Source organism: Oscillatoria sp. FACHB-1406 (genome assembly GCF_014698145.1).
Lineage (GTDB): Bacteria > Cyanobacteriota > Cyanobacteriia > Cyanobacteriales > Spirulinaceae > FACHB-1406.
Window position 1 is genome coordinate 1 of sequence record NZ_JACJSM010000036.1, and the last position, 45,926, is coordinate 45,926.

42 protein-coding genes and 2 tRNA genes are annotated in these 45,926 nt (G+C 49.3%); 20 read left to right on the forward strand and 24 right to left on the reverse strand.

Going from position 1 to position 45,926, the window contains the following annotated elements:
- Window positions 1–348 precede the first annotated feature (348 nt).
- The gene (locus tag H6G50_RS22965) at window positions 349–864 is read right to left on the reverse strand and encodes a phosphoribosyltransferase (RefSeq protein WP_190721768.1); all 516 of its coding nucleotides are present in this window, start codon (window positions 862–864) and stop codon (window positions 349–351) included.
- Window positions 865–1,042: 178 nt separating this feature from the next.
- On the opposite strand from H6G50_RS22965, the gene H6G50_RS22970 reads away from it, so the two are divergent.
- Window positions 1,043–2,092, forward strand: coding sequence for a folate-binding protein YgfZ (locus H6G50_RS22970; protein ID WP_190721769.1), 1,050 nt, complete (start codon window positions 1,043–1,045; stop codon window positions 2,090–2,092).
- A 78-nt stretch (window positions 2,093–2,170) separates the two neighbouring features.
- On the opposite strand, the gene murA is transcribed toward H6G50_RS22970, so the two are convergent.
- Window positions 2,171–3,532, reverse strand: coding sequence for a UDP-N-acetylglucosamine 1-carboxyvinyltransferase (gene murA / locus H6G50_RS22975; protein ID WP_190721851.1), 1,362 nt, complete (start codon window positions 3,530–3,532; stop codon window positions 2,171–2,173).
- Window positions 3,533–3,736: 204 nt separating this feature from the next.
- Here murA and H6G50_RS22980 point away from each other — a divergent pair.
- Together H6G50_RS22980 and H6G50_RS22985 are read left to right on the forward strand one after the other, a co-directional pair.
- Window positions 3,737–3,820, forward strand: a tRNA-Leu gene (locus tag H6G50_RS22980).
- A 13-nt stretch (window positions 3,821–3,833) separates the two neighbouring features.
- Window positions 3,834–4,637 carry an RNA methyltransferase gene (locus H6G50_RS22985; RefSeq protein WP_190721771.1) on the forward strand — a complete coding sequence of 268 codons (804 nt, stop codon included), beginning with the start codon at window positions 3,834–3,836 and terminating at the stop codon, window positions 4,635–4,637.
- A 53-nt stretch (window positions 4,638–4,690) separates the two neighbouring features.
- Here the strand turns inward: H6G50_RS22985 and H6G50_RS22990 are convergent, their stop codons facing one another.
- Complete coding sequence (locus H6G50_RS22990) at window positions 4,691–6,139, reverse strand: hypothetical protein (protein ID WP_190721773.1); 1,449 nt, start codon at window positions 6,137–6,139, stop codon at window positions 4,691–4,693.
- 140 nt (window positions 6,140–6,279) lie between these two features.
- Here H6G50_RS22990 and H6G50_RS22995 point away from each other — a divergent pair, with 140 nt between their 5' ends.
- Complete coding sequence (locus H6G50_RS22995; RefSeq protein WP_190721775.1) at window positions 6,280–8,631, forward strand: NACHT domain-containing protein; 2,352 nt, start codon at window positions 6,280–6,282, stop codon at window positions 8,629–8,631.
- 5 nt (window positions 8,632–8,636) lie between these two features.
- Here H6G50_RS22995 and H6G50_RS23000 read toward each other — a convergent pair whose 3' ends face one another.
- Complete coding sequence (locus tag H6G50_RS23000) at window positions 8,637–9,863, reverse strand: RNA-guided endonuclease TnpB family protein (protein WP_190721776.1); 1,227 nt, start codon at window positions 9,861–9,863, stop codon at window positions 8,637–8,639.
- On the opposite strand from H6G50_RS23000, the gene tnpA reads away from it, so the two are divergent.
- On the forward strand, window positions 9,813–10,190 hold the full coding sequence (gene tnpA, locus H6G50_RS23005; RefSeq protein WP_190721853.1) for an IS200/IS605 family transposase: 378 nt from the start codon (window positions 9,813–9,815) through the stop codon (window positions 10,188–10,190). The two genes, H6G50_RS23000 and tnpA, sit on opposite strands and share 51 nt — an antisense overlap.
- 149 nt (window positions 10,191–10,339) lie before the next feature.
- Here tnpA and H6G50_RS23010 read toward each other — a convergent pair whose 3' ends face one another.
- Window positions 10,340–10,492 carry a photosystem II reaction center protein Ycf12 gene (locus H6G50_RS23010; RefSeq protein WP_190721778.1) on the reverse strand — a complete coding sequence of 51 codons (153 nt, stop codon included), beginning with the start codon at window positions 10,490–10,492 and terminating at the stop codon, window positions 10,340–10,342.
- A gap of 139 nt (window positions 10,493–10,631) precedes the next feature.
- On the opposite strand from H6G50_RS23010, the gene H6G50_RS23015 reads away from it, so the two are divergent.
- On the forward strand, window positions 10,632–10,994 hold the full coding sequence (locus tag H6G50_RS23015) for a YkgJ family cysteine cluster protein (protein ID WP_190721780.1): 363 nt from the start codon (window positions 10,632–10,634) through the stop codon (window positions 10,992–10,994).
- A gap of 89 nt (window positions 10,995–11,083) precedes the next feature.
- Here the strand turns inward: H6G50_RS23015 and H6G50_RS23020 are convergent, their stop codons facing one another.
- Both H6G50_RS23020 and H6G50_RS23025 read right to left on the reverse strand, forming a co-directional pair.
- Window positions 11,084–12,673, reverse strand: a complete 1,590-nt coding sequence (locus tag H6G50_RS23020) for a tetratricopeptide repeat protein (RefSeq protein ID WP_190721782.1) — start codon at window positions 12,671–12,673, stop codon at window positions 11,084–11,086.
- Window positions 12,674–13,445: 772 nt separating this feature from the next.
- On the reverse strand, window positions 13,446–14,807 hold the full coding sequence (locus H6G50_RS23025; RefSeq protein WP_190721784.1) for an AAA family ATPase: 1,362 nt from the start codon (window positions 14,805–14,807) through the stop codon (window positions 13,446–13,448).
- A 251-nt stretch (window positions 14,808–15,058) separates the two neighbouring features.
- Here H6G50_RS23025 and ispG point away from each other — a divergent pair, with 251 nt between their 5' ends.
- The gene (gene ispG, locus H6G50_RS23030) at window positions 15,059–16,282 is read left to right on the forward strand and encodes a (E)-4-hydroxy-3-methylbut-2-enyl-diphosphate synthase (RefSeq protein ID WP_190721786.1); all 1,224 of its coding nucleotides are present in this window, start codon (window positions 15,059–15,061) and stop codon (window positions 16,280–16,282) included.
- A 236-nt stretch (window positions 16,283–16,518) separates the two neighbouring features.
- Here ispG and tig read toward each other — a convergent pair whose 3' ends face one another.
- Window positions 16,519–17,931 (reverse strand): trigger factor, encoded by a 1,413-nt coding sequence (gene tig, locus H6G50_RS23035; RefSeq protein ID WP_190721787.1) that lies wholly within the window; start codon window positions 17,929–17,931, stop codon window positions 16,519–16,521.
- A 357-nt stretch (window positions 17,932–18,288) separates the two neighbouring features.
- Between tig and rsmI the strand changes: the two genes are divergently transcribed.
- Complete coding sequence (rsmI, locus tag H6G50_RS23040) at window positions 18,289–19,155, forward strand: 16S rRNA (cytidine(1402)-2'-O)-methyltransferase (protein ID WP_190721789.1); 867 nt, start codon at window positions 18,289–18,291, stop codon at window positions 19,153–19,155.
- Window positions 19,156–19,160: 5 nt separating this feature from the next.
- Here the strand turns inward: rsmI and H6G50_RS23045 are convergent, their stop codons facing one another.
- On the reverse strand, window positions 19,161–19,958 hold the full coding sequence (locus tag H6G50_RS23045) for a Uma2 family endonuclease (RefSeq protein WP_190721791.1): 798 nt from the start codon (window positions 19,956–19,958) through the stop codon (window positions 19,161–19,163).
- Between the two features lie 71 nt (window positions 19,959–20,029).
- On the opposite strand from H6G50_RS23045, the gene lpxA reads away from it, so the two are divergent.
- Window positions 20,030–20,914: an acyl-ACP--UDP-N-acetylglucosamine O-acyltransferase gene (lpxA, locus tag H6G50_RS23050; protein ID WP_190721793.1), complete on the forward strand. Its 885-nt coding sequence runs from the start codon at window positions 20,030–20,032 to the stop codon at window positions 20,912–20,914.
- Window positions 20,915–21,019: 105 nt separating this feature from the next.
- Here the strand turns inward: lpxA and H6G50_RS23055 are convergent, their stop codons facing one another.
- Together H6G50_RS23055 and H6G50_RS23060 are read right to left on the reverse strand one after the other, a co-directional pair.
- Window positions 21,020–21,376: a hypothetical protein gene (locus H6G50_RS23055; RefSeq protein ID WP_190721795.1), complete on the reverse strand. Its 357-nt coding sequence runs from the start codon at window positions 21,374–21,376 to the stop codon at window positions 21,020–21,022.
- A gap of 89 nt (window positions 21,377–21,465) precedes the next feature.
- A complete protein-coding gene (locus tag H6G50_RS23060) occupies window positions 21,466–22,284 on the reverse strand; it encodes a tetratricopeptide repeat protein (protein ID WP_190721797.1) in 819 nt (272 codons plus the stop codon).
- Window positions 22,285–23,012: 728 nt separating this feature from the next.
- Here H6G50_RS23060 and H6G50_RS23065 point away from each other — a divergent pair.
- Entirely contained in the window at window positions 23,013–24,095 is a 1,083-nt protein-coding gene (locus H6G50_RS23065) for a pentapeptide repeat-containing protein (protein WP_190721799.1), read from the forward strand.
- On the opposite strand, the gene H6G50_RS23070 is transcribed toward H6G50_RS23065, so the two are convergent.
- Entirely contained in the window at window positions 24,096–24,302 is a 207-nt protein-coding gene (locus H6G50_RS23070) for an acetyltransferase (RefSeq protein ID WP_190721801.1), read from the reverse strand.
- 70 nt (window positions 24,303–24,372) lie between these two features.
- On the opposite strand from H6G50_RS23070, the gene H6G50_RS23075 reads away from it, so the two are divergent.
- Window positions 24,373–24,957, forward strand: coding sequence for a hypothetical protein (locus H6G50_RS23075; protein ID WP_190721802.1), 585 nt, complete (start codon window positions 24,373–24,375; stop codon window positions 24,955–24,957).
- A 40-nt stretch (window positions 24,958–24,997) separates the two neighbouring features.
- Window positions 24,998–25,795 (forward strand): ATP-binding cassette domain-containing protein, encoded by a 798-nt coding sequence (locus H6G50_RS23080; protein WP_190721805.1) that lies wholly within the window; start codon window positions 24,998–25,000, stop codon window positions 25,793–25,795.
- 238 nt (window positions 25,796–26,033) lie between these two features.
- On the opposite strand, the gene H6G50_RS23085 is transcribed toward H6G50_RS23080, so the two are convergent.
- The 7 genes from H6G50_RS23085 to H6G50_RS23115 form a co-directional block, all read right to left on the reverse strand.
- Window positions 26,034–27,107: an amino acid ABC transporter substrate-binding protein gene (locus H6G50_RS23085; protein ID WP_190721807.1), complete on the reverse strand. Its 1,074-nt coding sequence runs from the start codon at window positions 27,105–27,107 to the stop codon at window positions 26,034–26,036.
- Window positions 27,108–27,250: 143 nt separating this feature from the next.
- A complete protein-coding gene (locus tag H6G50_RS23090; protein WP_190721809.1) occupies window positions 27,251–27,460 on the reverse strand; it encodes a hypothetical protein in 210 nt (69 codons plus the stop codon).
- 238 nt (window positions 27,461–27,698) lie between these two features.
- Window positions 27,699–28,244 carry an NADPH-dependent FMN reductase gene (locus tag H6G50_RS23095; RefSeq protein ID WP_190721811.1) on the reverse strand — a complete coding sequence of 182 codons (546 nt, stop codon included), beginning with the start codon at window positions 28,242–28,244 and terminating at the stop codon, window positions 27,699–27,701.
- 262 nt (window positions 28,245–28,506) lie between these two features.
- On the reverse strand, window positions 28,507–30,102 hold the full coding sequence (locus H6G50_RS23100) for a CHAT domain-containing protein (RefSeq protein ID WP_190721813.1): 1,596 nt from the start codon (window positions 30,100–30,102) through the stop codon (window positions 28,507–28,509).
- A 53-nt stretch (window positions 30,103–30,155) separates the two neighbouring features.
- Entirely contained in the window at window positions 30,156–32,501 is a 2,346-nt protein-coding gene (locus tag H6G50_RS23105) for a protein phosphatase 2C domain-containing protein (RefSeq protein WP_206756595.1), read from the reverse strand.
- A gap of 331 nt (window positions 32,502–32,832) precedes the next feature.
- Window positions 32,833–33,090, reverse strand: a complete 258-nt coding sequence (locus H6G50_RS23110; RefSeq protein WP_190721817.1) for a DUF6737 family protein — start codon at window positions 33,088–33,090, stop codon at window positions 32,833–32,835.
- Between the two features lie 27 nt (window positions 33,091–33,117).
- Complete coding sequence (locus H6G50_RS23115; RefSeq protein WP_190721819.1) at window positions 33,118–33,471, reverse strand: NAD(P)H-quinone oxidoreductase subunit M; 354 nt, start codon at window positions 33,469–33,471, stop codon at window positions 33,118–33,120.
- A gap of 176 nt (window positions 33,472–33,647) precedes the next feature.
- Here H6G50_RS23115 and H6G50_RS23120 point away from each other — a divergent pair, with 176 nt between their 5' ends.
- The 4 genes from H6G50_RS23120 (at window position 33,648) to H6G50_RS23135 (ending at window position 37,761) form a co-directional block, all read left to right on the forward strand.
- Window positions 33,648–34,484 (forward strand): hypothetical protein, encoded by an 837-nt coding sequence (locus H6G50_RS23120; RefSeq protein WP_190721821.1) that lies wholly within the window; start codon window positions 33,648–33,650, stop codon window positions 34,482–34,484.
- 200 nt (window positions 34,485–34,684) lie between these two features.
- Window positions 34,685–36,637, forward strand: a complete 1,953-nt coding sequence (locus H6G50_RS23125; protein WP_190721828.1) for an ATP-binding protein — start codon at window positions 34,685–34,687, stop codon at window positions 36,635–36,637.
- Window positions 36,638–36,702: 65 nt separating this feature from the next.
- A tRNA-Arg gene (locus tag H6G50_RS23130) sits at window positions 36,703–36,775 on the forward strand.
- A gap of 53 nt (window positions 36,776–36,828) precedes the next feature.
- The gene (locus tag H6G50_RS23135; protein WP_199303406.1) at window positions 36,829–37,761 is read left to right on the forward strand and encodes a phosphodiester glycosidase family protein; all 933 of its coding nucleotides are present in this window, start codon (window positions 36,829–36,831) and stop codon (window positions 37,759–37,761) included.
- A gap of 371 nt (window positions 37,762–38,132) precedes the next feature.
- On the opposite strand, the gene H6G50_RS23140 is transcribed toward H6G50_RS23135, so the two are convergent.
- From H6G50_RS23140 to H6G50_RS23150, 3 genes are read right to left on the reverse strand one after another with little or no spacing between them, the layout of a single operon-like run.
- On the reverse strand, window positions 38,133–39,374 hold the full coding sequence (locus H6G50_RS23140) for a GAF domain-containing sensor histidine kinase (RefSeq protein ID WP_190721836.1): 1,242 nt from the start codon (window positions 39,372–39,374) through the stop codon (window positions 38,133–38,135).
- A 14-nt stretch (window positions 39,375–39,388) separates the two neighbouring features.
- Complete coding sequence (locus tag H6G50_RS23145; protein ID WP_190721838.1) at window positions 39,389–40,066, reverse strand: response regulator transcription factor; 678 nt, start codon at window positions 40,064–40,066, stop codon at window positions 39,389–39,391.
- A complete protein-coding gene (locus tag H6G50_RS23150; protein ID WP_190721840.1) occupies window positions 40,063–41,172 on the reverse strand; it encodes a HAMP domain-containing sensor histidine kinase in 1,110 nt (369 codons plus the stop codon). The genes H6G50_RS23145 and H6G50_RS23150 overlap by 4 nt, the downstream gene beginning before the upstream one ends.
- Before the next feature lie 420 nt (window positions 41,173–41,592).
- Between H6G50_RS23150 and H6G50_RS23155 the strand changes: the two genes are divergently transcribed.
- On the forward strand, window positions 41,593–41,988 hold the full coding sequence (locus tag H6G50_RS23155; protein WP_190721842.1) for a hypothetical protein: 396 nt from the start codon (window positions 41,593–41,595) through the stop codon (window positions 41,986–41,988).
- A 94-nt stretch (window positions 41,989–42,082) separates the two neighbouring features.
- Complete coding sequence (locus tag H6G50_RS23160) at window positions 42,083–42,817, forward strand: DUF4079 domain-containing protein (RefSeq protein WP_190721844.1); 735 nt, start codon at window positions 42,083–42,085, stop codon at window positions 42,815–42,817.
- A gap of 82 nt (window positions 42,818–42,899) precedes the next feature.
- Here the strand turns inward: H6G50_RS23160 and H6G50_RS23165 are convergent, their stop codons facing one another.
- Both H6G50_RS23165 and H6G50_RS23170 read right to left on the reverse strand, forming a co-directional pair.
- The gene (locus H6G50_RS23165) at window positions 42,900–43,553 is read right to left on the reverse strand and encodes a Uma2 family endonuclease (protein ID WP_190721845.1); all 654 of its coding nucleotides are present in this window, start codon (window positions 43,551–43,553) and stop codon (window positions 42,900–42,902) included.
- Window positions 43,554–43,881: 328 nt separating this feature from the next.
- Window positions 43,882–44,841, reverse strand: a complete 960-nt coding sequence (locus tag H6G50_RS23170; protein WP_242032960.1) for a Fic family protein — start codon at window positions 44,839–44,841, stop codon at window positions 43,882–43,884.
- Window positions 44,842–44,892: 51 nt separating this feature from the next.
- Here H6G50_RS23170 and H6G50_RS23175 point away from each other — a divergent pair, with 51 nt between their 5' ends.
- Complete coding sequence (locus H6G50_RS23175; protein ID WP_347239988.1) at window positions 44,893–45,291, forward strand: saccharopine dehydrogenase NADP-binding domain-containing protein; 399 nt, start codon at window positions 44,893–44,895, stop codon at window positions 45,289–45,291.
- Between the two features lie 293 nt (window positions 45,292–45,584).
- Window positions 45,585–45,767 (forward strand): transposase, encoded by a 183-nt coding sequence (locus tag H6G50_RS23185; protein ID WP_347239989.1) that lies wholly within the window; start codon window positions 45,585–45,587, stop codon window positions 45,765–45,767.
- Window positions 45,768–45,926: the final 159 nt, after the last annotated feature.

Consider the following 45,926-nt stretch of genomic DNA (forward strand, 5'->3'; position numbering starts at 1 on the left):
GTAATTCGTAATTCGTAATTCGTAATTCGTAATTCGTAATTCGTAATTCGTAATTCGTAATTCGTAATTCGTAATTCGTAATTCGTAATTCGTAATTCGTAATTCGTAATTCGTAATTCGTAATTCGTAATTCGTAGTTCGTAGTTCGTAGTTCGTAATTCGTAATTCGTAATTCGTAGTTCGTAGTTCGTAATTCGTAATTCGTAATTTATAACTTATAATTCATAACTCATAACTCATAATTCCCCCCATTCATAACTCATAACTCATAACTCATAATTCCCCCCATTCATAACTCATAACTCATAACTCATAATTCCTCCCACTCATAACTCATAATTCCCCCATTCATGATTTTTCTTTTAACGCAGCCAGTTGCGCGGGAGTCATGAGTTCGTAACGCTCAAAAGGCTGATGAATCCAAGGCGCATCCGGACAATAATCCACGTAATAATCGGGGGCGATAGTCGAGCAACTTTTATACCAAATCGTAGCAGTGCGAATTTCAGAAATTCCCGAGCCGTATCTGGTTTTCAACCATTCAATTGCGGCGTGTAGACTTTTCCCTGAATCGACAAGATCGTCTACAAGTAAAATGCGACCTTGCAATCGTTCTGCGGTCATCGTTAAATGCTTGGAAAAAACCACTTCTCCTCGCGTGCGATTGCCTTCGCCGCTATAAGAAGACGCAAAAAGAATCGCCAATGGTTTATCGTACAAGCGACAAAGAATATCGCCGACTTGCAGTCCGCCTTTGGCAAGGCAAACAATTTGGTCAAACTCCCAGCCAGATTGATGAATTTGTAGGGCTAACGTTTCAATTTTTTGGTGATATTCTTCCCAAGAAATGTACAGTTCAGGCATTCCTTCGCTCCGTTTTCTATTTGACAATTGATAATTGTACTTCTCTCCTTAAAGGAGAGCATTTCAAGGATTTATTAAAAACTAGCAGAAGTGAAGTGAAAATTTTGTTATGCTGGAAACGGTTGTGCGGAAATCGAAGAAGCGCTAGCTTAAAAATACGAGAGTTCGATAGTTTTCAATGAATCAAAGTTTACATCAAGTGCAAAAAGCCGCAGGTGCAAGTTTTAGCACCGATAGTATTGTTCCCCTTAGTTTTGCTAACGATACAGAGGCAATTCGAGCAGCCAAGGAAAGCGTTGCATTGTGCGATCGCTCGAACTGGGGACTATTGCTCGTTTCGGATGACGATCGCGCCTCCTTTATCCACAATCAAACTAGCAACGATATCAAAACTTTGCAGCCCGGGCAAGGCTGCGATACCGTCTTCCTCACCTCAACAGCGCGTACCCTCGATCTGGCAACGGTTTTCGCGACTGAAGATGCTCTCCTCGTTCTCGTTTCCCCCGGAAAAGTTCAATCTTTAATGGCATGGCTCGATCGCTATCTATTCCCGATGGATCGCGTCCAATTAACCGATATTTCCCCAAAATACGCGATTTTTAGCCTCATTGGAGCAAACAGCCGCGATTTACTCGGCGCGATAGGCATAGAACTGCCAGAAACTCAGCCAGACAATCATCATGCTCTCGTGCCGTTCCAGGATACAGAAATTCGCGTTGTAACGGGCAGCGGCTTAGATTTACCCGGCTATACCTTAGTCGTTCCTGCGGACGCGGCGGCGGGGGTTTGGAGTCAATTGCAGGCAGCAGGGGCAACCCCAATCGGAGAAGCGGCTTGGGAACGGTTGCGAGTCGAACGGGGCAGACCGGCTTGCGATCGCGAACTGACTGAGGAGTATAATCCCCTAGAAGCGGGACTCTGGTATTGTACTTCCTTCACCAAAGGCTGTTATATCGGCCAAGAAACAATCGCGCGCCTCAATACTTACCAAGGCGTAAAACAACGGCTTTGGGGCATTAAACTACAGTCTCCCGTCGCTTGTGGAAGTGATATCGTTGTAGACGGTAAAAAGGTGGGAACCCTCACCAGCGTCTCGGAAACGGAGAATGAACCTTTTGGCTTAGGTTACGTGCGCGTCAAAGCAGGCGGCGAAGGTTTAAAGGTCGGAGTGGGAGAAACTGAAGGCGAGTTAGTTGCCGTTCCCTTTTTGTCCCATGCTTATGTATGATGCACCCAGCTTAGAAAATCGGGATTGGAGAAGTCAAGGTTAGCAATCTAGCACAGATACGCAGGCGATCGAGGGCGTTTAAACTAGCGCTTCGGCGGAATCTGCCAGATTATCGACTCGTTCTGTCGGAACTTTAACCCGTTCGAGGTGCGCGCCGACATTGCGTAACTTCTGCTCGATGTTATCGTAGCCGCGATCGAGATGGTGCAACCCTTTAACAATGGTCATGCCATCGGCAGCCAAACCAGCAATCACCAGCGCCGCCGCCGCGCGTAAGTCCGTTGCCATCACCGGAACGCCGGAAAGTCCGTGAACGCCGCGCACAATCGCGTTTTGTCCCTTGACGCGGATATCTGCGCCCATACGACTCAACTCAGCAACATGACGCAAGCGATTTTCAAACACGGTTTCGGTAATAACGCTATTCCCTTCGGCTAGTGTTAGCAGCGCGGAAAACTGAGCCTGCATATCGGTGGGGAAACCGGGGTAAGGTAGGGTTTCGATATCCGTCGCTCGCAATTCGCTCGGAATTAAGCGCACGGTATCGGGCGCATCGATAACCACTTGCGGGCCGATTTCGCGCAATTTAGCAATAATGGGCGTGAGGTGATCGGGGACGACGGGCGCTATACTCAATTCGGAGTGAGTAATCGCTGCGGCGACTAAGAAGGTTCCAGCTTCGATGCGATCGGGAACGATGGGGTAATCCACCGTATGTAGCTCCGGTACGCCCACAATCGTAATCGTATTCGTTCCTGCACCGTGAATAATTGCACCCATTGCGCCGCAGAAACTTGCTAAATCGACGACTTCTGGTTCCCGCGCGGCGTTATAAATCGTCGTTTCGCCTTCCGCTAGCGTTGCAGCCATCATCAACGTTTCCGTCGCGCCGACGCTGGGATAATCGAGATAAATCTTCGCACCTTTAAGGCGACCGCTGCGTCCTTTGACATCCGCGCAAACTACGCCTTGTTCGATGCGAACTTCCGCTCCTAATGCTTGGAGTCCTCGAACGTGAAGATCTACCGGACGAGCGCCAATCGCGCATCCTCCGGGCAGCGGCATCCGCGCGCTTCCCAAACGAGCTAACAGAGGGCCTACTGCGAAGAAACTGGCGCGAAGTTTAGAGACTAACTCGTAAGGCGCGCGATCGCTCCCTACATGACTTGCATCGATTTCGAGCGCGTCGCCGTTTCGCTCGATCTTTACGCCTAAAGCGCGCAGAATTTGGCACATTTTGCCAATATCAGCCAGGGAAGGAACGTTGCTAATTCGGCATTGCTTCGGGCAAAGCAAAGTTCCCGCAAGAATCGCAAGAACGGAATTTTTGGCTCCGCTAATCGGGATGCAGCCCGAAAGCGGTTTTCTGCCCCAAATTTTTAAGACAGAGGTTTCTTCGTCAGTTGCAGCGGACTGAGTTTCCTGGCTCGTAGCGGCGATCGCAGTTCTGTTGTTCACAAGCAATAATATTTTGTGAATATTTTTTAATTTTCGTTTTGATTCTACAGGAAACACAAAAAATGTCTAGTTTTCTGCAAGTCATTCGGGTTCAATAGCGTACAAATGAATTTATTTCTAACTTTTGCTTGACATTCACTGGAAGTTTCGAGATAATAGTAAATCGCGCGAACAAACGCGCCGTCAGCGGAACTGGCGGAATTGGTAGACGCGCTAGATTCAGGTTCTAGTGGGCTTTTGTCCTTGCGAGTTCAAGTCTCGCGTTCCGCATTTTCAAGAAACGATGTTAACGAGCCTGCAAAATCCCTTAGTCAAGCAACTGCGAAAGTTGCGATCGCGCTCCGAGCGGCACAAGCAAGGGTTATTTTTGCTCGAAGGAACGAATGCGCTGCAAGGGGCGGGCGAAACGAACGCGCCCCTAGAAGTTTTGTGCGCTACGCCCGATTGGATGGCTAAGCATCCGCAACTGTGGGAGCAACTGCAACATTTAGCCCAGCGAGTGGAAACAATCTCGCCAGAAGTCTGCGGCGCGATCGCCACAACTGTCAATCCCGATGGAGTCGTCGCTGCCGCAGAACGCGGCAAACTGACTAAAGCACCGCAATTCCCGTTGAATTTCGGCATTGCCTTAGAACGATTGCAGGATCCCGGTAATTTAGGCACGATAATCCGCACTGCTGCCGCTGCTGAAGTCGAAGGATTGTGGTTGAGCGAAGATAGCGTCGATCTCGAAAATCCCAAAGTCCTGCGCGCCTCAGCGGGAGAGTGGTTTCGCGCACCGATCGCTGTGAGCTCCGATTTAGCGGGCGTTATCGCCGATTGTCGCGGTGGGGGAATGCAAATCGTCGCCACAACACCCAGCGCCCAATTCACTTATTGGGAAGCCGATTTTAAGAAACCAACTTTGATTTTACTCGGCAACGAAGCGGCAGGATTGTCATCAGAATTATTGGGATTGTGCGATTTTCAAGTAAAGATTCCCCTAGGGGCGGGAGTCGAGTCTTTAAATGTCGCGATCGCGGCAGCTTTATTATTATATGAAGTCCGAAGGCAGCAACGAGCGCTACGCGAGTTCGACAAAGCCTAAACGCAAGGTTGGTATAAGCTGAAAGCTTTATTCTAAGGTTAAAGAATATTATTTTAAGGCAACCAATGCGGATTTAAACCGGGAATTAACTTTTTGGGCGGCGAGATTTTGGGTTTTCCGCCGGTAATTTCGGGTAAAGGAAGATACCAAATATTAGCTTTAAACGCTTCTTGTCCGGGGGCGGTAGCGGTGGCAGGAATCGCTTGATCGAACAGCAATCCGGAGCCATCGGGAGCCATACTGAGAACGACTTCGCGATCGTTAACAAGGGCTAGAAATGGGGTTTCGGTGCGTTGTTCGAGATCGACGATCGAGAGAATCGGTTCGGAGGGTTGCTGTTCGCTATCGATCTTTAAGCAATAAAGGATATTCGCTTGTTGAGGGGAGAATTGACAGTTGGGGATGAGGGCGCGGGTGCGTAGGAGTTCTTGTTTTACGCCATTGCGACTGAGAAGAACGAGCGATCGCGTCCCTTCAGCATTGGGTTCGAGTAGGATGTTCGCTAGCGTTTCGCGAGAAAAACCGACAATACTATCGTAACCGGGAAGAAATGCCAGAGGTTTAGCCTTCGGAGTCAAAGGAATCATAGAAATGCCGCCTTCCTGGACGACAGCAACGCTTTGAGAGTCGGGAGAAATCGCAAAAATTTCGCCGAGAATGCCTAAAGAGCGGGCTTTTTTACCTTCTTCGATAATCCAGAGGGAGCGATCGCGCGCATTTTGGCGATTGAGGCGTTCGACGAGGATAATCTGTCCGTCTCCGGAGAGATCGAATTGCAGATTTTGGTAATCGCTCGAGCCGAGAATGGGTTGAACTCGTCCGGGTAAGGGTTCGCCCCCGCGATTGGGAAGCCCTGTCGTCACGGTAAAAAGACTAACAGCAGTGGGATCGCGTTCGATTGTATCGCGCGCAACCGCAGAAAATAAAAGGCGATCGCCATCGGGATAGGGTTGAAAATCGACAACGAGCAAATCTGCGGGGGTAAGAATTGTCTTTTGCTCCCGCGTGATATTGTAGAGGATCAAGCGATCGCGCTCTTCCCCGAACGTACCCACGTAAGCGAAAACGCGATCGCGGGTAGTAAATTGCGCTTGAAACGGGCGCAGAGTGCGTCCGACTTGACCGAATTCGCCGTATTCGGCTTGCGCGTTCGATAATTGTAGAGTGTAAGTCTGACCGTACTGAGGCGGTTGGTTCGCGACATAATACATTTGATTGCCGTGCCAAGAAATGCGTCCCGGCAGTTCCGGCGTAATGCGTAAATTCTCCTCCACGCTCGCTCGCTTCATCGGCTGGGCAAATGCCAGCGTCCAAGTCCGATCGCGCGCGCTAATGCGTTTATTGTTCCAGCTAAATTCCGAAACGCGGGGAGTCCAGTACGTCCCCGCGAGCGTCAAACCGCTCAAACAAAGCGAGAGAAACGCGATCGCCGCAATCGCCGCGCGATCGAACGGATATCCGCCTCGCGCGTTTTCCAACCGATCGGGGGTAGAAGATTCCATGAAACAAGGGGCAGGCGTAGAAATGTTATCTGCGTTAGGCTATCCACAAGACATCATAACAACCGTTGACAGTTGACAGGTATTGAGTTGTCAGGAAACAGTTATCAGTTGTCAGTTCTGGGAAAATTGTTGGTTGAGTTATGGCCAGTCACTCCGTTAGGGTAGAGCCGCAGGCAATTCATAAAGTCCAGCAAGCGCTCGCTCGCCAGAACTTAAAACAAAACTCTCTGGCTGAACTGACGGGTTTGGACTCGCTAACCCTCAATCGCTTTTTCCGGGGCGAATTAGTGCGTTTTACAGCGATCGCAGCGATTTATTCCGCTCTCGAGTTAACCTGGGAAGAAGGCGATACCCTTGCCCTCTTTACCCAAACCTCAAAAAGTCCCTTCAACTCCCGCCAGCGCCATCTCGAAATCCTCATCGAGCGCAGTCGCGAGCGATGTTGTGCGAAGATACAAAGCACCTACAGTAAGATTCGCCTCCTAGACGGTCGCTGGCTTGAAGCCGAGCGCGTCAGTCCTTCCGTTTATACTCTCGACAAACTCCCCTTAGATACCTATCATTCCCGCTCCGATCTCCTGCAACAATTCAACGCAATCCGCAACTTCGATCGCTTCGGTTTGGGGGAGCGACAAGGACGCATCCCCGGAATTGATGCAGCAACTCTGTGCGACAAACTCTTTGTCGTCGGAAAACCGGGCATCGGGAAAACTTCGTTTTTACGTTACCTCGCAATGGCGTGCTGCAACGGAAACTTTCAGAGGCGTTCGATTCCAATCTTGCTCGAACTCAAAGCGCTGACGGACGCAGAAGGAACGAGTCCTACCTGCGTGCAAGATTGGATTTACCGAGAATTAGCTGAAGGCGATCGCGATCTCGCCGAAAACCTCCTCCATCACGGCTGCGTTCTCATTCTCTGCGACGAACTCGATGAAATTCCCGAACCCGCACGCCGCAGCGTGCAATATCAACTGCGAACTTTTTCTCAGCGTTACTTCAAAAATCGCTTCGTCCTCGCTAGCAAAACGCAATTCGTCGAATATCCATTTCCCGCTTTTGAATGGGTCGAAATTGCGGAATTTTCCCTCGAACAAATTCGTAAATTTGTCGATATTTGGTTTGCTGACTTCAGCGACTCTCCCGCTCAAATCCACGCCCTCACTCGACAGTTTTTCTACCAACTCTGCAAGCCAGAAAACTGGCGCATTGCGGAATTAGTCGGTCATCCGTTTAACCTCAGCTTGGCTTGTTGGCTATCGATCGCTTACAACTCCCTGCCCGCGTATCCTTGCGATCTTTTCGACCAAGGGCTGCGACTGTTTTGGCACGCCCAATCGCAGCAGGATGAAGCTCCTCCGAGTAAGTCCGAACGCTTAGCGCTTCTCAGTCATCTGGCTTTGCGAACCTGCGATCGCGGGGAATTATTATTCGATCGCAAAAAACTCTTTGCCGATTCGGTCGCATTTCTGCAAGCGACTAGCTCCAAGAGCATTCCTTTACCCCAACTTGAAGCGCGCGCGCAAAGCCTTCTGTTGCACTTAGAAAAACGCGATCGTTTGCTCTCAGAACGCGATCGAGGCATCTATTCTTTTAGCAGCGTCGAACTCCATCAATACTTTCTCGGACGCGCCCTCGTCACTCGCCTGAAACTGCAAGACTTTGAAGGAACCTTCAGCCGTAGTACGCCCAAACTATGGTGCGATAGTTTCTTCGACAGTCTCAATCGCTTTCCTAGCGCTGACGATCTCCTGCTCCACCTCAAACGCAAAACCGATGAAATCCTAGCCCGCGAGCCAAAATTGCAAATTTTTCTCGGTTGGGTACAACGTAAAGCCACTTCCGTGGCTACTTCCTACAAACCCGCTGCGGTGCGAGCTTTTTACCTTTCCCTCGGTATCGATCGCGACTTAGAACCGAAACTCGCCAACCCCCTCGACTTCTCGCACGCCGTCGATCGCTCTGTCAAATCTCCCCTCCACAATCGCTCGTTAGCTTGTTGGTTGGATGCAAATGTTGCGATCGCCTTCCGACACGATCCCCTACGCCAACTCGATCCGGATTTAGCCCTAGACCTGATTCTCGATTGTTTGCTTGTCACCTCAACCCACGACTTGGGGTTTTTCCTAACTTTTCTTGAAGATCGCAACCTACAACTCGACGAAAATTTTTCGGAAAGTTTGCACGAATTGAACCAACAACTTCCCGATCTTCGCACGCACCCCCAAAAATATGAAGCGTGGTGGGAAGCGCGCAGCCACGATTGGATCGAAAGCTTGAGATTTGCCATCATTGGCTACCGCAATATTGGTTATGTGTGGCAACTCGATTCTCGCGAGCAAGAATTGCTCGAACAGTACCTCAATGCTCACAAATATTTAATTGAAGGGCTGAACCGAGCCACAAACGTAAGTTCCCAATTACAATACAATCTCGAAGAAACGCTGTTGCTGCCTGCACTCCTCCCCCCGCAAATACGCTCGTCATCCTCTTGACATACTCACCGGGCTGAAGCCACGGTGATTCTTGACGCTTCACTGACTGACGCTACCGACGGGGCGGCGTTTAATTTCGAGGAAACCTCGAAATCCGCGCCCCTAGTAGTCTTACTCTGTCTCTGCGTCCGTTTAGAGTCTCCCAATGCCCTAGGTTGACTTGATTCTATATTTTTTGCTGCATTCTCATCTCGGTCGTGTTCAGTGCCACAATTCAGGCATCGAACCGACCGAACTTTTAGATCGAGCTTACCCCATTTAAAACCGCAGGCTGAACAAATTTGGCTAGTTGGCTCCCATCGATTAATGATGTGAAACTCTCTGCCGAACTTTTCAGATTTAGCCTCACACAAATCCCTAAACTCTCTCCAACCTTGAAGACTAATGGCTCTGGCAAGTTTGCGATTCTTCACCATTCCAGATACATTCAAATCCTCCAAGACGATAGTTTGATTTTCGTTAACAATCTTGGTGGATAGTTTGTGCAAAAAATCTTTGCGGATGCCTACAATTCGATTGTGCTGCTTGGCGATTTGAATTCGAGTCTTGTTTTTCCGATTTGAACCTTTCTGCTGACGCGCTAATTTCTTCTGAAGTTTGCGAATTTTACGATCGTGCTTTGAAGAGTTAGGACTCTCAGCTTTAGAGCCATCAGACATCACAGCAAAGGTTTTGATTCCTAAGTCGATTCCGATACTTTGGTTTTTGGCATCGGATTGAACCGGTTCAATATCTACAACAAAGCTAAGGAAATAGCGGTTAGCAGCATCTTTAGTCACTGTCACGGAACTCGGTGTAGAGGGCAACTTTCTAGACCAGATTGGTCTTAGGTTGCCGATTTTAGCTAAAACAACCTCCCCTTTTTTGATAGAAAATGCAGCTTTCGTGAACGTTGCAGACTGATTATTGGTCTTTTTCTTGAATCGGGGCTGACCGACTTTTCTACCTTTTCGTTTTCCTTTGAGCGAGTCGAAGTAGTTTTTGTGGGCTACATCTAACTGTTTAAGGGATTGCTGCAAGGGAACAGACGAAACACTGTTTAACCATTCTCTTTCAGTTGTCTTTTTAGACAGCGTGAGAGATTTAGAGAGCGCGTTGTATCCAGGATATTTACCGGACTTGCTGAAAGCTAAAGCATCATTCCAAACTACTCGCACACAACCGAACAACTGGGCTAGGCTCTGCTGTTGTTGGTCAGTCGGGTAGAAACGGTATTGATATCTCGCTTTCATTGCGCGTCTGTATTCACTTCTGAAAGTCTTGCAGTTATGGAGAAATCGTTCAATGAAGTGGCTAAGAAGATGAATTTTCAGATTCTCGAATTTAATGGGGAATCTGACCACATTCACGCACTCATTGAATATCCACCTAAGCTGTCCATCTCTCAAATGGTGAATGCTCTAAAAGGCGTATCCAGTCGTCGATATGGTCAAGCTGGATACCCTAAGCCCTATGGCAAAGACGCTCTCTGGAGTCCTAGCTATTTTGTTAGCTCTGTTGGAGGTGCGCCGATTGAAGTCTTAAAGCAGTACATTAGAGAACAAGAAAAGCCGTCCTAGATGGTTGCTGAGACTTCGGCGTGAGCGCTCAGTCGAACGCTTGTCGAAGTAAGGACGGGGTTTTAGACCCATTCTTCTGATAAAAACGAGGAATGAGTTTTGAACCAATCCCTCAAAACCCACTCCCCCACTTAATTTTAAACTCGTGCTTACAGGTCGCCGCCCCGCGCCGCCAACAAAAAGATGACCACCGGCCCGGAAATCATAATCAAGCCCACCAAAGTCACTTGTAGAAGCGCTTCCCAATTGACTCCCAGGAGAGTCCCTCCTACTGAATTGAACGTATCGGTTACAAAATTCATTTCTCCTCCTAAACTTTAGCATGGTCGCTCCCCAGGCTTTGGCTCTCGCCTGCCGCAGAGCAATGCGGTACAGTAGATTAGTATACCTTCAAAGTTGCCCGAGTTCCGAATCTATGAGCGAGCGTCCGAGGAGAAAATCTTGATGCGATGGTGCTGTGTTAAGAATTGTGGAGCTTGCTGCTATCTAGACCCCTCAGAACGACCAGAACTCGATGATTATCTCGATCCTGAAGCCTTAGCTCTCTATCTGAGCATGGTCGCTGAAGATGGCTGGTGCGTTCATTTCGATCCTCAAACCCGCGAATGTCGCATCTACGACGAGCGACCGGAATTTTGTCGGGTGCGACCGGATACTTTCAAACAGATGTTTGATGTTGAGGAGGATGAATTCGAGGAATTCGCGATCGCCTGTTGCATCGAACAGATTGAAGATCTTTATGGGGAGGACAGTCCAGAAATGCAGCGCTACCAAGAGAGCGTTGATTTCCGCAGCAGTAATTAAAGATGTTGGTCGCAATAGACTTAATATCTTTAAATTAGATTTTGTTTTCCTCCAGTTACCACTCGTCCATGCCCACCCGCGTAATTTTGTCAAGACTGAGTAGTTGACCGACTCTCTAGTAAGACCTGAAATCGTTCGTCTTCGCGAATACTGTCGAAATCTGGCTCGGTTTTTGCCATTTCTCGATACTTTTCGGGATTGAGCGCGATCGCGTGTTGCAGGTTTTCCAGGGCGCGATCGAGGTTGCCTTGCTGGGCGTAGGCGCAGGCTTTATTATACAGCGCTTCGTGATAGTCCGGTTGATATTTCAGGGCATTATCAAAGGAAGCTATTGCTTCTTCATATCTTCCTAAATTGGCTAAAGCAAGCCCCCGATAGTTCCAAGCTACGTCATCGTCTGGTTTGTATTTCAAGGCATTATCGATGGAGGCTATTGCTTCTTCATATCTTCCTAAATTGGCTAAAGCAAGCCCCCGATTGTGCCAAGCTTCGCGATAGTCCGGTTTGTATTTCAGGGCATTCTCGTAGGAAGCGAGTGCTTCTTCATATCTTCCTAACTTACCCAGAGAAATCCCCCGATTGTGCCAAGCTTCGTGCAAGTCCGGTTTGTATTTCAGGGCATTCTCGTAGGAAGCGAGTGCTTCTTCATATCTTCCTAACTTACCCAGAGAAATCCCCTGATTGTGCCAAGCTTCGTATTTGTCCGGTTTGTATTTCAGGGCATTCTCGTAGGAAGCGAGCGCTTCTTCATCCCTTCCTAAATTCTTCAGAGAAAGCCCCCGATTGTTCCAAGCTTCGTATTTATCCGATTTGTATTTCAGGGCATTATCAAAAGAGGCTATTGCTTCTTCATCTCGTCCTAATTTGTACAGAGTAATTCCCCGATTGTTCCAAGCTTCGTATTTATCCGGTTTGTATTTCAGGGCATTATCTAAGGACGCGATTGCTTCTTCGTACTCTTGACACGAACCATGCAAAGCCCCTAACTCATTAAATAACTTCTCGCAGTTCTTTCCTTCGCGGTTTTCTTCAATCAGTTCCTGGATTTCGATAATCTTTTGATTTCTCTCTTGCGGCGTTAGGGCTAAATATTCTTTGTAATCTCCCTCTGCCACAATTCGCCGTGATTCTTTCTCGATACAGTCGCCATCCCTCGACAACTCAAACACGCCGCAGCGCCAATCAAAAAAGTCTGGCGCGCGCTGCAACAAATATCTAAAAACAAAAGTCGGCACGAGCAACACAAAACTAAAATTGAAATCATCGCGAAACCGTTCTCGCTGTTGATTGAGATTAATCAGCAAGCGCGGTACGCCTTTCCAGCTATAGTGGTGCGTTTCTTTGCTACTCCATCCCGTCAGTTTTCTCGCCTCTTCATACTGCCGCAAAGAATGTTCTAATCCGCTGACGAATAAAATATCGATTTCGGCTTTATCCTCCAGCTTCTCCACTTCCGCATAAAAATCTTCAATCGGCTTCTCAAACTTCAGCACGCGAATCTTCTTCTGCGGCAAATCCGTCCGAATTTCTTCAACAATTTCTGTCCCCTTTTGCGGCGAACAGCGCACAAAAAACAACCCAAACCCTTCATTCAGCCGCAAGGTATTCAGCAGCGCCGAATAGTCATCGCCATCGGGTGGCACATCGTTATCCCATTCCGTTAGTTTAAGTTCGACCATTGTTTTTTTTGCGTGCGTGCGGATGCCAATTTTCCGATTGATTCAACCCTAATTTCGTAGGGGCATAGCATTGCCATTCGTGTCAACTTAAGGTCAAACACTTAGCCCGCCAGGAACTCAAGTTCCACAGCGATTAGCTGAAACCCGTTAAAACGGGTTGGATACATCTGAGTTTCTCAGTCCTATAAATGAGGACTTGAGTTATTAGCCTTGGGTTTGAACCCAAGGCGGGCTAGGTGAGCGGGGATTAAGCTTAAGTTGACACTAATGAGCATTGCCATGCCCTTACCTAATCCTTGCTTTTATAAGCGCTCGTCTAATGGATTTCATCTCCTCCAAAACCGCTAATAATAAATCAAGATAACGTTGCAATAATTTAGATTCTCCTTAATTCTTGGTTAAGGTAATGGTGCGTTACGCTTCGCTAACACACCCTACTAGACTTAACGTAAAACCTATAAGCTGACTGCTGTTTGATACTTAGCGTTCGATCCCCCCTAGCCCCCCTTAAAAAGGGGGGAATTGGAATTTATTGAAATTCCTCTTTAATATAAGGATAAACCGGAATTTGTTCAAAGTCCCCCTTTTTAAGGGGGATTTAGGGGGATCGAGAGTCCCCCTTTTTAAGGGGGATTTTAGGGGCGCGGGTTGCGAGGTCTTAGGGGCGCTGTTTTCGAGGTTCCCTCGAAAATTGGAGCCGCCCCGTCTCGCAATTAAACGCCGCCCCGTGGGGGATCGAGAATGGTGCGTTACGCTTCGTTAACGCACCCTACTAAACTCTCGTGCAAGCGTCTTGAAACTCCTTAATCCCTCGAATTAATGGATGTACGTCATACCAGCAGTGGCGTTCTCCCTCCTCATTCGTCTCGCTATATTCTAAAATACAACGATTGAATAATAAACTGCGATATTGCTCCTCATTCTCAATCGCTTTGCTCGCATAAACCTTCGCTAACAATTCCCATTCGTTCGCATAAACTGCATTGCGATAAGTATTCCTCGCTTCGCTAATCGAGCGCAACAAATGTTTTTTCGGAATCGGAAAACCCGTGCCGTAACCCATTGCCTGCTTAGCGATTAATAGCAAATTGCGGACGTGACCGCCACTCATCGCGCACAACATTTCTAAACTCTCGGCTTCGGCAAATACATCGCCTACTAAGCTCAAGTTGGGGTCAATGCGACGAACCCGCAACGCTAAAACTTCCTTCATTTTTTCGATTCCCGCCGTATAGGGGCGATTGTCGGGTAGATGCACCATCACCATCGGCAAAACCTGCGCTTCGCTGCCGTAGATATCGCGCAAATCGGTGACGCGCCCGGAATAAATCAGGGAAATGGGAACGGTGTAAATAATATGGCAATCGAGCTTTTTCAGTTGTTCGCTGCGATCGATAAAAATATGCTCGTGATTGGTATGCTTGTCTTCTTGAGGAACTGGCACGATCCGGTCTAAATTATCGGCAATAACGGCGAGTTGTTCCCGTCCTTGCGGCAGGTTGCGCTTAGCTTCTCGGATGAATTGATTGAGCGCGTCAATTAAGGGAACGGTATAAGGATTGACTCGTTCGCGGATTTTTTGACGCTGCCCGGGTTCGGCGCGCAAGTTGGCGGTAATTTTCCCGTACTGAGCGATTTGTCCTTCTATTCCCAAGCTTTCTAGGGAGACTTCTGTTAATGCTAAATCTTTCAATTCTTGCCAGCGCGATTTGAGCCAATTTAACAGCGGTGCGGGGTCGGCATTGTCTTTAAGCGCTTCTAAGATTTGCCGCGTGCAAGCCAGGAGAATGTCGGTATATTCTGTATCTTCGGGTTCGATGTCTTCGCTATCAGCCGCAAAATAAACGACGAAAAAACCTTTTTGTTCGAGGTCGGCTTTGAGGCGTAACAGTTCCGTTGATTTACCGCCGCCGCGATGTCCTGCGTAGAGTTGGCAGGTGTTGCGATCGGACATAATTAACTCGTTCCCCAATTCGACGAGAATGTCGCTGTCGCCGCGCACTTCGTTACAGTTGACGTAGGTGGGGTCGCCTGCGGGAAGCGGTTGAAAGGGTCGATGGAGTTGTAAATCTTTCGGTAGGTCTGGAAATCTGCCGCCATAAATTGCCTTTGCCAAAAAATTAGGCGAATTCATTTGTTCGCTATTATCGCTCGGAAACTGTAGAACCGCTCGCTTAGCATTAAAAATTACTCCCCTCAGTCGATTTCAGCAGCTTTGAACGGCAACCGCATTCCCACCCTTGTTATAGTAAGGGCGTTGCCTGCAATACCCATAGATTGGCGCGCGACTATCGATGGATTTTCGGCAACTCTTGGCAGGCAATTGCCCCAAGCCTGAGACAATAGGAACTGAAAAAGCCCTTCGGCCGATAATAAATTTTGATTATGCAAACTCTTAGTCAACCTAAATCCGCATCACCTATCCTTCTCTCCACCGATACAACCATTCAACGGCGCAAAACTCGTCCCGTGCGCGTGGGCGACATTACGATTGGCGGCGGACATCCGGTTGTCGTTCAATCGATGATTAACGAAGATACGCTAGATATCGACGGTTCGGTGGCAGCGATTCGTCGGTTGCACGAAATTGGCTGCGAAATCGTTCGCGTTACGGTTCCCAGTATGGCCCACGCCAAAGCTTTAGCCGATATCAAGCAAAAACTCAAACAAACCTATAAAGATGTCCCTCTTGTCGCCGACGTGCATCATAACGGCATGAAAATCGCCATCGAAGTGGCAAAACATATTGAAAAGGTGCGGATTAATCCCGGATTATACGTCTTTGAGAAGCCGAAGAGCGATCGCGAAGAATATACCGACAGCGAATTCGAGCAAATTGGCGATAAAATTCGCGAAACTCTCGAACCCCTTGTCGTCGCCCTCCGAGATAGCGGTAAAGCAATGCGAATCGGAGTCAATCACGGTTCCCTCGCCGAACGGATGCTTTTTACCTACGGCGATACCCCCGAAGGTATGGTGGAATCTGCCCTCGAATTTATCCGCATCTGCGAATCCCTCGATTTCTACAACATCGTTATTTCGATGAAAGCATCGCGCGTCCCCGTGATGTTGGCAGCATACCGCCTCATGGCGCAACGCATGGACGAACTCGGAATGGATTACCCGCTGCATTTGGGCGTAACGGAAGCGGGCGATGGCGAATACGGACGCATTAAATCCACTGCCGGAATTGCAACCCTCCTGGCTGAAGGAATCGGCGACACGATTCGCGCCTCGATCACCGAAGCGCCGGAAAAGGAAATTCCCGTCTGTTACAGCATCCTGCAAGCCTTGGGATTGCGGAAAACGATGGTGGAATACGTCGCTTGTCCGTCCTGCGGGCGCACTTTATTTAACCTCGAAGAAGTGCTGCACAAAGTCCGGGAAGCTACTAAACATTTAGTGGGTTTGGATATAGCAGTAATGGGGTGTATTGTCAATGGCCCCGGCGAAATGGCGGATGCCGATTATGGCTATGTGGGCAAACAACCGGGTTATATTTCGCTCTATCGCGGTCGGGAAGAAATCAAGCGCGTTCCCGAAGACAGTGGGGTAGAAGAGTTGATTAATTTGATTAAAGCGGACGGGCGCTGGGTCGATCCGGAGTGAAACACTTAGACCGCCAGGAACTCAAGTTCCTGGCTAATAGCTGAAACCCGTTGAAACGGGTTGGATACATCTGATTTTCCTAGTCCTATAAATGAGGACTCGAGCTATTAGCCTTGGGTTTGAACCCAAGGCGGGCTAGGTGAGCGAGGGATTAAGCTTAAGTTGACACCCATGAGCGATGCGGCTGCCCTTACGGTAGCGGTTCTCGCTGGGATGAGCGATCGCTTTAAGCTATATTATTCTTCCTCAGAACTGCTCGAGACGATCGCATCTATCGTTTGCACGGCGCTTTCTACCTCGTCTTCGATCTCAGCGTCGCTTTCTTCCTTCTCTAAACTCCCTTTCGGAACGTATTCGATCTCCGCGCGTTCCCGCAACCATGCGAGAACTTTTTCCTTGCTCAAATCTTCTTTAACAAAGCTATGCAAGCGATCGCGATCGACGTTGCGATCGTCTAATTCCTCGAGCAGTTCCTTCGACTTCGCTGCAATCTCCTCTTCCGTCGGTTCTAAGGACTCGCGCTTAGCTACCTCCATCAGCGCTAAAGAACGCTGGACGTTAAGAACGGCTTCGGGACGAGACTTTTGTCGGATTTGCGGAATGGTTTCCTTATTAAACAAGCGCCCGATATCCATGCCATACTGCTGCATTTGCATCGCCGTTTGCGTCAGCATCGTATCGAGTTCGCGCTCGATATTCGTTGCGGGCGGATCGATCTTGGCTACTTTCAGCAGTTCCTCAGTCAGCGCCTCGTCTACGCTCGTTTGGGTTTCCCGTTCTGCTTTCTCTCGATACTGCTTCTCTAAAGATTCCCGCAATTCTGCCATCGTCTCGTAATCGCTGACTTCTTCGGCGAAATCATCATCGAGTTCTGGCAGTTCCTTTTCCTTAATTTCCTTGACGCTGACGGTAAAAATCACCTCTTTCCCCGCAACATCCGCTTTGGGATAATCATCGGGAAAAGTCACTTGAATTTCCTTCGTATCGCCGACATTCATTCCGACGACACCTTCAACTAAACCGCTAATAAAGCGCCCCTCAGCAATTTCCATCTGGAAATTCTCTGCATCTACGCCTTCAAGCGGTGCGTCTCCTTCTGCTGCATCGGCTAAACGTCCTGCGTAATCGACGATCGCGACATCGCCCATTTCTACCGCGCGTCCTTCAACCGGAACGAGGGTGGCGTGCGCTTCCCGCTGGCGCTGGATTAAATCTTCTACTTCCTGCGGATCGTACTCCGTTTTTTCCGCAGTAGCCTTAAAACTCGAATAATCGCCTAACTCTACTTCAGCCGGAACATCCACCCTTGCCGAAAAGGTTAGCGGTTCGCCGGGAGTGTATTTCTCCAATAATTCATCGATCGAGGAAACGAGTTGATAATTGCCGATCGCGTCGATCGCTTCGTCCTTAATCGCTTTATCGAGACTCTCTTGGATCAGTTCTTCGAGGGCTTCCACTTTAACGCGCTGCGGCCCCAAACGCTGCAACAGAATATTGCGGGGGACTTTACCTTGGCGAAACCCGGGCAACTTCACCGACTTCGCGAGGCGCTGGACGATTTTCTCATAAACCTGCTTTGACGCTTCGGCGGGGACTTCAATTTCTAGACCGATTTGGCTAGCCGGGAGCTTCTCCTGGGTAACTTTCATATACAACCTACTAATCGAACCAACTATTAAGGATAACTTCTGAAACGCAAACTACTATCATAGGCTACCCTGCAACTTCTTTGCTATTCCCGCTCCGCTCTTCACCATCGGGAGGCTTGAAAAGAAGCTGCCTTTCTCGTCATCGTTGGCTGAAGGCGATACACCATGCCGTCAAGCGCTAGTTTTATAAATAACGCCTAATGTGAATTAGAAGCCAGAAAGATCGATCTTACTGTTCTTTCTCCGATCGCCCACCGATTGGGAGAGGGGCCGGGGGTGAGGGAAATCAAGGCTTTTGGATAATGCACATCAGACGTAAATAATCTTTATAATGCCCCGTCCTATTTAAAAAAAGCAATGAGCGAGGAAAACGCACGCGCCCCGGGCAAGTTGTATGTCGTGGGTACGCCGATCGGAAATTTGGAGGATATGACGTTTCGGGCGATTCGGATTTTACAAGAAGTCGATGCGATCGCGGCTGAAGATACGCGCCATACCGGAAAACTACTCCAGCATTTCCAAATTTCTACGCCCCAAGTCAGTTACCACGAACACAATCGCAGCACTCGTCAAGCTCAACTGTTGCAGCGCTTGCTAGCCGGTGAGAGTATCGCCCTCGTCAGCGATGCGGGAATGCCGGGAATTTCCGATCCCGGTTACGAGTTGGTGAAAGCGTGCGCCGAACATCAACTCGAAGTCGTTCCGATTCCGGGCGCAACTGCCGCGATCGCCGGTTTAGCGGCGGCGGGTTTGCCCAGCGATCGCTTTATTTTTGAAGGATTTTTACCCACTAAGGACAAAGAACGGCAAGCTCGCCTCAATTCCCTCAAAAATGAGACGCGCACCCTAGTTTTTTACGAAGCACCCCATCGCGTTCGGCAGACTTTAAAGGATTTGGCGGTGGCGTTGGGGGGCGATCGCGCGGCGGTTTTAGCGCGAGAATTAACGAAACTGCACGAGGAGTTTTGGCGCGGGACGTTGGAGGACGCGATCGCGCATTACCAAGAACGCGCGCCTAAAGGGGAATTTACCCTCATCGTCGCCGGAAAGGACGCAACCACAACGGTAGAACTTTCCGAAGCGGAATTAAAAGCGGAATTGGAACAATTGCTAGCGGCGGGAATGACGCGATCGCAAGCTAGCCGTCACCTTGCGGAAACTACGGCTCTGCCTCGCCGTCAATTGTATCAATTAGCACTTGAACTGGGAGAGGCAGAGTCATGAGTCATTTAAGGCAATTGTTCGGGATCGATGCCGCGCGATCGCAAATACTCCAATAAGCGTTCTTTTTCTTGGCGTTCTTGCTCCGCACGCTGACGCTCAGCTTCGGCACGCTGGCGTTCTTCGGAAAGAGCGCTTTCTGCTTCCTGAAGGCGTTCCACCGCCCACGGCAGCATATTCCCCGCCTCATCCCACCAGCGCAACCAATAACCCGTTCGTTCTTCCTTCGTCCCTCGCCACGCCCCGATAAATAACTTCATTTCAGGAATCCAATTTCTGCCATTTTCGTCCGGTTGTATTAACTTATACCGCCCGTTTTCTAAATGGTAAAACTCCAAGGCTCCTGCTACGGGTTCAAAAATTCCGTAGTAAGGAATTTGCAAAATCTGCTCGTAAAAAAACCATTTTCCCGGTGGAAATAATTGACGAACTGAGTATTCTTCCCCATTGAGATCGGAAAGAAATTCTAGCACTAACGTCGGGATTTCCCCTTCGAGATGGGGCGTATAACTCTTGCGATCTTCTGGCGTTTCTCGAGGCAAAACAGAAGCCACGTACACCCAATCGGGAGCTTTTGCAATGAACTGCTCGTCTACGGTAGCGCATAAGCCAAAGTTGGAAGCGACGAGCATTTCTGGTTTGATGCGATCGCTTAATTCTAAACTCTCGCGCAGCGCGCCCGCGAGCAACGGTTGACCTGTATTTTCCACGGGTTTATCGTCGAGTTTGAAGTCAGGAGGTAAGGCTTGCCAACGAATTTTACGGGCGGGTTTTTCGGGAGTGGGAGGGATAGGGGTAACGGTCATGGCTGTTTTGAGGTTGGCGGTCATGGCGTTCAAACATACTCTATCAAAATTAAGTGCGGTGGAATTGCACGATGGAGGAACAAACCTGCTACTATCATCGATTAACGAACGAGGAGAGAACATTGGCGGCGAACATTCACCCTACGGCCGTTGTCGAACCAGGGGCTAAGTTAGGCAAAGAAATTACTGTTGGGCCTTTTGCTTATATTCAAGACGATGTGGAAATTGGCGATCGCTGCGTCATCGGTCCCCACGTTTCCCTTTTGCGTTACACTCGCTTAGGCGAAAATTGCCGGGTGCATAGCGGCGCGACGTTAGGCGACCTGCCCCAAGATGTCGCTTTTAAGGATGAGGAAAGTTACGTCCGCATCGGCGATAACTGCACGATTCGCGAAGGCGTTACCATTCATCGCGGCACGAAAGCGGGTACGCTCACAGAAGTAGGTCGCGATTGCTTGCTCATGGCTTACTCGCACCTAGCACATAATGTCAAAGTTGGCAACAAGGTTATCATTTCCAATGGAGCCTTACTCGCCGGTTACGCGGAAGTCGGCGATCGCGTTTTCATCAGCGGTAACTGCCTCGTCCATCAGTTTACCCGCATCGGTCGCCTCGCCATGCTCTCCGGCGGCACGGCTATCCAGAAAGACGTACCGCCATTTTGCATCACGCGATCGATGTGCAGCAATACCGTTATGGGATTAAACGTAGTCGGTTTGCGACGCGCTGGATATACTTCTGAGGAGCGCCTTTATCTCAAACGCGCCCTCCGAGCGCTCTATCGCTCCGACATTACCGTTTCGCAAGCCGTCAATCGCATCGAAGCCGAATTCTCCTCAGCGTTAGTCGGCGAACTGTGCGAATTTGTCAAGGACTCCAAGCGCGGGATTTGCAAATTCGTTAAAGGTTCTAAAGGAGAACCGGCGCTATTCGGAAATTCCCCAGAAGAAACTTAGGAACTGCTGCCAGGAAAGAAAACAACGAGGGCAACACGAGTCAACATAATTCGTAATTGATAATTCGTAGTTCGTAATTATTACCCCATGACGGTCAATTTTTAACTAATTCTTTCTCACAAAAGAATTAACAGTTTCCCGTTCGAGCCAGCCCCACATTACCGCAATTTCACCAAAACGTAGATTGGGATGTTGGCGCTGGTAAGCCAAGATTTGACCGACCTGCTCTATTTTAATCAGACCGGCAGCTTGTAAGCGCTCGCCCAATCGTAAAAATCTTCTGCGTTGAAAAGGGTGCTTCAAGCCAACCGAGCTATTTTGTTGCACGGCTTTCGCTAGAAGATCCCAAAATGTTAAATCGTCTGGTTCTCTTGAGTCCGAAGACTGAGCAAAAGCACTACTGATTTTTTGATACTGTCCTGCCTCTATCAGTACGGTACATTGGCTATAGTTATTCAACAACTCGTTTGACTCCTCGCGTAGTTATTTAATCATTCCTGCGCCATTTCGCGAAATTTGACTCCAGCGATTGGAGATTAAACCGATAAAAATTAATAGCAAAAGTGCTTCACAAAAAAGTCAATGGTTTCTGAATTCAACCAGCCTTGACGAACGGCAACTTCTCCAAAACGCAACCCTCGTTTTTCTTGCTGATATTCGAGAATTGTTCCAATCTGAAAATCGTTGAGAAGAGCGGCAGATTTCAGGTAATAGCCCAAGCGTTGAGAGCGTTTTGTTTTTGCAGATTGCGGCAAATTTTTAACCAAAAAATCGAAAGTTTCAGGTTTCAGCCAGCCCCACATGACTGCAATATCCCCAAAGCGCAAATCTGGATGTTTGCGTTGGTAGGTTAAGATGCTCTCAACTCGCTCCGCCGTCATCAGTCCTGCTGCTTGCAAGCGTTCGCCAATCAATCCGGGAATTGCTCGGTGCTTGGATTGGCTCGATTTGAGTTTCATGTGCTTAAAGCTCTTCGCCAGTTCTTGGGAAAGTTTCTGCAAACGAGAGATTTTCTCTGCGCTTTCAAGTTCAAAAGTGCGAGAAAAACTGGCATTAGCTTCTTGATGCTGTCCTAATTCTCGCAACACGACAGCGCGAAATAGGGTAATGGTTTGTCGGTCGTATTCGCTCTCTTGACTAACGTTAGGAGGGCAGCATTTTAAGGCTTTGTCTAAGGATTTCAGTGCTTCGGTATAGTTATTGAGATGAGTTAAAGGGGCTGCGTGCAAAACCCAAAGATTGTGGTTGTCGGTTTCTACTTGTAAAACTTGCTCGAATCTAGCGCGCGCTGCTTCATAGTCCCCCAAGTCAAGCATTGCTTTGCCTTGCTCGATCCAATCGGTCGTATTTTCGGAAATGGTGTTATTCATTAGGGTTACGGTTGCTGTAAGAGTTATTTGAAAATCAGACTTAGACCCAGAAAAGCTCGGTTCGACGAAAAGTTTTAGGCCATATCAAAGCCGAAAGTCAGACTCAAAGCATCTGGTTTTTCAAAAGACTGCAATTTTGGCGATTGACCTGGGAAGACTCGGAGGTATCGCCCTGCATCTTTAGAGATATCGAGGATAGAGTATTGGGATTTAGGACAAAACGCGGAATAAAAAAGACCGATCGCTTTATATATCAATCCTCTGGGTTTGATACAAGGTCACGTCGGAGACGCAAAATCAGCCTGGAACAATGATTGTTTGTCCTTCCGGTCGGGAAAGGTTCTCAGCGTTACGGCGGTTTCAGGATAGAAACGGTAGGAATGAGGGCTTGGGTTAAGCGGAGTTCCCCAGATACGCAACTTCTTTAAACTTCCGGAGCGCTTGAAGAGCTAAAGCACATTTATTGATTTAAGTAAATGCACTTGAGACTGACTTCAGAACTAGCGCAATATTACTGAGAACTTGTGAAAGACTTGTGAAAAGATTTGACAGGGGTTAAAACTTCAATGAATCTTGATACTTTCTTTAATGCAACTTTATACTTAAGTTTATACTCTCGCCAGAGTTATTTATGAAGGGGTCTAACTTGCGGCAAACGCGCTCTTGAGGATAGCCTCGAGAGGCTAAAGTACGATATGTTTTTATGCACCGTCGTTTGAAGCTCGACCATGCAAGTCGCAATAAAAAATCGCTATCCCGATTGTCTTGAAATCGCCTTGAGAGGTATTCCTTCGGGTTCTACCGCAATATTACTGTCCCTAACGGCTGCATGGGGCGAGCAGTGGGAACCTCTGTTAGGCGGACGAGTTAAATTTGGGCTGAAAGGGGGGCAACTCCAAGTTAGCTGCGAGGATGGAGCAAGTTTGTCAGAGCGGGTAAGCGATGTTTCTGAGTCCGAGAGGGCTTCGGAACTGCCGTCGCTGCGCGTTCTTGCTGAAACTCCCGCCCAAAACGAGCGTTTGTGGAGGTTTGTGGAACGGAAGGGACAGATTTTAAAAGGGGTTGCGAAGTTGGAGGCGATCGCGTTAACGTCTTCGGAGCAGCTTGAGGGATTGAAGGTTCTGTTCTCGGTGGAGCCTGCCGATATTGCGATCGCTCAAACCGCAGAGTTGTGGAAACACGATATTACCCCGAATCAGCACGCCGTTCTCGAGCGCGCGATCGCTAAGTTTTTGCAGCACTATCGCCTTTCGCCCTACCTCAGCCTCTCCCCCCCCGCCGAACAATCCCAGAGCGCCCCAACCGATGAGACGAAAGCCTTAGAAGCTTTGCAGCAAACGATTGTTGAATTCAGTGCCGGAAAGACGGATAATTTCCTCGAACTGGCTGCGATCGCCAATCTCGCTCCGGCTCGCGATTTGAGCGGCGGTGACTTAATGGCAACAGATCTAAACGGTTTAGACTTTAGCGGCACAATCCTCGATCGCGTAAACTTACGAGGGGCAAATCTCAACGATACCGACTTCAGCGAAGCGAGTTTAAAGGCAGCAAGATTAATGGGCGCAGATCTCAGCGGCGCATACTTAGGCAATGCCAATCTAAGGGAAGCCAATTTGCACCGCGCTAGTCTCGCTCTTGCCAACTTAGGCGGTGCAGATGCCAGCGGTGCAAATTTTCAGGAAGTTAACCTCAGCAATACTAACCTAGCGGGCGTTAAAGTCGATAAGGCGATCTTCGGACAAAATCCGGGATTAACCGAAGATACTAAAAAAAGTCTGCTGGCACGCGGCGCTATTTTCAGAGAAGACTAATTAATCGCGGTAATCCGTGTCTACCCAGCATTGAGGTAAAGATTCACCTGAAGGAAAGATGAGATCGGATTTCTCGTATTTTTCCGGCTCTTGGAGTTCTTCACCGGCGTGCATTTGACCTTCAATCCGAGATTGATTGGGATCGCACAATTCATCGGTTGCCCAAACTTCGATTAAATTGCCGGTCGATTTTTGTTTGACAAACATTGCTTTCCTCTAAGATTTGAATGAGACTGATCTTTGTTTATATCTCTGTTTATATCGCGCTCTAGATCGCATGAATTCTTCAAAAAGGCAGATAAATCTTCCAGACGATTTTCAAGAAATTTTTTATATCTCCCCGCTTATCCGTCTGACGTTACTTGCTTTTTATGCCGCGCTGACACTGCCGCTACCTTTTTTAGCTAAAGTGACGGCAGCGCCGATTCCACTGACGGTTATTGCGATCGCAATTCTTCTCGGCGCGATCGCACTTTTCGCGGCGCTAAGCGAACGCACGATCCTCAACTCCGAAACCATTCGCGTTGCTTATCCGGCTTGGACAATGCCCTGGTTTCGCAAGGGTTGGACGTTACGCTGGAGAGAGATTGAGGATTTGAAGTTGCGGACGACCGGACAAGGCGGTTTAGTGTATTATTTTGTTACGAGCGCGCGCGATCGCGCCTACCTACTCCCCGCTCGCATTGCCGGTTTTGCCCGAATGCTCTCAATTGTGGAAGCGAAAACGGGCATCGAAACGCGCGATATTCGCTCCCTCTCGCAACCGTGGATGTATTTTATTTTGCTCGGGGTGACGGCGATGCTGTTGCTTGTCGATGTTTGGACGATTGCAACCGCCTTCTCTTTAGGGAAAATTGTTTAAAACGGGGTAAAGTTTAGTTGACAAAAAATGCCATACGTGCATGAATCCAGAACCGAATCCCAGTGTTGCGATCGCAGCAATACCGATTTTACGCCTCGAACGAGTCAGTCTCGCCGCTCCGATTGGTGCAGCGTTAATTTTACGAGAACTGAGTTTTGCGATCGCGCCTCACGAACGCATTGCCCTCATCGGTGCGTCCGGTGCGGGAAAAACCTCGCTCCTGCGCCTACTCAACCGCCTCAGCGAACCCACACAGGGCGCAATCTTCCTGGAGGGGCAACCCCTAGCTCGTCTGAATCCGATTCAATTGCGGCGGGAAGTCGTTTTGGTAGCGCAGGAACCCAAATTGCTGGGAATGACGGTCGCCGAAGCGCTGGCTTATCCCTTAAAGTTGCAGCAACTTCCAGCCGGGGAAATTCGAGAACGGGTGAGGCGTTGGTGCGATCGCTTGCATTTACCCGCCCAGTGGGGAGAACGCCGCGATTTGCAACTTTCCGCCGGACAGCGACAACTCTGCGCGATCGCGCGAGGGCTGATTATGCAACCGAAAGTGCTGTTTCTCGACGAACCCACCTCGGCTTTAGATTTCGGCACAGCCCAGCATTTACTGCAAGTGTTGGGCGAAGCGAGCGATAATCGGGAAATGACGGTTGTGATGGCGAATCATCACCTCGAACAGAGCCAACAATGGTGCAGTCGCGTCCTCTACCTCGAAGACGGACAGTTACGCAAAGATGCGCCATGCGATCGTCTCGATTGGGAAGAACTGCGCGACACCCTGCGCCAATTGGAAGCTCGCAACCGCAGCGAATGGGACGACGAAGACGAATCCGAGTAGCCATCTTGCCCAATTCAAATTTTGGAGCGAATGGACAAGATTGGCGATCGACGTGCGTTTTTTGGGGCCGTAGCAGGCTCGATTGCGATCGAAGAAGAGTATTCTTGTCTCCAATCGAGCCTTTTCGCTCTCTTATATAAAATCCGCAAAATCGCCCATTATTAAGAACATCACCCCGTCACCTCGTCCCCCCGTCCCCCCGTCCCCCTTAACTTAGGTGATTCAACCGGATTTTATATTACCGGAATGGGGGCGAATACATCAAACCGCCCTTCGTCCACAATTCGTTTTGACCTCTGGGCATTTTAAACTTCGATTGTTGACCCATATTGCGATCGTAAATTTCCCCATAATTGCCCACAGATTTGATGACTTTAACCATGAAATCGTTGGGCAAACCTAATCCTTTCCCTAAATCTCCTGAAGTGCCGAGAAATCGCTTAACCGTCTCGTCGTTACTACTTGCCATTTGCTCGACATTGGCCTGAGTAATCCCCAATTCTTCCGCTTCAATTAAGCCATACGTGACCCATTTCACGACATCGAACCAAGCCGAATCGTTATTAATTGTCACCGGACCGAGCGGTTCTTTAGACATAGTGACATCGAGTAAAATATGATCGTCGGGCTTCTTAAGCGTACTGCGGCGCGCCACGAGTTGCGATCGATCCGATGTCATCCCCTGGCAGCGCCCGGAATCGTAGGCTGCATAAGCGGGATCGGCTTGTTGGAAGGTGACGGGTTCCACGGTGACACCCGCTTTCTTCATATTATCGGTCAGGTTTAACTCGGTGGTGGTTCCCGCTTCCACGCATACGGTTTTACCCTGAAAATCTTTTAAACTCTTAATGCCGCTATCTTTACGCACCATCATTCCTTGCCCGTCGTAGAAGGTCGTCGGGGCGAATTCCAAACCGACAGAAGTATCGCGGCTTAGCGTCCAGGTGGTATTGCGCGAGAGCATATCGACTTCACCTCCCGATAAGGCGGTAAAGCGTTCGGTCGAGTCGAGGTTGCGATATTCAACTTTGCTCGCATCTCCGAAGATAGCAGCGGCGACTGCCTTACAAACGTCTACATCCAAGCCGGAGTATTCGCCTTTCTCATTAGCAAAACTGAAGCCCGGAATCCCTCCATCAACGCCGCAGACTAGCTCGCCTCTGCTTTTAACGATATCCAAACGACTTTTGCCGCCACCGGCTGCTGGTTTTCCTCCCGTTCCTCCTTGAGATTGGGTGGTATCGGTAGCACAGGAGGTTAGGGAAGCGACGAGCAGCAGAACCGCTATCGGGAAGGAACTCCATTTCAGCATTCGTTTCACGCGCCTTTGTTTGAACGAGATTTGACAGTAGCATTTTATAGCACTCTTATCATCCTGAAGTGCTTTTGCGGAGCAGGGGGTGCAATGGGCTACAAAATTACGTCATCGGGCGTAAAGTCCTAATGTTTCGATGCTCAGCGCTGTTCGGCAAGATCGCGAATTAAAGAGGTTTTGGAGCGAATGTAGTCTCCGAGCCACTCGCTTTCCATGCTTTCAAGCGCTTGCTGCTCGCTTAATCGGTCTAATAACCAGGTGACTAAGCTCGCGTCGTCTTGTCCTAGGAGAAAGGCGGCTTGAGTATTTTCCACTAAAGACCACAATTGACGCAGGGTTACTGAAGTCATAAGGTTTGTAGCTGGGGGTAGGCGACAAGAGCGAGAATTTAAAATCCTCTTAGTAGCTTCCCGATCGAAGCTATCCTTAATTATTGCTTAAGAATACCGCAGTCGATAGGTATGCGAGCGCATGGTTTTAAATCTTGACCGAATCTTAGCCATATACTTCCCAGATGACACAAAATGCAACATTTGAAGTGCAGACAGTTTGCAATCTTGATGAGTATTTGTTCCTAGGATTTTTGCGTTAATAAATACCCCGCAGTTTGCGTGTATTTTCCACCAAGCTTTCTGCAAAGCGATCGAAGCGTTCGGAGAGTTTTTCATCGATTAATTTGCCTTCAGAATTAAATGCTTGCCACGCTTGCCCGATCGCGATTTGTTCTGGAATTACCCATGCGTGAACCCAGCGCAAAATGACTCGCAAATCATTTAAAGCATTATTGTTGGACTGTCCGCCTAGGACACTGATTCCTCCAGCGACTTTCCCGGAAAGATGCTCGAAACTCATTAAGTCGAGCGCATTTTTCAGTACGCCGCTGATACTGCCGTGATATTCCGGCGTAACGAGAACGATACCGTCAGCTTCGTTAAAACTTTGGCGCAACCGCTCGACATCGGGGTAGTCTGGGTAGTCCCCGCCGCCGCTACAAAACGGCAAATTTAGCGTTTGAATGTCGAGAATGTCCATCTCTGCACCTAGGGCTTTCAACCGTACTGCTGCTTCTTGCAAGGCAAGATTGCTATAAGCCTGGGGTCGCAAGCTTCCACTCAGTCCTACAATTTTAACCATACTTTATTCCTTATTCGTAGTCGTTATGAGTTCGTATAAAACCATAGTAGCGAACCTCACTCCCAACTGTCAAATTGCGGGCAGATATAAATAATTGACAATGGATAATGGATGAATGGCACTGACTTAAGGCTGGTGGGCGCTGCCCACCCTACGAAATTATCTGTAGAGACGTTGTATACAACGTCTCTACAGGCGATTTTTTAACTCTTATTTCAGTGCCATTCGATAATGGATAATTGACAACGACCGAGCTTGAGACTCAATTCGGCATTTCGATCGCGAATTCCAAGGCTTGTCCTTGCAAGCTCCCAAACTTAAGCTGCACTCCCGAGTACAAAGCAATCTCTTGGTGATGAACCCTCTGCCAGCCACCCGTACCGGATACGAGCGTGCCGTAGCGCGAAAAATCGCGCAGAAAATACTGCTTGGCGCTGTCCGGCTGAAAGCCAGTTTCGCGACAGATAATTTCCGCGTGATGCTGGCTAACCCACTGTTCCGGAATCACCAGATCGTTTTCCTGTCGCCGCCCGACGCGCATTAACCCGCCGCGCAGGGGCCAGACTCTCGAGCGTTCTTCCACCGATCGCAACAAAGCAACCGGCTGAGTTCCTTTCAAACTGTCCGGTTGCAGGGTTGGCAGTTCGGTAATGCCGCGATCGAGCGGTTCGAGGAGTTCGCCCTCAAACTCCGGGTGCATATAAAGGATCGGCAGCGTCCAGGCGGGTTGATTGAACTTATACAGCGTTAAGAGGTGCTGCCGAGCGACAGCAACCGCCAAATCCACCGGCATTCGCTGAGCGAGGGCTTCAGTCAAGGTTTCGATAAAGCTCAACGCTTCGCGATCGGCAATTTCGTCGCGCATAGCGAGGACAGCGGGAACGCCGTGGTGAATTAAAACTTCAGCCAAACTGCTGCGGGCGATGGCGCGACTGCCAGCGAGATCGGGCTGCGCGCCCCAGCAGGCATTAAAAACGGCGAGGGTAACGCGGGTGCGAACTAAAACTTGCGCTAATTCGGTGCCGTTAATCGTTTCGCTCGCGCCTAAAAAGAGCAAACCGCCATCGGGAGCGGGAACGCCATGACCGGCATAGAAAAAAACATTATAATCCCCCACCTCGAGGGCGGCGATCAGTTCGGCGGGAGTGGGTTTTAAGAGGCGATCGACTTGCGGCGGGGGCGAGAGGCGGCGTTCGGACTGAAGCCCCAAAGCGGAGGGATGGGCGAGGATGCGGGTTAGAGTTTCGGCTTCGTCCTGGAGTTTGAGTTCGAGCATCGGTTCGCCCGCGATCGCGTCATTGTGACCCAGCACGAGCAAAATCTTCAACTGCTCTCGCGCGGCCCCCGGAGTCAGGGGATCGACATCCGTCGTCGTGCGGCTGAAAAGCAATTGTTGATTGAGAGAGACCGATTGTTTCCCCACTTCAGGTTGCATGATTTCCCAGGGTAAGGGAATCAAATTGGGGTCTCGAATATCGAGGCGCAAGCGGAGGGGTTGATTTTGTCCGAGCGCTAGCCCCCGACTTTGAGCGAAACTCACTTGAATCGAACCGTTAAAAAGCCACTGCCAGAGGGCGATCCCCAAATCCTGCATTAAGCGGCTGCTGTAACCTTGAACCTCTAAAGCGGGCATCTCCAGATTCGGTTTTCCCACTTCAGGAATGGGGAGATGAAGTTCGGATTGAAGCGAAAACATTTGTTGCCATGCCAACCATTTTTGGGTCAAGTCGTCAGACCAAGTGCAGTCTTCATGGAGATAAGCACTGGTTAGAGGCGCTTGGATGACCCAAATCGCGAAGTTTTCCGAACCGACTTTGGTTAAGCGCGAGAGCGCGATACTGAGACCGGGAGTAGACATTCCAGGATTGTAGTCCTTTGGGAGGACAAATTAGAAGGCCCCGCGAATGGCAATTATCGGTTGCTGGGGGACGGGGGCGAGGTGGGAGAAGGGATGGGGGAGGGTTGAGAGCTTCTGCTACTGGGGGACGCGGGTGGGGTAGGAGAGAGGATGGAGGAGGATTGAGAGCTTCCGCGCGGTTCTTGGGGGCGAGAGGGAGCGCAGTTTTTAGCGACGGTTCGGTCGAGTCGTTTGGCTGCGGCGATCGCGCCATCGAGCGGACGAACCCACCCTTCTGTTCCGGCGAGGACAGAAGGCTTTGCCGGAGCGCTCTTACAAACTCGTACTTTCAACCAAGCCTGTCGCTCGGCATCCAGCACTTTGCCCGTCACTAGCAATTGACTGCCGGGGGCAAGGGTTTGTGGGACGGCGGGGGTGGGCTGGGGGTAAAGCCGGACTGCTTGGGGGATCTCGAGCAGCGCGCCGAAGTCGGGGGTGCTGACTGAAGGCGCGACTGAAGGCGCGGGCGAAGGGAAAGTATCGAGGGCGGTGGGGGTGGGTTCGGGCGTGCCTCCTAATAAGTCGTTGGCGCGCGATCGCACTTCGGGAAACAACCAATACGATAAGCCCGCCAGTCCCAGAGTGCCTAGGAGCAAGACCGCTAGGGCGAGGGCAAGGCGCGGCAGTACGGAGGAACGCGGACTGGGAGCGGGCAGAACGCGCTCGGTGTTTCCGGCTCCGATGACTTCGGTGGGGAGTTGAGTCGTATCGTTGTCGAGGGCTTTAGCGTCTTCGGCGGGGGGTAGGGCAATGGGGCGATCGTTTTCGGTGGGGCTGGGGGCTAGAACCTGACAGGCGAACAGAGCAATGGTGATATTGTCGTGACCGTTTTGACGGGTGGCGATTTCCATGAGGTTTTCGACCGCACGCTCGATGGGCTGTTTGTTGTTGAGGACGGGGAGAATTTCGCTTTCCCAGTATTGTTCGACGCGATCGAAATCGCTCAAGCCATCGGAGCAGAGGAGAAAGATGCAGTCTTCATCTAAGGTGAAGCGGTTAATCGTCGGGCGCAAGCGAGAGGAGGAGTTCATGCCCAAGGCTTGCAGGAGCGCTCCGGCGTTGGGGTGTTGAATGGCGTTGCGGTAGAAGGTATAGCCCAAACGGACTTCCCAAGAGGCCCAGTCGTCATCGAGGGTTGTTTGAGTGCAGCCAAAGCGATCGATTCGGTAGATTCGAGAGTCGCCGACGTGAGCGAGATACATCTGCCGAGCGCGCGCCAGAGCGAGGACGAGGGTGGTTCCCATGCGCTGGCGCTCTTGCCGCTGTTCGAGGTCGTTGCGATTGCTAATCGCATCGTTGGCTTCGCAAACGGCTTCTTCGATGGTTTCGACGAGGGCGGACGTACTGACGGCTTTAGTACCGTTTTGGAGGAGGGCTAAGCGGTCCCGAACGAGATCGATGGCGATGCGCGAGGCGATTTCTCCGCCTTCGTGACCGCCGATGCCATCGCAGACCAATGCGAGGGGATAGTCTCGGTCTTGAACGTCTATGCGGCTTTGGGGGAGCGGGTAGCAGGCATCTTCATTGTGGTCTCGACTGGGGCCGGTATCGGTCAGGGCGTAGATTTGATACTGTCGTCGATCCTCGTTTCCGCATTCGTCTAAGGCGCGATCGAGCCGCGCGATTAAAACGTCGATGCGATCGAGTTGCCCGGAGCGGAGTTGCTCGATGAGTTTGGAGAGAAAGGGTTGAATTTTGGGCGCGCTAGTCGGGAGCCATTGAGACCATAATTCGCCCAGTTGTTGGAGGGTGGGTTTCTCGGCGCGATCGGGCCATAATTCTTGCAGCCGGAACGTTGCGCCGTTGACTCGCAAGAGTTCTGGAGCGAGCAGACTGGAGGCGACATTTTGGTTGAGCAAGGGCTGCCAGAGTTGAGCCATTTGCCACAGCCAGTGGAGTTGGCGCAGGGGGGAGGCTTGGGGCCAAGCGCTGGTGAGTTGGGGAAAATATTCGCCGCGATCGAATTTTTCGCGAACCGCTGCCGAGATGCTACCGCTTTCGAGCAACCAAATTCCGGGCGTGCCATCTTCTTTGCCTCGCTCGAGTTGACCGTAAACTTGAGGGACTTGGGGTCGGTAGGGAAAGAGCTTGAGGTAGTTGAAAATGGACGGTGGAATGTCTTCGAGCAGGAGGGGAGGGACGGCGGGTTGGGTATCCAGGACTAACTGCGAACCGAGGGCGAGATAGCGATCGCCCCCGACCCATTCTCCGGGCTGATAATGCTCCAGACTTCGCCCGACTGCCCATAAGTAACGTTTGAGGAGCGGGGTGCGACATTGATGGCAAAACTTACCATCGAGTGGATTGGCGGCTTGACAGCCCGGATTGGAGCAATAAAGTTCGATCGCGGTATCTTGCATAATCTCTTGGCTCTGCGCTCGCACCAGCGCTTGGGGGCGGCTTCTGAGGCTTCGGTCGAGGGGGCTAGGTTGGATGCTTTGAACCTCAACGATGGGAAGCTCTGAAGCCTAAATCATAACTCATGCTGACCGACTCCGACGCTGACTCGATCGCTACAGTGCGACGGAACCTACAGGCTTTTGAGGAGACTTTAAAGGTCTGTTCCCGGACTTCTCACTCACTCCTGAAGACTGCATAGGAGTTTGAGCGAGTTTTAGGAACGGGATGTCCCACGGCTCTGTGCACCGCAGAACGCCAAGAAGGGCGGAATTGGGTACGGCGATCGCGGGTTTAGTCTGGTTCTGCGGGCGGTTCTGCGAACGCTCCCGCCGCCAGACTGCGGGCGACTGCCTTCGGCCAGAGCAGAAGGAAGTAGCCCCACCAGAGCGCGATCGCAACCGCAACCGGCAATGCAACCCAAACCCGCTGCGTCAGGAACCAACTCGCCGCGATCGCTACCGAACCCGTTAGTAAAATCGACCAGGGTTGACACCACCACGGTTTATAGTTCCAGACGTTGAAAGCGGGGACAGGAGGTTCGGTACTCATATGCTGTGGAATTTCCCGATCGCGAACTTAATATTTGCCCTTGGCTTCTGGGTCGTCTACATGAGGCAGACCCATACTATAGTTCAGCACGCGGGCTTGCAGATTGTAGGTAATCTGACCCTCTTGCAGCAGGGCGCGCATTAGGTGTTCTAACTCCGAGCCAATCCGACGCAGATTGTATTCGGTCAGTTCTTCGCCGTCGTAGCTTTTGACCAACTCATCGAAGGTTTGGTAAACCTTACGAAGAGCGGTTTCGTTCCAGTTAAATTCATTGTCGGGATCGATATCGATGGTGAGAACGTTGTCGCTCTCAACCCATTCGTTATCTTTGACTTCCGCAGCATACAGGCGAATATGACGAGTCGTAGACTTTAATAACATACGAGATCGCGGCTTTGAGGGATAAGGGGTTCGATATCTTGACTTATTTTGCCACTGTTGCGAGCCGATGACTAGCACTCGAAGCCCATTGAGATCGAAGGCGCGCGCGATCGCGGCTGCGAGCAATACAGTACAATCTGCTACAGTATTGCTGCTCGAAGGGACAGGATCGGAGAATGGACGAAATAATCAGACAAGCTCGTCAAGGAAGTATGGCCGCGCTGATTCAATTGATGAACGAGCGTCTTGCCGACTCCGGAATCCGCACTCGAGCGACGTTTGATGATGGTCTTGGAGTCCTCCAAATTCTCTGCGAAGCTGAAACTCCCGAACAACTGGAGCAAGCGTACTTGGTCCCGCGTCTCACATCGATTTTACAGGAGTTATCGCCTCGCAATTTTCGCCGCATTCGCATCAACGCTCGCATTACCCGGGAGCAGCAATTACTCTGGCTCGATGAAATCAAGCGCGAGCCAGAAAATCAACTCCTCTGGTCGGAAGATATTCAACTCACGCCGCCTAATTTATGGCAACAAATGCTTCGCCGCTTCCAAGATCGACAATCGGCAGTCAATACCAAGCAAAAAGTCGATAAATCGCTGCTCGAAAAGCGATCGCGGCTCAATCCTTATTGGAAAGGAGTCGGCGGCGGCGTACTGCTTTGTTTGCTTGTTTTAGGCGGGTTTTGGAGTTGGTGGCGCTGGCGTTCGGCGATCGAACCTTCCGCGCGCGCGCCCCTGAAGGCTAATTCAATTCCAGAGGCTTCCCGAGTGGTGCAAAATACCGAACCCTTCGCCGAAGCGGTTCGACTGGCAGAGGCGAGCGCGGCGAACGGGCAAACTGCAAAAACGGCAGCAGAGTGGCTGGATTTAGCGGCGAAATGGCAGCGCGCTTCTGACTTGATGCAGTCCGTTGCTAAAAGCGACCCGCGCTATTCCACCGCGCGATCGCGCGCCCAGCTTTACCGTAAAAATAGCGAAATGGCACAACAGCAAGCTCGACGATTGCAATAGATGGAAATCTAGCAAACATCGCAGCAATTTTGAAAGACTTTCGGATTTCCACTCTGGTCTGCTGGCTCGAAATTAGGTATCCTACCCTCGAACCTATTCTCTTCTTTGAGCGATACTGTATAGAACGCCCTCGAGTTACCAATAGTCGGGTAACATTTGCTAGACCAGCAGAAACCTTCGGCGAGTCAAGATCTTACGACATGGAAGAATTCAACACTCTCGGACAGCAGATTCTGCAAATCGCCCAGAGTAATTTAGAACCCCCCGCGCTGCTATCGAGAATTGTCGCTCGGATTGGAGAGGTCTTCGGAGTCGATCGCTGTTGGGTCGTCGCAGCCCCGGAGCGTGGGATTAAGACGCTCTCTGGCTTTTGGCCGGTCGAACCCTCGATTCTCTTAACGCCGGAGTTTAAGACCCAATGGTCTGCCGTTGCCGATTGCGCCGGACTCGAACCGCTGGCGGTGGAAGACTTGGCATCAGAGGCTGGAAAAACAGCGCTGGGCGAATTGGTCGGGCTGCTTTCGGTTCGGGCTTGGTTGAGTTACCCGCTGGGCGAGAAGCGATCGCCACGCGGTTGGATTGCCCTACTCTGTAATGACGTGCGTTCGTGGAGTGCCGCCGAACGGGAGGAACTCGAGCGGTTGTCCGTTGCGGTGTCTCTGATTTGCGATCGCGCCGATTTTCAGCAGCAAGTCTCGACCTACAAGCGCTATCAAACCCCCATCGGTCGGCTCAGTCAAGTCCTGTATACGGCTTCGGAAGTCGAACCCGACCTCGAAAGCGCCCTCGCTGAAACCGCCCTCGCGTTGCAAGTCGATCGCGGTTTGTTGATGACCCTCAAATATGCCGATCCGCTGCAAAAAAATCGCCGTCGTACTAAAGTCCCGAAAGCCAAAGTTACCGAGATCGCCAGTTGGTCGCGCCAAGCCGAACCGGCTGAAGTGACTTCCGTCGATACTACCTTTGCCCTCGCCGACTGTTTCCTCTATGCCCGCGCTTGGCAAAATGCCCCGGAACCGATGGTTATCGACGATCTCGATCTCTATCCCGACCCGGAAGCGCTCGCCCTGCCGCCTTTACTGGCGCGCGATCGCATGAAAGCTTGGCTGCTTGTCCCCTTGGTCGGACGCAGCGGTAACGACGCAGCAGCGACGCTAGCGGTAGGATTTCTCCTCTTTCAGGCGCGCTATCCCCGCGTCTGGCAGCCGGAAGAGGTCGATTTAGCGCGGTGGGTGGGGGAACAACTCAGCACCGCTATGCTCCAAAATCAAGCCCAGCGACAAGTTCAGGCTCTCGTAGAAGAGCGCACCGCCCAACTGCGCTGGAGTTTGGAGTTGCAAGCGAAGTTATCGGAGAAAATGCGCCTCCAAATCGACGAACTCAAGCGGGTGAATCAGATTAAGGACGAGTTTCTCGCGACCGTACAGGACGAACTCAAGCATCCTTTGGCGAAGATGAAGATGGCAATTGAAATGCTTAAGATTGCCCCCGATACGCAGCGCCGACAGATTTATTTGGAGATTCTCGAGTCGGAGTGCGCTAAAGAGACCAAGTTAATCGTCGATATTTTGACGTTGCAGCAGTTGCGATCTCACCAGTTTAGCAGCGATCGCCAACAACTCGACCTGCGCGAAATTATTGAAGCAGTCGCCCATGCCTTCGAGCAACGTTGGGCAGATAAAGGTTTAATCTTAGAAATCGACGACGGACTCGCCGCCAGCGCTGATAATCCCTCTAAAGTCGCGCCCACACTCTTCGCTGATGCCAACAGTATCAATCGCATCTTGCTCGAACTGTTGAGCAATGCAGGGCGTTTTTCCCTTCCCCAAACACGCGTTATCCTTGCCGTCCGTTCTCAGCTAAGCGAATCCGGCCGTCAAATTCTCCTCACCGTCACTAATACCGGCGTTGGGATTCTTCCCCACGAACAAGAAATAATTTTTGACCCCTTTACCCAAATTAGGCGAGAAGGAAGCGAACAAGGAACCGGCTTGGGACTGGCTTTAGTTCGAGAGTTAGTTAAGCATCTCAACGGCGCGATCTCGGTTTCTAGCACTCTTGTTGATGCTAAAACTTCGGCTTATCTCACTTCCTTTACCCTCACCCTCCCCCAGTCCCAACCCGCTGCCCCGTTTTGGGACGCACAAGGTTAGCACCCTCAACAGCGCGCCCCGATTCGTCTTCCGAGACAAAATGTGCTATCCTAGATGTGTTATGAGGGCGCGTAGCTCAGTGGATAGAGCACCAGATTCCGGTTCTGGGTGTCGGGGGTTCAAATCCCTCCGTGCTCGTTGAAGTAGGGGCGAATGACCATTCGCCCCTACTTGATAGTTCGATAATTTCCGTGTTAAAAATTTTCCCAAGATTTAGCCTTGTTTTAGTCTTTATATTCGGTATTCTTGCCGTTTTTGCCTTTAAATTTCTGCCCAAATCTCTGCTCAATTTTTCGACTTCCCCTTGCCTCGGCGAAGACCCTAATTTTAGCATTCAACTCCTCCGAAGCGATAACCAAGGTCTAGAAAGCAAACGCGGCGATAATTATGCAATCCTCTTAAATCCCCGTTCGCCGCGCCTTGATTTTAAAGTGAATGTCGGTTTATCGCATCCCATTTACGCTAAAGATGGAGCGGGAAAATTTCGGCGCGATTACACTCCAAAAACCTTTCGCGAAATCATCGCCGACGAGAATGCTCAATTAAACGGCGAACTTCCTTTCGCTGCTATTAATGCCGACTATATCGATACTGAAAATAAACCCCAAGGCTTAAATATTTCGCGCGGTGTTGAATATGCTGGTGCATTTAAAAATAAACGTTCTTCTTTTGGGATTTCTGGGGGCGAACCTTCTCAACGTCGCGCTACGATTCAAGTTGGCAAACGCAATGAAGAACGGTTAAATTACAACCTCGTAGGGGGAAACGGTCGCTTTTATCAGGACGGCACATTCAAAGATATTTGTCAAGCTTTAGGAGAGTTTGCCTGTCAGCAAGCAACGACGCGATCGATGGCAGCAATTACCGATAAAAATTACGTTATTTTCTTGGTGAATAATTATCAACCCTCAATCTTTTCGACCAACACCGATCGCGCTTTATATCCCGATAGTTTTAATCGCGTTCTCGAAGGAATAGCTGGGAAACATTGTTTGGGGAATATTCAGGAAGGGTTGTTATTTGATGGGGGGATATCTCCGGGGTTATATTACGATGGTAAAGTTTTGGCAGAAAATCGCGGCCCGATTGGTTCAGTGTTTTTGATCTACAATCAGAAAAATTAATCCTTACAAAAATAATTTTGTTTACAAGAATGGTTAATTTAATCTTAAGCAGGCAAAGCTTTAGCTCGCTTTTGAAAGCTATCAAAGTCAATGTAGTAGGGTGGGCAGCGCCCACCAGCCAAGACTTGTGTGCGTTTAGAAAGATTACATTTACGTTTCAAGTAGCCCTAAGAATAAGCGAACGGTGAGTCTTGAGCGATCGCTCTCAGATTTCGAGCGCGAATCCGGTGCGGGATGGATGAGATAAGTCTTAGCGGACGAATTCGTTCCATTACTCCTAACACGCCAAATAGCTCACCACTAACCGCGTCGTTACTTGAGTCTGTTTCCAGACCTTGCCAAACTTATTCTGCCGTCGATACCATCTTCCGTCAGGTAAAACAGGGAAGCGTAATACTCACTATTGTTCCCAATTGCAGAGCAGATTGAATTGAAATGCTGCCTCCGTGTGCCTCCACAATACGCTTGACGATCGCTAAACCTAACCCAGTTCCACTAGATTTTGTCGAATAAAATGGCTCCATCAAATGGGGTAAATAGTCAGGCGGAATGGGATTTCCATAATTGTGGATCTCAATGCAAACTTGCCCCAAGTCCGAATTTAATGACCGAATACGAACAATTCCTCGATCTGGATCGGCTTCACAGGCGTTCTGAATTACATTCATCAGCGCTTGTTGGAGCTTATCGCGATCGCCCGAAACTTTCGCGGTTGGAGCCTGTGATTCAAATTGAACTTGGCAGGATGTCACTTGGGGTATGGCTTGCATCGCCTGAATAACTGCTGGAATAAAGTCATTAAGCTCTAACTCAGTTCGATTTAGAGACTGTGGTTTTGCGTACAGAAGAATTTCCGTCAGCAAGCGTTTCAGCCGTTGAACTTCACTCAGTGCCAGTTCTGCTCGCAATCGATCGTTAGGCGTAGCAGCGATTTTACCAAATCGTTCTAACCCCATCATCACCGTTGTCATCGGATTCTTTAATTCATGCACAATCATTGCAGCAAACTCACCGATCGCTGCAAGCTGTTCTTGTTTAACCAGTTGAGCTTGTGTCACCTGAAGTTGAGTCGTTCGAGCCACAATCTCTTGCTCTAATCGTTGATTAAATTGCTGCTGTTCTTGATAAAGCCGATAGTTATCAATTGCGACGGCTGCCCGTTCTGCTAGTAACGCAACCGTATGAATCTCCTCCGAGGTATAGTGACGCGGAGAATGATTAAATGAACAAATCGTGCCAATGATTTGTCCCTGTAGCGTGCGAAGCGGCATTCCAAAATAACTGAGGTAGTTCTGTGGCGGTTGAGGATAATCGGGGTAGAGCCGCACATCTTCGAGGATCACTTGATTGGCACTCTGAACGACAATGTTGTTGAGAGTGCCGTGCATCTGATAGGTTATTTCTTGCGACAGGATTTGACTACTGGCCACAACCTTTCCCGTATCACCTTCGCAAACGGTGACGATCGACCAATCCGAGCCGATCAACTGGCTTACGGCAACCGCAATTTCATTAAGGTAGTCTTTCAGATCGCTCGATCGATAACTGAGGGTCGCGAGCACCTCTAGAAGCTGTTGCGTGCGTTCTCGCATAGCAATCTGTTGCAAATCCATAGACTTCAAGAGTGCTAACTTGCTCGTAGTGTATATCCTACGCCGCGAACTGTGTGAATCAAGCGTTTCTCTTGGTTTTCTTCAAGTTTCAATCGCAGGTATCGCACATAGACTTCAATAATATTGGAGTCTCCAACAAAATCGTATCCCCAAACTCGTTCCAGGATTTGCTCTCGCGTGAATACTTGACGGGGACGAGTTAGTAAATACTCTAATAATTCAAATTCTTTAGCGGTCAATTCTAATAAGCGATCGCCTCGGTACACTTCACGCGTGCCGCGATCGAGCATCAAGTCCTCAAATTCCAAGCGGTCGCTACTCGTTTCTTGATTTCTTCGCAAATGCGCCCGAACTCGTGCCAGCAATTCCTCGATGCTAAATGGCTTGACAACATAATCATCTGCTCCAGCATCAAGTCCTGCCACACGATCGCTGACCTCATCTTTAGCCGTTAAGAGAATCACTGGAACCTTGCTTCCAGTCGCTCGTAGCCGACGACAGAGTTCAAGACCGGATAGACCGGGTAACATCCAATCGAGAATCGCCAGGTCGGGCATTGATTCACGCGCCATTGAGAGTCCCGTCATGCCATCATGAGCGATCGCGACCTGATACCCTTCACTATCAAGTTCTAGCTGCACAAATCGCGCTAATTGAATTTCATCTTCGACTAGGAGAATGCTTGCTTTCATTGTTTTACTCCATCAATTGGAAATACCAAACTAAAAGTACTACCGCGTCCCAAGGCAGAATCGAGGGTGATGGTTCCACCCATCTGTTCGACGAGAGATTTCACGATCGTCAGCCCTAATCCGGTGCCACCTGTAGCACGAGTACGCGACGGATCGACCCGATAGAATGGCTCGAACACAGCTTGCTGCTGTAAGGGCGCAATGCCACAACCATAATCAATAATCTGAATCACGGCAGTCTTCTGAGTAGAGATAACTTTCACAAGAATTGGAGCGTCAGAAAATTGAATTGCATTGTGAACTAGATGATTTAGCAGTTGCATCCAATAGTCTCGATTGGATTGAATATAAATTGGAGTGGGAGAGAGTTCTAGCTCGATCGCTCGATGCTCAAATTTTGTCATCATTTCAACCAAATCGCGTACCACTTCATTCAACAAAAGGGGTTCCTGGAAGGCGATCGAATCAATAGGCTCAGACCGGGCAAGATCGAGTAAGTTCTGCAAAATTAAACGCATTCGCTCGGCTTCAGAGGTTGCCATTGTCAAGGCTTCTTGCTGAATTTCAGTTAGATTCTGACTGCGCTTCAATGTTCGCTGTAAGTAACCATAAACTAGGCTCAAGGGCGATCGCAGTTCGTGAGAAACATTGTTAATGAACTGTCGCTGTTGTTGCTTCAAGTCGCTCGATTGCAACAGCAGTGCATTCCAGGACTTTGAGAGACGTTTGATCTCGCTAGGAAGGGGTTGCAACGGATAAGGCTCAGTAGAAGAAGTAACCCAGTCACTAAAATCGCATAAAGGTTTGAGCGATCGCCACCCGATCCCCGTGGCGATTATCAGCAGGGTGAGAGCAAAAATGCCATTCAATAGCATGAGTCGTTCTGTTGTTAGCGTCAAACGACTTATAACCATCGGATCGGAATGAGACATCATCACCATCATAGAGAGTGATTGCAGTTCCCAGTAGGTGAAAAGAGCAAAACTGATAAAGCCCGTTAACAGAAGGACTGCAATTTTAACAATTAGTCCAACTTGGAGCGAGGCAAAATCAAGCCTACGGGGTAGGAAAGGAATCGATCTAGAACGGCGATATTGGGACAGCATTCGAGATACTTGAATTGGACATGATTAGATATTAATTATGTTAGGCGGCAATGCAGGACTGGGTGGAAAATTCTAGGTAAATTTAAAGAACTGTAAGATGGGAGCCGGTCAACCTGGCTAGAACAAAAATACTAAAGAAACCGACAACCGTTACTAGAGCCTCGCCTCCCAAGCACGAGCGAATAGAACTCGTTTCAGGATCGCTCTCTGTACTTAACTTGAAGGGTGTCGATTGGTTGATTCTGATTGTGCAGGGTAATCCTGAACCCTTTATGACTCATTCCTGAGTTCTTCCTGAGAATTACATTCAGCAAACAACTCTAAAGTTTATGCATTCTTCAGAAATTTTTCAGTCGCCTCTCAGAAATCTACGAGAAGCTACTGACATCGAAACAAACTATTTCAAGAGGATGTCATTCCATGAAACTCAATTCTTTACTTGCTACTGCTACACTTGTTGGTCTCGCTACCGTTAGCACCACTTCAATTCCATTGCTTCACGGGTCGAACGGACTACAGCCTGCACAAGCCCAAACGATGATGATGCCAGCAATGGATGCGACAGGATTAACTTCTACTCAAAAAATAGAAAACCTGACTCAGCATAAAGGAAAATTCGGCAGTGGTGACGAACTTCGGCGCTACTTCTTCGGAGATTTAGAACCCATATCGGTGCAGCCCGGTGGAGCGGGAATGGTCGTGAATCTTTACAACAAGGCGAACAACGTTACCTTTGCTTATTGCTCTACATACGATGTTGTGGTCGCCGTCAAGCAAGGCAAAGTCACTACATTTGCACCAGACGAAGTGAAGTAGAGATTGCTGCACTCCAACTCGACGAATCGTCACGTCTCAGTGGCTTGGCGATTCATCAAAGCCCAATTCATGCTTTATTGCTCGAGAGGTCATCATGGCATACAGAGATCTAATTTTACTACTGCATCCCATTATTGTGATTGTTGTTGTCTATCCGCTAATTGGTATCGTTATCAATCGCGCCTTGCAAGTGCGGCACCGTCGTCTACAAGTTGCGACTGAGGGAAAAAGTAAAATTCAGCCTGTAGTGGGTCAAGAACACGTTAAGGTTGGTGGATGGCTAGCAATTAGTGTGTTTGGTATAACGTTGTTAGCACTCGCTAATGGTATTTTTGGCAAAATTGCTGACAATCAAGTTTGGAGCAAAATGCCGTTCCAGGTGCTTTTGATTGTCGTGTTATTTGGAGTAACAATCGCTGCTTTCTTCTTTCTCCACAAAGCACGTCACAATACATGGAGAGCCATTTTTGCAATTTTATCTGGAATGGGACTGGTCGTTTTAGGCTGTCAGGATGGAGTCTATCGCCAAACAGATCGATGGTACATTTCACACTATTACTATGGCATCGTTGCAGCATTGCTGATGATAATTTCAGTGGCGATTGTGCAAACCATTTATAAAGATCGTAGCAATCGCTGGCGAAAGGTTCACATTATTCTCAACATTGCTGCACTATTGTTATTTTTGGGACAAGGCATTACGGGAGCCAGATCTTTATTAGAAATTTCGCTCAATTGGCAGGAACCTTATGTTCAGCAGCTTTATGAGCAACAGTGTGAAACAAAGCCCTGCAAAGTAGAAGCTCTTCTTACTCCAAGTTCCCATTAATCTGGAATTTATCTTCGATGCGTGTTTACCAGGTTCCTCCTCAGCTTTACCTACTTGCGATCGCTCGATGGTGACATAAACCCTAAGAACTCATTTGCATTCTAAGTTCTCGGAGCATTTTACGGCTTCCTTCGTTGAAGGCACGAGCGACTAACTGAGGAATTAACTCCCGGATGGGTAAGTTGGGAAAGGTCGGACTGGTTGAGGATTCAACGTACTTCCCTTCAATGAGAACCTTGACGCTCAATTTTTTTTCCGTGTAAATCCACACTTCCGGAACTTCTAACGCTTCATAGATTTCCAGGGTCGTTTTGGAAGTGACATCGGCTTCAATTGCTAAATCGGGAGGGGGAGAGACACTCAGATCGATTCTTTGGCAAGCTCGCACTTTTTCAGCATTTTCGATGTAAAAACAGGTGTCCGGTTCGAGTCCGGCTTCGAGGGCTTTTTTACGAAATGTACTCGAACCAAAGTCTTCCCAATCTCGTTCTTCAACATCGAGTAAGACTTTGACAATATCTCCGATGATTCGGTGCGGTCGTTCGTGAGCCGGGAGGGGAGCCATAATTTCTAACGTTCCTTGACTGTAAGCGATTCGGGTTCTGATTCCTTCGGTTTCTCTTTCTTGGAGAATCGCTTCAAATTGCTCCCAAGTTACATCACGGATGCTGATTAAGCTGCCGGGAGTGAGTTGAATATTTTTGAGGGGAATGGTGATGGGTGTTACGACAGTCATATTCTTAAACTCCCAGAGAACTGAATTCTTTTTTCGTCTGTAAGCCCTGGCGTGCGTTCTACACCCATTTTCTTCTTTCATTTTACACATCGCTCGGCGATTGTCTTCCTGAGTTTGTCTGGGGGCAGAGCGGGCAACGCCGCTCTCGGCGCGCGATCTCAATCTGGAATGTTGGGCATTAGTGGGAGTTGGAGTTGTCCTATTCTGCGAGAGCATTGGGTCAACTTAAGGAAAACTGGTAGGATGCGCGCCCCCTTTTCCCTGTCCAGAGGGTGTAATATCGGGCTGCCCTTTCCATGCGATCGCTCGAGACTTAAGGATATTGGCTTTACCCATCGATCTCATCTCCCGCGCGATTGAGAAAATCCGTAATCTCTTGATAAAAAGCCTGCCCCTTTCCTCGACTACTTCTGGCCGTCACCAATACTCTTAAAACCTCTACAAGCGACGCGATCGCCGCCTCAAAAACTAAGTCGTAAAGCTGACTTAGATCGTCTTGGTTTTGCTGTCCGTAAGCCAAAGCATTAATATAATCATTACGAACTTGATTATCAATCACTACGATCGGATAGCCCGCTCGAATTAACAATAAATTCATTAATAATCGAGCCGTTCGACCGTTGCCATCGCGGAAAGGATGGATCGAAACAAACCGATAGTGGGCAAGACTGGCATATTCAACCGGATGGAGACTTAAAGCCGCTTCCGAATTGAGCCAACTCGCAAAATCTCCCATTAATTGAGACAGTAAATAGTGAGGAGGATAACGATAATTCGTCCCGGCTGCCATCACGTCTAGAGTCCGGTAACTCCCCGCTTCCTCTGGGGTGATTTTTCGGAGAATTAGATTGTGAATTTGCTTGATTTCCCATTCATTAATTTTCGTGTTTTGTTGGGCTAAATGTTCGATATAATCGATCGCCTCCTTGTGTCCGATCGCCTCTAAATGTTCGTCTAGGGTTTTGCCACCCACCGTAATCCCCTTAGTTAACACTAATTCCGTCTCGCTTTGAGTTAAAGTATTTCCCTCAATGGCATTTGAGTTATAAGTAAAGCGAACATCGTAGAGATTTTTGAGTTCGGCGACGAGCTTGGGTTCAAAAGGTCTAAACTCATCCAGCCAAGCTTTGAGTCGATCGAGCCGTTCGAGTTTAAGTCGATAATTCATCGTTAAATAATCCTCGATCGCAGCACTTAATGAAAAATTGGCTTGTTGACTTAAATCCATCAGCCGTCGTAGGAATTGCTCATAGAGATGAGAAGAAGAAAGCATCGACTGAGTATCCATATTCTTCATTTCCTAAAACGGCACTTCAATCCAAAACTCTTCACAAAACCCGTGACGTACTCTTCCATCGCTCGCTTAAAACTTTGGCAGCTTGTAGAGAATAGAATTAAATTCTATTTCCTAATTTTAGATGAAACTCCCATGTCCGAGCGTCCCTATCACATTATCCTCTACGGTGCTAGTGGCTTTGTGGGTCGGCAGACCGTGCATTACTTAGCCCGCCAAACTTCTCCCGAACGAGTCACCTTCGCGATCGCCGGACGCAACCGCCAGAAATTAGAAGCCGTTCGCGATGAAGTCGGTGCAACCGTAGATATCCTAGTCGCTGACTGCCAAGATCGACAGTCGCCAAACAGATACGAAAAGCTAAACTTTTCCCTTTTTTACGACAAATTCGCCACCAACCCACATTCCGCACGACAAAAAGTAGTTGCTCTGTGCGACAGGTGAGAGGGAGTAGGAGTCAAGTCCCCTGATGAGGGAAAATGAAATCATGGCACTGTAACTGATGGGCTTCTCAAAGATGAATTCCCCCCAAAAATCTGTGTCGATGGCAATTAACGACCTCGACCACTTGGGCTTAGTAGCTGGACTCATAGACGAAATCGGTATAGTCGAAATCATCAACGAAATAACCGGGGAACATAAAAGCGAACTTGTCAGTGTGGGAATGGGAGTTAAAGGGATGATTTTAAACGGTCTGGGATTAGTGTCAGCCCCCCTGTATCTCTTCCACAGACTTAATCTGTAGCGGGGATGGAGATATCCCCTTGTGGATGAAAACGGATTCGGGAAACGCATCGGATACCGAACAATTTGCGAAGATTCTGCAACAGTTCAAAAAAGAAATAGACTGGGAGAGCTTATTCGTAGCAGATTGTGCGTTCTACAGCCGCGAGAACTTAGCACTGAGTAGCAACAGTTAGGAGAAATTGAAATTGAAGAAATTCGCTCCACATCGGGGAGTCAGAATCAAGAAAGAGGTTATCGAGTTCGAGCAACAGCCTGTGAGTCTCCGGAAAAACTAGCCCCTTTGAAGATTGCAGCCGGACGCTTTATTTTGGCAACTAATATTCTTGATGAGA

Coding starts and splice junctions, on each gene's coding strand:
- H6G50_RS22965 (WP_190721768.1), bottom strand. CDS start 864: ATGCCTGAACTGTACATTTCTTGGGAAGAATATCACCAAAAAATTGAA.
- H6G50_RS22970 (WP_190721769.1), top strand. CDS start 1,043: ATGAATCAAAGTTTACATCAAGTGCAAAAAGCCGCAGGTGCAAGTTTT.
- H6G50_RS22985 (WP_190721771.1), top strand. CDS start 3,834: ATGTTAACGAGCCTGCAAAATCCCTTAGTCAAGCAACTGCGAAAGTTG.
- H6G50_RS22990 (WP_190721773.1), bottom strand. CDS start 6,139: ATGGAATCTTCTACCCCCGATCGGTTGGAAAACGCGCGAGGCGGATAT.
- H6G50_RS22995 (WP_190721775.1), top strand. CDS start 6,280: ATGGCCAGTCACTCCGTTAGGGTAGAGCCGCAGGCAATTCATAAAGTC.
- H6G50_RS23000 (WP_190721776.1), bottom strand. CDS start 9,863: ATGAAAGCGAGATATCAATACCGTTTCTACCCGACTGACCAACAACAG.
- H6G50_RS23010 (WP_190721778.1), bottom strand. CDS start 10,492: ATGAATTTTGTAACCGATACGTTCAATTCAGTAGGAGGGACTCTCCTG.
- H6G50_RS23020 (WP_190721782.1), bottom strand. CDS start 12,673: ATGGTCGAACTTAAACTAACGGAATGGGATAACGATGTGCCACCCGAT.
- H6G50_RS23025 (WP_190721784.1), bottom strand. CDS start 14,807: ATGAATTCGCCTAATTTTTTGGCAAAGGCAATTTATGGCGGCAGATTT.
- ispG (WP_190721786.1), top strand. CDS start 15,059: ATGCAAACTCTTAGTCAACCTAAATCCGCATCACCTATCCTTCTCTCC.
- tig (WP_190721787.1), bottom strand. CDS start 17,931: ATGAAAGTTACCCAGGAGAAGCTCCCGGCTAGCCAAATCGGTCTAGAA.
- rsmI (WP_190721789.1), top strand. CDS start 18,289: ATGAGCGAGGAAAACGCACGCGCCCCGGGCAAGTTGTATGTCGTGGGT.
- H6G50_RS23045 (WP_190721791.1), bottom strand. CDS start 19,958: ATGACCGTTACCCCTATCCCTCCCACTCCCGAAAAACCCGCCCGTAAA.
- lpxA (WP_190721793.1), top strand. CDS start 20,030: ATGGAGGAACAAACCTGCTACTATCATCGATTAACGAACGAGGAGAGA.
- H6G50_RS23060 (WP_190721797.1), bottom strand. CDS start 22,284: ATGAATAACACCATTTCCGAAAATACGACCGATTGGATCGAGCAAGGC.
- H6G50_RS23065 (WP_190721799.1), top strand. CDS start 23,013: ATGCAAGTCGCAATAAAAAATCGCTATCCCGATTGTCTTGAAATCGCC.
- H6G50_RS23070 (WP_190721801.1), bottom strand. CDS start 24,302: ATGTTTGTCAAACAAAAATCGACCGGCAATTTAATCGAAGTTTGGGCA.
- H6G50_RS23075 (WP_190721802.1), top strand. CDS start 24,373: ATGAATTCTTCAAAAAGGCAGATAAATCTTCCAGACGATTTTCAAGAA.
- H6G50_RS23080 (WP_190721805.1), top strand. CDS start 24,998: ATGAATCCAGAACCGAATCCCAGTGTTGCGATCGCAGCAATACCGATT.
- H6G50_RS23085 (WP_190721807.1), bottom strand. CDS start 27,107: ATGCTGAAATGGAGTTCCTTCCCGATAGCGGTTCTGCTGCTCGTCGCT.
- H6G50_RS23090 (WP_190721809.1), bottom strand. CDS start 27,460: ATGACTTCAGTAACCCTGCGTCAATTGTGGTCTTTAGTGGAAAATACT.
- H6G50_RS23095 (WP_190721811.1), bottom strand. CDS start 28,244: ATGGTTAAAATTGTAGGACTGAGTGGAAGCTTGCGACCCCAGGCTTAT.
- H6G50_RS23100 (WP_190721813.1), bottom strand. CDS start 30,102: ATGTCTACTCCCGGTCTCAGTATCGCGCTCTCGCGCTTAACCAAAGTC.
- H6G50_RS23105 (WP_206756595.1), bottom strand. CDS start 32,501: ATGCAAGATACCGCGATCGAACTTTATTGCTCCAATCCGGGCTGTCAA.
- H6G50_RS23110 (WP_190721817.1), bottom strand. CDS start 33,090: ATGAGTACCGAACCTCCTGTCCCCGCTTTCAACGTCTGGAACTATAAA.
- H6G50_RS23115 (WP_190721819.1), bottom strand. CDS start 33,471: ATGTTATTAAAGTCTACGACTCGTCATATTCGCCTGTATGCTGCGGAA.
- H6G50_RS23120 (WP_190721821.1), top strand. CDS start 33,648: ATGGACGAAATAATCAGACAAGCTCGTCAAGGAAGTATGGCCGCGCTG.
- H6G50_RS23125 (WP_190721828.1), top strand. CDS start 34,685: ATGGAAGAATTCAACACTCTCGGACAGCAGATTCTGCAAATCGCCCAG.
- H6G50_RS23140 (WP_190721836.1), bottom strand. CDS start 39,374: ATGGATTTGCAACAGATTGCTATGCGAGAACGCACGCAACAGCTTCTA.
- H6G50_RS23145 (WP_190721838.1), bottom strand. CDS start 40,066: ATGAAAGCAAGCATTCTCCTAGTCGAAGATGAAATTCAATTAGCGCGA.
- H6G50_RS23150 (WP_190721840.1), bottom strand. CDS start 41,172: ATGCTGTCCCAATATCGCCGTTCTAGATCGATTCCTTTCCTACCCCGT.
- H6G50_RS23155 (WP_190721842.1), top strand. CDS start 41,593: ATGAAACTCAATTCTTTACTTGCTACTGCTACACTTGTTGGTCTCGCT.
- H6G50_RS23160 (WP_190721844.1), top strand. CDS start 42,083: ATGGCATACAGAGATCTAATTTTACTACTGCATCCCATTATTGTGATT.
- H6G50_RS23165 (WP_190721845.1), bottom strand. CDS start 43,553: ATGACTGTCGTAACACCCATCACCATTCCCCTCAAAAATATTCAACTC.
- H6G50_RS23170 (WP_242032960.1), bottom strand. CDS start 44,841: ATGGATACTCAGTCGATGCTTTCTTCTTCTCATCTCTATGAGCAATTC.